The organism is Verruconatronum alginivorum, from assembly GCF_056590205.1.
In genome coordinates, this window is record NZ_JBWPVQ010000001.1 from 5,882,203 (window position 1) to 5,939,873 (window position 57,671).

The 57,671-nt window shown below is 59.9% G+C and carries 25 protein-coding genes and 1 tRNA gene (2 of these 26 only partly in view); 8 read left to right on the forward strand and 18 right to left on the reverse strand.

All coding sequences use genetic code 11. The annotated features are described in order from the left end of the window. The 13 genes from ACWUI2_RS21755 to ACWUI2_RS21815 form a co-directional block, all read right to left on the reverse strand. Positions 1–465, reverse strand: the 5' portion of a protein-coding gene (locus tag ACWUI2_RS21755) for a DUF1559 family PulG-like putative transporter (RefSeq protein WP_486984950.1). The gene continues 264 nt to the left of window position 1, outside the view; 465 of the gene's 729 nt are visible here — the first part of the coding sequence; its start codon is at positions 463–465; its stop codon lies beyond the left edge, outside the window. Positions 466–650: 185 nt separating this feature from the next. Continuing rightward, on the reverse strand, positions 651–1,385 hold the full coding sequence (locus ACWUI2_RS21760; RefSeq protein ID WP_486984951.1) for a prepilin-type N-terminal cleavage/methylation domain-containing protein: 735 nt from the start codon (positions 1,383–1,385) through the stop codon (positions 651–653). A gap of 133 nt (positions 1,386–1,518) precedes the next feature. Then, entirely contained in the window at positions 1,519–3,006 is a 1,488-nt protein-coding gene (locus tag ACWUI2_RS21765; protein WP_486984952.1) for an arylsulfatase, read from the reverse strand. Between the two features lie 26 nt (positions 3,007–3,032). After that, entirely contained in the window at positions 3,033–4,415 is a 1,383-nt protein-coding gene (locus ACWUI2_RS21770; protein ID WP_486984953.1) for a CehA/McbA family metallohydrolase domain-containing protein, read from the reverse strand. Positions 4,416–4,530: 115 nt separating this feature from the next. Next, on the reverse strand, positions 4,531–5,979 hold the full coding sequence (locus ACWUI2_RS21775) for a hypothetical protein (protein WP_486984954.1): 1,449 nt from the start codon (positions 5,977–5,979) through the stop codon (positions 4,531–4,533). Positions 5,980–6,215: 236 nt separating this feature from the next. Then, on the reverse strand, positions 6,216–10,289 hold the full coding sequence (locus ACWUI2_RS21780) for a hypothetical protein (protein ID WP_486984955.1): 4,074 nt from the start codon (positions 10,287–10,289) through the stop codon (positions 6,216–6,218). A gap of 89 nt (positions 10,290–10,378) precedes the next feature. After that, positions 10,379–11,173: a type II secretion system protein gene (locus tag ACWUI2_RS21785; protein WP_486984956.1), complete on the reverse strand. Its 795-nt coding sequence runs from the start codon at positions 11,171–11,173 to the stop codon at positions 10,379–10,381. Positions 11,174–11,268: 95 nt separating this feature from the next. Next, a complete protein-coding gene (locus tag ACWUI2_RS21790; protein WP_486984957.1) occupies positions 11,269–13,287 on the reverse strand; it encodes a fascin domain-containing protein in 2,019 nt (672 codons plus the stop codon). Between the two features lie 1,095 nt (positions 13,288–14,382). Then, the gene (locus ACWUI2_RS21795; RefSeq protein WP_486984958.1) at positions 14,383–16,353 is read right to left on the reverse strand and encodes a sodium:solute symporter family transporter; all 1,971 of its coding nucleotides are present in this window, start codon (positions 16,351–16,353) and stop codon (positions 14,383–14,385) included. A gap of 103 nt (positions 16,354–16,456) precedes the next feature. Beyond that, the gene (locus ACWUI2_RS21800) at positions 16,457–19,534 is read right to left on the reverse strand and encodes a glycoside hydrolase family 2 TIM barrel-domain containing protein (protein WP_486984959.1); all 3,078 of its coding nucleotides are present in this window, start codon (positions 19,532–19,534) and stop codon (positions 16,457–16,459) included. 36 nt (positions 19,535–19,570) lie between these two features. Then, positions 19,571–22,786, reverse strand: a complete 3,216-nt coding sequence (gene lacZ, locus ACWUI2_RS21805) for a beta-galactosidase, LacZ type (RefSeq protein WP_486984960.1) — start codon at positions 22,784–22,786, stop codon at positions 19,571–19,573. A 138-nt stretch (positions 22,787–22,924) separates the two neighbouring features. After that, positions 22,925–24,517, reverse strand: coding sequence for a LamG-like jellyroll fold domain-containing protein (locus ACWUI2_RS21810; protein WP_486984961.1), 1,593 nt, complete (start codon positions 24,515–24,517; stop codon positions 22,925–22,927). A 20-nt stretch (positions 24,518–24,537) separates the two neighbouring features. Beyond that, on the reverse strand, positions 24,538–25,071 hold the full coding sequence (locus ACWUI2_RS21815; RefSeq protein ID WP_486984962.1) for a sigma-70 family RNA polymerase sigma factor: 534 nt from the start codon (positions 25,069–25,071) through the stop codon (positions 24,538–24,540). Between the two features lie 312 nt (positions 25,072–25,383). On the opposite strand from ACWUI2_RS21815, the gene ACWUI2_RS21820 reads away from it, so the two are divergent. The 6 genes from ACWUI2_RS21820 to ACWUI2_RS21845 are packed head-to-tail and all read left to right on the forward strand — an operon-like array spanning position 25,384 to position 33,812. Beyond that, positions 25,384–27,354 carry a sulfatase-like hydrolase/transferase gene (locus tag ACWUI2_RS21820; RefSeq protein ID WP_486984963.1) on the forward strand — a complete coding sequence of 657 codons (1,971 nt, stop codon included), beginning with the start codon at positions 25,384–25,386 and terminating at the stop codon, positions 27,352–27,354. Between the two features lie 58 nt (positions 27,355–27,412). Further along, positions 27,413–29,005, forward strand: coding sequence for a fascin domain-containing protein (locus tag ACWUI2_RS21825; RefSeq protein WP_486984964.1), 1,593 nt, complete (start codon positions 27,413–27,415; stop codon positions 29,003–29,005). A gap of 51 nt (positions 29,006–29,056) precedes the next feature. Further along, the gene (locus ACWUI2_RS21830) at positions 29,057–30,502 is read left to right on the forward strand and encodes an arylsulfatase (protein WP_486984965.1); all 1,446 of its coding nucleotides are present in this window, start codon (positions 29,057–29,059) and stop codon (positions 30,500–30,502) included. Between the two features lie 51 nt (positions 30,503–30,553). Continuing rightward, positions 30,554–31,939 (forward strand): ABC transporter substrate-binding protein, encoded by a 1,386-nt coding sequence (locus ACWUI2_RS21835; protein ID WP_486984966.1) that lies wholly within the window; start codon positions 30,554–30,556, stop codon positions 31,937–31,939. Continuing rightward, positions 31,936–32,931, forward strand: a complete 996-nt coding sequence (locus tag ACWUI2_RS21840; RefSeq protein ID WP_486984967.1) for a carbohydrate ABC transporter permease — start codon at positions 31,936–31,938, stop codon at positions 32,929–32,931. Before ACWUI2_RS21835 ends, ACWUI2_RS21840 begins: the two co-directional genes overlap by 4 nt. Then, entirely contained in the window at positions 32,931–33,812 is an 882-nt protein-coding gene (locus ACWUI2_RS21845) for a carbohydrate ABC transporter permease (protein WP_486984968.1), read from the forward strand. The genes ACWUI2_RS21840 and ACWUI2_RS21845 overlap by 1 nt, the downstream gene beginning before the upstream one ends. 118 nt (positions 33,813–33,930) lie before the next feature. Here ACWUI2_RS21845 and ACWUI2_RS21850 read toward each other — a convergent pair. The 3 genes from ACWUI2_RS21850 to ACWUI2_RS21860 form a co-directional block, all read right to left on the reverse strand. Further along, positions 33,931–34,006 (reverse strand) — tRNA-Lys (locus ACWUI2_RS21850). Positions 34,007–35,232: 1,226 nt separating this feature from the next. Beyond that, positions 35,233–36,753, reverse strand: coding sequence for a hypothetical protein (locus ACWUI2_RS21855; protein WP_486984969.1), 1,521 nt, complete (start codon positions 36,751–36,753; stop codon positions 35,233–35,235). Further along, positions 36,746–52,699, reverse strand: a complete 15,954-nt coding sequence (locus tag ACWUI2_RS21860; protein ID WP_486984970.1) for an MBG domain-containing protein — start codon at positions 52,697–52,699, stop codon at positions 36,746–36,748. The genes ACWUI2_RS21855 and ACWUI2_RS21860 overlap by 8 nt, the downstream gene beginning before the upstream one ends. Between ACWUI2_RS21860 and ACWUI2_RS21865 the strand changes: the two genes are divergently transcribed. Then, positions 52,700–53,029, forward strand: a complete 330-nt coding sequence (locus ACWUI2_RS21865) for a hypothetical protein (RefSeq protein WP_486984971.1) — start codon at positions 52,700–52,702, stop codon at positions 53,027–53,029. It begins immediately after the preceding gene. 81 nt (positions 53,030–53,110) lie between these two features. Here the strand turns inward: ACWUI2_RS21865 and ACWUI2_RS21870 are convergent, their stop codons facing one another. Both ACWUI2_RS21870 and ACWUI2_RS21875 read right to left on the reverse strand, forming a co-directional pair. Beyond that, entirely contained in the window at positions 53,111–54,358 is a 1,248-nt protein-coding gene (locus ACWUI2_RS21870) for a M48 family metallopeptidase (RefSeq protein ID WP_486984972.1), read from the reverse strand. Positions 54,359–54,627: 269 nt separating this feature from the next. Further along, a complete protein-coding gene (locus tag ACWUI2_RS21875; protein ID WP_486984973.1) occupies positions 54,628–55,131 on the reverse strand; it encodes a hypothetical protein in 504 nt (167 codons plus the stop codon). Between the two features lie 403 nt (positions 55,132–55,534). On the opposite strand from ACWUI2_RS21875, the gene ACWUI2_RS21880 reads away from it, so the two are divergent. Continuing rightward, positions 55,535–57,671 carry the 5' portion of a carbohydrate-binding protein gene (locus ACWUI2_RS21880; protein ID WP_486984974.1) on the forward strand. 497 nt of this gene lie beyond the right edge of the window, so the window shows 2,137 of its 2,634 coding nt (coding positions 1–2,137); its start codon is at positions 55,535–55,537; its stop codon lies off the right edge, out of view.

Here is a 57,671-nt window from a genome sequence, read left to right on the forward strand (position 1 = left end):
GCGGGGCGTTGTAGCAGGGAGGATCCGGATGTTCGCTCCGTAATGGTTGGGACCTTTTTCAAATTGGTCAGCTCGTGAAGGGCAGGTGAAAACCGTCGGCACGCTCGGATCGAATTCGTGAAGAAAGATCCGGGACTGGTCGCGGGTCATCCGTTCCTCCATAAATGGGAGAATTGCTCCTTTCCACCGGGTGGTCTCTATCCCGTCGGCATACTGGCTCTGGTTGTGGTTTTCGTGAACAGGCAACATGTCCCGGTTCGCTTCGGCGAACATCATAAAGCCCAAATGCATCTGGCGGAGATTGGAAACGCAGATGGCGGTCCGGGCCTGCTCCCGGACACGGCCGACGACTGGAATAAGGATCGCCGCGAGAATCCCGATGATCGCAATGACCGTGAGGAGCTCGATAAGAGTAAAGCCCGTCGACCTCCGACCGATTGGTTTGGAATTAAAGCGATTTTTCATAGGGCGCCTTCCGCCTTGAGCGATTCAGATGGGTGCGGGGGTTCTTGGCGTTTGATCCGATTTGTTTGTCTTCCCGCTATGATCACAGATAAATAGCTTAGAAACGCGATCGGTGAGGTTGGTGCCTGAAAAGTTTCGAGGAATCGATCCTTTTGCTGCCTCCCTGTTTTCGAATTGCCCGTCAATCAGAAATATGGATTGCCCCCACCGCCGGGACGGGATCCCCAAATATACTCCTCCCGGTCCGGAGCCGTGGCCACCGATGGCAGGTCGGCCCGTGATACGCTAGCCACATGTCCCCCCATGAACACCACATTGGCCCGGTTGCTGTGACGCAAACTCAACCCGTTGTTGGCGTAGAGGGTCCCGTCGCTGGTCGGGTCGATCTTATAATTATTGGCCGAACCTCCCGATCCGCCGCCGTCCACGACCAGGACTACTGAAGACTCAAAATGACTGAGACGGCGTTGGTCCGCCCGGGCTGACGGAGTGACCCGGAGGTTTGACTTGTAGTGATATCCGTTATGCGAGTCGTCGACGGAGGGACAGGCGAAAACCGTCGGCACACCCGAATCAAACCGCCACAAATAAGGGCCTCGATCGGAGCTGTTCATATTGGCAATATCAACGGTGTAAGGAAAAATCGCGCCGTTCCACCGCACGTTTTGATTTCCGTCCCGAAAAACGATGGTGTTGGTGTTGCCACCGACCGGAAGGAGTTCGTTGTTGTCCTCGGCATAAAGCATGAATGCCGTGTGCATTTGCCGGAGGTTGGAAATGCATTGGGAACTTCTGGCGCTGTCGCGCACCCGGCCCACGACGGGAATGAGGATCGCGGCCAGGATACCGATGATGGCGATGACGGTCAGCAACTCGATCAAAGTAAATCCCCGGGAAGTACCAGCCGCCGAATGTTTCATGGTTTCAGAGTGCATGATGGCCCACATTCAATTCTCCCAATACATCAAATGTAGGGAGTAATAGCCCGAGCGGTCCCTGCGGTAAGGAATTGTCCGGAATTTAAGCAAAATTCGCTGACGCCATTCGGATTGGTCACTCCCAATCCAGAGAGGTCCGGGGATTGAAATCAGGATTAACTACCAGATGCCGACTCTCCCGCTCGAAGATCGATTCAAACCGGGCGACCAACTCGGGATGGTCGCTGGCGAGGTTGTTCTCCTCCCCGATATCCCGGTTCAGATCATAGAGTTCGGTCTCCGCTTCCGGATTTTCCCGGTAGGCCTTCCAATGGTCGATTCTGGCTGCCTGCGTCAGGGTCTCCGGCCAAAGGTAGCGTTGATTCGGATAGTCGTTCGTGGCATTCTCGAAGTAAAGAAACGCACGGGTTTCCTGCTCCCGGCCGGCCGCCTCGGCCCCCAGCAGGGTCGGAACGATCGAAAGGCCGTCGAGATCCTCCGGCAAATAATCCGTCGCCCCGCCGAGTTCGGCGAAGGTCGGCATCATATCCGGGAAATAAGTCAACAGGTCCGAAACCTGACCTGGCTCGATCCGGCCGGGCCAATAGGCGATAAAGGGGACCCGAATTCCACCCTCCCACAGCGTCATCTTCTGACCGCGCAGCGGACCGGAGCTGTCCAGGCTTCCTTCCCAGCGACTGGCGGCCCCGTTGTCCGAGGTGAACATAACGATCGTGTTTTCCGCGATCCCGAGTTCCTCCAGCAGTTCCAGCAATTCGCCGACATGGCGGTCGACCATCGAGGTCATCGCGGCGAAGTTGCGCGCTCCGATCGGCCAGTCCTTATCCTTGTAAAGCTGCCAGGCCGGATCGTGGTCGGGGATCTGGAACGGGAAATGCGGCGGAGTCCAGGGGGCGTAACAAAGAAACGGTCCCTTCTGATTTTCCCGGATGAATTCCAGCGTCCGGTCGAAGATCTCGTAATGGGTGTATTGCGGCTCGCGCCCGTTTCGGGGCCGGTGCGAGATGGCTTGCGCTCCCCGCGGATTAAAGCCGACGTTCCCGGGAAGGTCGACGCGTTCGCTGTTACGAATCAAAAAAGAGGGATAATAGGTGTGGGCGTGGACCTGATGGTAATACCCGAAAAACTCGTCGAATCCATGTTTCTCCGGGACCCCGGTCGTCCCGACGTCGCCGACCCCCCATTTGCCGAAGCCTCCGACCTTGTAACCGGCCTGCTGCATGACGTCGCCGAAGGTGACCGCGTCAGCCGGCAACGGCGTCCCGCCCAGATTTCCCCGGACGGGTGTGCGCCCGGTGTGCAGGCCGGTCAAAACACTGCTGCGAGCCGGCGCGCACAACGGAGAACCGGAATAAGCCTCGGTGAACCTGATCCCTTGCTCGGCCATCCGGTCGAGGTTCGGCGTCTGGATCGCCTCGCCGCCATAAACGCCGAGATCGGCCCAGCCGGTGTCATCGACCATGATAAAGACGATGTTCGGCTTCGCTTCCTCCGCCATTCCGGAAGCCGCGATCAAAGGGGCCACCGCCGCCGTCGTAAAACTGAGCCGAAGCGCGGAAAGCGCGTCCCAGCCCCGTTTCCAGGTTGTTTTCTTTTGAATCATACGTTTGTCAGAATTTTCGGAGACCCTTATTCCTCCGCTTTCGTCCGTCCCGTCCAGACCGGACCGGAATAGGTGAAACCACGCCACCGGTAGTCTCCGTCGTCGCGGAGATCCGCCTGATGATCAACCCTAACCAGGAAATACCGGGCGGTCGCATCTTCGATGGTCGGCGTCCACGAGATTTCGTCGGCGTCGCCGGAAAACTCTTTTTCCGCCGCCACTTCGACCGCGTCCTCCCCGTTCGGATGGTCCCGCAGGATCTGGATGCGACGGACCCGGCGCTCGGGGTGATCCGGCTCGGTTTTGATCCGGATGTCGAAATCGAAGGTCTCCGGGCTGTCCAGGGTCGAGCCCATGATGTGGCCGTTTACGGAATAAATGAGCTCCGTTCCTTCATGCCAGGTGACGAAAGTGCGCCGTTCCCGCATGGCCCGGGTGATCGCCTCCCTGGTCAAGGCGGTGGCCACCACCAAGGTCGGCGGGGGGAGTTCCGCATCCTCGATCTGTTGAAGATTGTGGTTGTCGTGAACGCCGACCGGCGAGACTTTCCAGCCTTTGTTCAAGGCGCGGAGGTAGGGGCGCCAACGGAAATTCCGGAAATTGGTGTGCAGTTCGAACAAGGTGATGAGGTCGACGATCTCATCGTCAAGATGATCCCAGTCATTGTATTGTTCCAACTCCGGATGGTTGAATTGGGCGACCACCAATCCCTTTCCGGGGGGCTCCGCACTCTTCAACCAGTCGTAAAACTGGGGAATGGTCCAGTTTGCCTCGGGCCAGGGAGGAGTCCCCGGCCGGTGATCGGCGTTGACGTATTCGGAAACGTTGAAGACGTTGATGTGTCCGCGCCCGCCGTCCTCCTCGGTGTTGCGGCTGTATTCGACCCCCACCATCGCGACGAAATCGGGATCGTCGTCATAGGCGGCCGCCGCTTCCAGGGTGTTCACCCAAAACGGGTTGTCCGGCACCGGCGGCTGGAGGGTCACCTCTTGGGAATGATCGGTGGTGACGTAAAAATCGTATCCATGTTTTTTGGCCAACGCGAAATGGTTGGCGGGAAGCCCCTGGAGATGGGTGTGATCGTCCGGGTCGAGGCTGACGCTCGTATGGTCATCGGGGTCGAATCCCGGCGGACGTTCCCAATGATCGTGGAACGGGCCGTTCATGCCGCGCCGGTGGATCCCGTGCGACCAGGTGAAAATCGTGTGGCCGTGCGAGTTGCCGCGGAACACGCGGAATTCGGAAAGCGGCAGCGTTTGTTCGTCGACCTTTCCGGATTCCGCCTCGGCTGGTCCATTCGCCTCGGCATGGGCCAAGCCGGTCGTTTGGGCCAGGGCAAAAACCGTCGCGGCGAAGAGGATGTTTCTGAAATGGCGCGGAGGCCGCTTCGTAAAGTAGAGTCGGATCATTGATAGTCTCCCAGTCAGGCTTTCAAGCGGTTTTTCACGGAATGCATACATTATAGCGCCAAAGGGCGAATCGGTGAGGCTTTTTTCTGACTGAGCGAATCCTGTCGGCATCCGCCTATTCCCAGCGAACCACACTCAGCGATTCCGGCGGCAATACCGTTCTCCACCCGGTTTCGGCCCGGGTTATTTGGAGCGTTTCGACGGAGCCTCCGGCACCATTCCGGACCGATGTCTCCCCGGTGACCCGCCCTTTTTCCTTTCCCGCAAGGCGGAGGCGAATCTCCGTGCCGGGAGTCTCGCGGTCGCGGTTGATCAGGAACAGGGTGATCTCGCCGTTCCTCTGGCCGGAAGCAAAGGAGTAAATGCCTTTGGCTTCCCCGGTCGTCATCAATCTCCGGTCCCCGATATTGGAAGAGAGAATCTGCAGAAACCGGTAGCGGAGACGCGGCTCCCGGGTTTCCAGATCGAGCAAGGCCCGGGTTCCCCAAGTGCCGCCGATCCGCAACGGCCAGAAATTGGCCCAGTCGACCCCTCCGGCGATGTAGTCGAGCGCCATCTCCGCCACGAGCAGCGCCTGGTCGTATTCGTCGCCTTCATTGTCGCGGTGGGTGTTCCATTCGGTCAGGGCAATGGGAATCCGTCGAGCCGGGGCCAGTTCCTCCAGCAACTCTCGCAGAGGAGCCACCGTCTCGGCCCGTCGGACCGGTTCTCCCGGGGTGAGCCGAGGGTATTGATGGATGATGATGAAATCGATTTCGTCACCCGCCACTTCGAAAACAGTTTGCCACCACGACTCGTCGTCACGTTCGTCGACCGCCCCTAAACGGGTCCGGTAATTCACCCAGATCGGTCCGACCGCCCCGCAACGAATCTCCGGATCGACTTCTTTCATCGCCCGGGAATAGAGCACGAACGCCTCGGCGTATTCGCGGGCGGTCACCGCCGCCCGCTTGTGCTGGTCCGGGATATACAGATACGTTTCGTTGCCGATCTCCCAATGTTTGACGTTGTAATCGTTCTCGATATTGCAATACCGGACCCACTCCGCCGCATAGGCCGCCCATTTTTCCGGATTTCCCTCCACGAAACCTTGCTCGGCGTTGGCGACGAAAATCGGTTCCGCGCCCACTTCCCGGCAAAAAGCGACGAATTCGTCCGTATCCGTGGTTTCAGGACCTTCCCGCCGGGGCCACCACTCCGGGTCATTAAGGGAATGAGTTTTCCAAAGGTAATTGTCGGAAACATCGCCTCCCGGGTAACGCAGCAAGGTGACCGGCATCTCCCGGAGGATCCGGGCCATCTTCCCGTCGGCCAACGCCGCGTCGTCGTCGATCATAAACAAGGTGTTCGCCCCGAAGAAACGCGGATCGATCGGACCGAGTTCTTGCGACACGTCGATCCTGATTTCCGGGATCGGTCGACTCCCGTCGTTACCCAGTAGCGGCGACAAGAGAAAGCAGATCCAAATCGCCCCGAGCCCTTTTTGCGCGAAGCGCTTTGGAGTGCTGGTGCGTCCCCGCACCGCTTTCAAATGGTCAGCGATGGCCGCACGCTCGGCAGTCATTCGACGGCCGAAGCCCTTCCGCTCGCTCGATAGCTCCGCGAGGACGCGGAGCACTCGAAAGAGGCTCCGCCTCGAAAACCAAGCTACATCCCCTGTTGTTCCCCGGGCGCCGCCCGGATCTTGACTCCCGTCCATATCAGCGATTATCCGAGCTATCTGCGGTTCAAAAAACCTGGAGCCGGGGCGGTTGCCCGCCAGCCGACTCCAGGTCTGTTCATTGATCAATCAATCGTCACTCACAGATCGACTTCCACCCGCAAGCGGAGGAAGCGGCGCTCGGTTTCGCCGAGCGGTTGGGTGTCCTGATACGTCACGGTCACCGTGCCGTCGCCGTTGTCTTCTTCGTCGACCAAGCTCGCAGAATCGCTCCAATCGATCAGGTCGCTCGATGCATCCACGAAATAGGTGACCCCGACCGGATTGGCGGGACGGTCGAACGTCAGGGTCAGATAGTCCTCCCCTTCCACCGTCGCGAAATCAGGCTCCGGCAGACTATCCCGTCCGAATGCCTTAGGATCGAGTCCGAGGGCGAACTTCAGGGCGTTGCTCATGCCGTCGCCGGACGGATTGGCATCCGGTCCGCTAATTGACTCATCCGCGAGTTCGTTCTCGTCGAAATGAAGTTCCTGCCAGTCGGTATAGGTGAACCCTTCGGGCGCGGTGCCGACGGTGAGAACCGCCCACTCTTTGCCATTGATCGTTTCCGTGGAGACGAAGGCCTGGAGCCCTTCGGCGAAGGCCACCTTCCCGTCGGCGATCCAGGCGTGGAACTGATCCGAACCGGATTGGATCGGCTCCGCCGGATCGACGTCTTCCCGGGCCTGAGCTTGGCGGACGGAGGTTCCCTCTTCCATGTGGAAAATGAAGTCCTGGGTGAGCCCCCATTCTTCGAATTCCCCGCCGGCTTGGATCCAGGCCCCGTTGGCCAAGGTGACCGTCAGATCCGAAGTAGCTGCGGCGAGGATGATGTTGTTGTCGGAAACAAACGAACCACCGTCGATCACCACTGTTGCGATATCGCCATCGCCGACATGGCCGCGGCCCAACTGCGACGAACGGGTGTGGACGTTTCCATAGACCGTCAATGATCCTCCGCCTGGTTCGCGGATGTTGAAGTTGTGATTAAAACCGTCGGCACCGCTGGTGGTCACGGTCGCGCCGGCTTCGATCACCACGCTGCTGCCGCCGCGAATGTCGACGCTGCCGAGAGTCCAATCGGCTCCGATCGTCATCGTGCCGCCGTTCCAGATCAGTGCTCGGTCGAGCAGTCCGGGAACGGTGGCCGGATCCCAGTTGCCGGAGACATTCCAGTCGCCTTCGGTTTCATTGATCCACTCCAGGATCTGCGGAATTCCCGCTTCGGCCTCGTCGACGATCCGGAGGACCGCCCACTCTTCGCCTTCGATGTTTTCAACTGCGACATAGATGCCCAATCCTGAACCGATCACCTCTATCTTTCCATTCTGCACCCAGGAGGTGAATTGGGTGGCCCCCGACTGAGCGCTGGACTGCAGCAGGCGGGTTCCTTCGCTCATGTAAAAGGTGAAGTCCTGGGTCGGTCCCCATTCGGCGAAGGAATTGACTTGGATAAACGCCTCATTCTCCAGAGTGATATCGATTTCCGAAGTTCCCGCGGCCAGGATAAGATTATTCTCCACCACCACGCTTCCACCGGAAATAAGGACAGTCGCGGTATCGTCCGGCGCACTGCCGCGTCCCCACTGGCCCGACTTCGCAAAAATATGGCCATACACCGTGAGGCTATTCTGACCTTCGCGTAACTTCAGGTTCTCATTGGCTCCGTCCATTCCGGTCAAGGTGAAGGTCGCTCCCGGCCCGACGACGACGCTGCTTCCGTTTCGGATATCGATCGATCCGAGGGTCCAATCGGTGTCGATATTGACGGTGCCGCCGTTGAAAACGTAGGCTTCGTCAAGCATTCCCGGGACCACTTGCGGATCCCAGTTGCCGGCGACATCCCAGGAGCCAGCGCCCGGATTGTCCCAGGTGACCAACTGCGGAACGGCTGCTTCCGCTTCGGGCACGATGGTGAGGATGCTCCAATCGACGCCGTCGATGACCTCCCGGCTGATGCGCACACCAAGACCTTCGCCCAACGGCACGATCCGCTCTTCGTCGATCCAAGCCAGATACTGGTTCCGCGCACTGACCGCCCCCGCTTGTCGAAGCGTTGTCCCTTCTTCCATGTTGAATACGAAGTTGGAGGACGGGCCCCATTCCGAAAATTCGGAACCGGCTTGCATCAGGGCTCCGTTGAGCAAGGTAATCTCGGCACGGGAGGTTTGGGTCGAAAGGCGGATTTCGTCGTCCGCCAGAAAGACGCCGCCGTCGACAATGACCGTGGCCAAATCGCCATCGTTCTCAAAGTCACCGCGACCGAAACGGCCGATGTTCGCGTGGGCCACCCCGTAAACCGTCAATTTCGGCGTCCCTTCATTCAAACTGAAGTTATTTTGAGTGCCGTCGAGTCCGGTGGTCGTTAAACGGGCGCCGGCTTCGATGATCAGGTGACTGTCGTTGCCCACGTTCACGGTGCCGACGATGTAATCGCCGTCGACGGTGACGGTGGCGTCATTGTCGATCACCGCTTCGTCGAGATCGCGGGGTAGCATCGCCGGATCCCAATTATCGACCACGCCCCAGAAACCGGAGCCCGGAGTGATCCAGGTGATTGTTTCCGGAACCGGCGGCAATTCCGCTTCCGATTCCTCCACGATCCGCAACGCGGCCCATTCCTGACCGTTGTAGACTTCCGTACCGATCCACACCCCGTCGCCCGGCGCGATCTCGATTTTGCCGTCATGGTACCAGTTCGCGAACATGGTCAGTCCGCCGGAAATGTCCGCCTGGCGGAGGACGGTGCCCCTTTCCATGGTGAAAATAAACTCATGGGTGGCCCCTTGCGGCTGAAAAAATCCTGTGTTGATATAGGCCCCGTTCTCCAGCGTAAACTCCGCCCGCGAAGTCGCCTGAGCCAGAATGACGCGGTCATCGACCACGATGCTGCCTCCGTCGATATGCACGCGGGCTATATCTCCGGCGGCCACATCGCCGCGCATGAAAAACGCCCGGTCAGCCCGGACGGATCCGTAGACGGTCAGATACGCGCCGCCGTCGCGAAGCCGGAAGTCATTCTGAGTGCCATCCTCTCCGGTTGTGGTAAAAACAACCCCTGGTTGGACGATCACATGGCTATTGTTTTGAATATCGATCGAGCCGAGCGTCCAGTCGTCGTCGACGATTACGGTTCCGCCATTAAGCACCAGTGCCTCGTCGATCGAGCGGGGTACCAATTCCGGATTCCAGTTCGAGGGCAGCGCGAACGACCCTTCGCCGGAATAGGCCCAGGTCATAATCAGCGGACTATCGGTGATCACCACCTCGGCGTGATTGTTTCGGCCAGAAAGGTCCGGCCATTGAGTGATGGTCCCGTTGTCCGTGGCAACGTCGGCCGCGGTCAGGTGAACGACCAGGCCTTCCGTGACCGGCACATTCTCCACGTTGCCGCCGCCGAGAAAATAGACGTCAAACAGATAATCCACGATTTGCGCGTATTCAGTGTCCGGCCCGAGTTCGAACTCGCGATTGTAAATCAGAATCGCCGCAATCTCTCCCCGAAACGGTTGGTCGAGAATATCGGGATCACTACTGGAGTTCCCGGTCCCGATACGGGTAAAGATGTGGTTCACTGGCACTGCGGTAGCATTTCCCATATCGCCGGCCGAAAAGCCGCCCCAGGGATCCATCCGTCGGCCAAGCGCCGTGCCATCTTCCCGCCACATGTTCACCCCAACGTGGAATTGAGCCGTCCCGACACTGCCCGGAGCATTGGTGCCGGAGTTGCCGCCGTTGGAGTTAACATGGGTAATTCGGAACGGTCCATTCTGGTGAATTAGACTGGAATTGACCTGATAATGAGGAACCGGCGAGCCAGAGGTATTCACCACGCCATACGCGGAGGAAACCATTCGCCCGCCTCCCGAGAAATCGTCGGCTTTGAAAACGATAAATGTCGTCTTGCCCGGAGGACGTCCGTCGAAATCCGTCGGATTGGAACCGATTTCGAAATACTGAGCCGATCCTAATCCCGTCTGGAACTTGACCGCCGGCATCCCGGTCGGCGTTGAGTCAGGAACGACCGATAACAGATCCTGAGCCCGCGACTCACTCGGAGCGCCGAGCAAAATGGTGGTCAAGAGGCACGGAAGAACGAAGAAACGGTCGAAAAGCCGTCGGTTGACCGGGGGCCTTCCGGTCGGGTTATCAGGCCAGGGATTTGATCTAGTCATGGTTGTATCTATTTTCGGAATACGGGGCCGCATCCGAAGGGTTTTCGGTTTAAGCGCTTCCCAAACGGGAGGAACGCCGGTTTTTATGGTTAGAAATAGGGATTGGAGCCGCCGCCGGGAGGACGGACCTGGTAGAGTCCGTTGGTTATCTCCTGGGGAAGAAATCCCTGGACGTGGCCGTCCGCGAAAACGAAGTGGGCTTTGCCGTTGTTTCGGAAAGCCGGGTAACCTTGGGCGCCCGTTGCATCAGGCTGAAGAACGTCCGCTGGCCAACTGACCGCACGGTCGGAAGGTGCGTTGGCGATGTTAGTCTGATTGACGAACCACATCGCATTGTTCGATTGCATTCCGACGGCATCGGCACTTCTCGGCCGGGCATCGCCAACCAGAATGGTCCGGCTCGGTTCCAAAATGTGTTCGGGGCGGATCCCATTCCAATTGTTGCTGTTGGGATTACCGCTCGGCATCACCAGCGGATTCGCGGAATAATTCACCACTGTCACGTTGTGCTCCGGCAACGGCCCGCGATATTGCACGGGTGACAGGAGGATCGGATGCTGGATCGCCCCGGCCGAATTCGTTGGGCCATCCCCGGTCAATGTCATCGCCACCTGGGTTCCCCAGTTTTGGTTGGGATTGGTGTCCGGGTTGTAGGATGGAGGATAAACCCCTCGCTCGTCCGCATGCAAGAGAAGCACAGAACCGATTTCCCGGAGATTTGCGACGTTTTGGGCGATCCGGGCACCGGTTCGGACCGATCCGACCACCGGAATCAGAATCGCCGCCAAGATCCCAATGATGGCGATAACCGTCAGTAACTCGATCAAAGTGAAGCCTTTCCGGGACGCTTCACCGGTTTTTCCGTCGATCAGCAGAGTTATCATGGGAGAAAAATGGGTTGATTGCGGGAACTCTCAGGAAACCTTAATAGCCGATCATGGCCATCGGTGAGGGCTTTTCTTAAAAAAATCGCCTTCGCCTACTCCGTCGTTTCTGCAATTCGCAACCGCATAAATCGTCCGCCGAGTCCCCTCATCGGCACCACATCCCGATAGGTCTCAGTCACCCATTCCCCACCATCCTTCTCTTCCGAATTCACCAGAATCCCACGATCCGCCCAATCCACGAGATCGGCGGACGCATCGACGAAATACGCGATCCCTTCCCTTCCCTTGGGGCGCGTGAAAACCGTCGCCAAATACTCCTCCTCCTCATCGACCCAAGTTTCGGTTTCCGGTAGTCCACCCCTTGCGAATTCATCAGGCTCCAGCCCCAGTGCGAATTTCAATAAATTGGGAATGCCATCTCCAGCTGGTGCCGCCCACCGCCCGCTCACACTGTCGTCGCTCAATTCGGTTTCGGAAAAACGGCGAAGGCGCCATCCCTCGAAAGTCGATTCCGGCAGTAGCTCCTGTTGAAACGAGACGATAAACATCCGGTAATCGAGGTGGCCGGTGAGCGGCAACTCGAAAGTCGTTTCCGTGACATTGAACGCTTCGGCCGGAATGCTTTCCGGTAGCAACGGACGGTCGAACGCGAGTTCGATCCGGGAGGAGGCCGTATAAAAAACCCGCACGCTGTTCCGATCCCCCGTTTCAAAGGCGATCACCGTTCGCTCCGGTCCGGTGGCAAGACCGACGTCGATTAAGGGAAACTCCGACGCTGCCACCAAGTCCCGACGAAAGGGGCCGTTGCGGCCATCCTGGTCGTGATTGAGCAGATGGGTAGAGCCCCAGAACACGATTCCGTGGACTTCGCCAATGTAAATTGCTTCGTGTAACTTGAAGACCAAATTGGAAAAATTGTCTCCGTTTCCTCCCACCGTCTCCGCGTCCCAATCGTAAATCGCTCCCATCGGCCAAAGGGGTGAATTCTCTTTATTGTGGGTGGCTTTCACGTCGGTCACCGCCGCCACCTCCGACGTGAAAAATGTTTCGGAATTGACGGTGTAAGCCGCCTCCGGCCCGACGATCAGCGGAGGATTCGTCAGATGATTCACCACCGCCACGTATGACTCAGGAGTCCAATGTCGTCCGAGTTCGCACCGCGGCGCCAGATAGGTGACCGGCTGGCCGGTTTCCACTTCGATCATCGCCATAAACACCTCCAGAGCGGCCGCATACCCCGCCGCATCGATCCCGCCTTCGGTGAAAAACGGTCCGAAATTGGTGTTGCGCGACGTATTCATGTCGCTGTTGTCCTGCAATTTGTGCGACGCGAACAACGCGGGATTGCCGTTGCTTGCCGCATTCCGGACAGCGGCTATGGTCACATCGTAAGCCGATCCCCCACCCTTGAGGTAGAGCGAGGAACCTCGCCGGAGAATTCGATGATACCCACCCTCTTTGATTAACCGCCACTGGGTCCAGGTTCCGGTGCTTTCGCGATCGACGAGATGGACATCCCCCTCCGAGTTCGAGCGAAGGTACCGTCGGTGTCCCCGACTTTCAATATGATACCAATTGTTTCCGGCTTCAACCAACCTCCATTGGGTCCAGCTCCCGACCTGACTTGTCGAATCAATCTCCAAGGTATTGTCCGCTCCTGGAGATTTCGATCCGGGGGGAAAGGCCCGCAAATGTTGATCAAATGCGACGTTCCGAAGATGAAACCAATCCTCCTCTCCGGTCGGAATCACTTCCCAGAGCGTATCCATTTCCTGCGGCACCAATGGAGCGAGACGGACATGATAATCCGTTTTCAAAGAACCGTCGGCGTTATGGGACGTGGCGAAAAACGGAATTCGCAAGACATTAAACCGTCCGTGTTCAAAGATTTGCCGGCTGGCATCTTCGGTCAGAAATACGGCTTTGCCCGGCTGCTTGATATCGTGCCCCCAATGAGTGATGTACTGTTTCCGAATCTGGGAGTTCACCATCACTCGGTGGGGCGAATCATAATACTCCTCGGCGGCTCCGACCGTCGGTTTACCTTCCTCCGCCCAAAAAAACGAAACAGCGAAAAAACACGAAAGGCAGGCAATGACGGATAGTTTCACGGTGAGGCGTTATTTCAGACAACGAAAACGAAAACGAAATCGAAATCACTTCCGATAAAATATAATAGCCCCCCGTCGCCATTCGGTGAGGATCGAAGAACCGATGGATTTCGCCGTGGATCTATTATCAATGAAACTTCTTCAGGTTTTCGCGCGAAGCGCTTTGGAGTGCGGTGCGTCCCCGCACCGCTTTCGAACGGCCGACAATGACCGCACGCTCGATAGTCATCCACCGCCTAAGCTCTCCCGCGTGCTCGAAAGCTCCGCGGAGACGCGGAGCACCCCATAGAGGCTCCGCCTCGAAAACCAAACCTCCCATAGATCTTCACTGTCAGGTTTTCGCGCGAAGCGCTTTGGAGTGCGGTGCGTCCCCGCACCGCTTTCGAACGGCCGACGATGGCCGCACGCTCGACAGCCATCCAACGCCCTAAGCTCTCCCGCGTGCTCGAAAGCTCCGCGGGGACGCGGAGCACTCCATAGAGGCTCCGCCTCGAAAACCAAACCTCCCATAGATCTTCACTGTCAGGTTTTCGCGCGAAGCGCTTTGGAGTGCGGTGCGTCCCCGCACCGCTTTCGAACGGCCGACGATGGCCGCACGCTCGACAGGCCATCCAACGGCCTAAGCTCTCCCGCGTGCTCGAAAGCTCCGCGGGGACGCGGAGCACCCCATAGAGGCTCCACCTCGAAAACCAAACCACCCATAGATCTTCACTCAGGTTTTCGCGCAAAGCGCTTTGGAGTGCGGTGCGTCCCCGCACCGCTTTCGAATGGCCGACGATGACCGCACGCTCGATAGTCATCCACCGCCTAAGCTCTCCCGCGTGCTCGAAAGCTCCGCGGGGACGCGGAGCACCCCATAGAGGCTCCGCCTCGAAAACCAAACCTCCCATAGATCTTCACTGTCAGGTTTTCGCGCGAAGCGCTTTGGAGTGCGGTGCGTCCCCGCACCGCTTTCGAATGGCCGACGATGGCCGCACGCTCGACAGCCATCCAGCGGCCGAAGCTCTCCCGCGTGCTCGAAAGCTCCGCGGGGACGCGGAGCACTCCAAAGAGGCTCCGCCTCGTAAACCAGCTGACCTGACCAGAGCGATGCCTTTACCAGAAAATGATGTAAAGCATGATCGTCAGAGCGATCACCCCATAGCCACAGTAGAGGGCACCCTTCGAAGGCGTAATATCCATCGCCGCGTTAACCGGCAATACAACCGGCGTCTGCAGTGGTTTCCAAAGGGTCATCACCGTGCAGAACAAGGCGACGAGAATGAAACAGAGGCCCATCCGGTCGAGGAACGACATGTTTTCCGAGAACCAGAAACCGTTGGCGGTCATCCAGTCGCCGAGGAAGAACTTGAACGTCCCATACAGGATTACGTTGAGAACGATCCCCATCCAGCCGAGGAAGCGGGGGGCTTTCGGGACCAGGAGGCCGAAGAAGAAGACAACCAGGATCCCCGGGCTGATGAATCCCTGGAATTCCTGGATGAACGTGAAGATACCGCCAAAGCGGGGGCTTGCCAGAAACGGCGCGATCACCGCGGCGATCACTACGAAAATCACCACGAACGTTTTTCCTGCCATTACCAGCGTTTGCTGGGAGGCTTCCCGGAAAATCCGGTTGAAAATATCCATCGTGGCAATCGTCGAGGCCGAATTCAACATCGCCGCGAGCGAACTGACCACAGCCCCAAAAATCGCGGCAAGAACGAACCAGGAAATATATGGCTTGTCTTTCACCAACATCCGCAAAAGGACCGCGAACGTGGAATCGTAATTGTATCCGGTCAGTCGCGACAAGCGGAGCGTCCGGTCCGTCCGTTGAGCTTCCATCGCCAAGGCGCCAGCCACCGAGGCCATTTCTTCCGGACCGACTTCATCGAGGTCCGGCACGTCGGCTCCGGCGAGACGTGCGTTGTGACGGACCGCCTGGCGGGCCAATTCCGGCTGCAACTCGGCGAAACTGACGGTTATGCTGAAGACCCGTGGTTCGCCCGCCTCCAATGCCTGGATATGAGCGGCGTTGCGGGCCTGCGCGGCTTCGTGCAGTTGGTCCGAGAACAGGTTGAAGGCGAGAATCCCCGGGATGACCACCACAAATGGAATCAACAGTTTCAGGAAGGCCGCGAGCACGATCCCCTTCTGTCCCTCCGCGACCGATTTCGCCGCGAGGGAACGTTGCATGATGTATTGATTCAGTCCCCAGTAAAAGAAGTTCGGAATCCAGAGGCCGAGCAGCAGCACCGTCCAGGGAATTTCCGGATCGGTCATCGGCCGGACCATGTTGAGTTTGCCCCCTTCGGTGTTTCTCCCGGTCACCGGTTCCCCGTCGTTCAATAATATAAATCGTTCCCACGCCCCTGCTTCTTCGATCTGTTCCACCGTCGCCGGAGAGGTCGCCACTTTGGTTTGAATCAACTCTTCCGCCGGGGTTTGACCAAGCAGGTTAAAGGCGAGCACCATCACAATCGCTCCGCTGAGGATCAGCGAGACGCCCCAAATCAGGTCGGTCCAGGCGCAGGCCCTCAATCCTCCGATAAACACGTAGAGCGCGGCGACCCCGGCGATCAGCCAGCAGGCCGCGGCCAGATTGCCCAGCACCGGCACTTCAGGATAATACCCGGAGATCACCGTCGCCCCCGAGTAAATCACCGCCGCGGTCGGCACCCCGACCAAAATCACCAGAGTCGCAACGGCCATCACGAACCGGGAAAACGGACCGTAGCGATATTCCAGGAACTCCGGGATGGTGTAGATTCCGGCCTTGAGGAATTTCGGCAGAAATACAAACGCCACCACCACCAGGGTGATCGCCGCCATCCATTCGTAGGAGGCGATCGCCATCCCAAGCCAATCGGAGGCCTTGCCCGACATCCCCACGAATTGCTCGGTTGAGATGTTCGCCGCGATCAGCGAGAAACCGACCAGCCAAAAGGTGAGCCCACGTCCGGCCAGGAAATAGCCGGAGGCGCTTTTGGAGGTATCGACGGCCCCATGTTTACTTTTCCAGATGCCGAGGCCGACGACGGTGACGACGGCAATTACGAACAGAATGATTTCGAGTGCGTGCATGGTATTAGGTCAGGTTGGAGAAAGATCGAGAGAACCGGTTCAGACCGATGGTGTTAAATAGCCTGAAAAGGGAACCCGGTGAGGCATGAGCATAGAGGAGGATTTAATAAACGACCTGAAGCTCGTCAAGATTCGGTCCGCTCTCCCCCCGGGTCCGCAATTCGATGATGTTGGCCCCGGATGTCAACCGCTGGACGGTTTCCACCGTCTCCCAATACCGGTGAAAATGCCCGGTGTTCGGGAATCGGATCTCCTTCACCTTCTCCCCGTTCACGACCAGGTCCATCGTTCGGTGACCGCGCCGGTCCTGCAGGGAATAACGGAACTGCAACCGAAAATCGCCGGGACTGCCGTCGTTCTCCTGGAACCAGCGGATCCAGCCTTCCCCGTTGCGGAACGTCACGTATCCGGTGCCCCGGAAATCACGGCCGAGATTGTCGAACTCCGCGTTTCCGCCGAACTCGGCGAACTCCGCCTGCATCCCGGCATCCTCGACCAGCGACCAATCGTCGTCCCCATCCCCCCAATACAGGCCAACGTCCTCCGCGAAGGTTTCCTCCATCATGAAGATATCTTCTCCGCCCCGGCGTACCAGGGCCCTGACGGTAGTTCCCAGCTCGACTTCGAACGGCCCGCGGTAGCGGGCGCTTTCCCGGGTCGGCGTCGATCCGTCAGTCGTGTAAAACACCCGAATACTCCCCCGCTTCGGTTCGCCCCGGAAGTTGACCGGACGCACATCGATCGACACCAGGTTCGAGGTCAGGTGTTGGCGCTCGCCGAGGATGGCGCCGACCACGGCGTTCACCGGACCGTCCTCCCGGGTCGTTTGCAGAAAGGCCCGGGTCAATCCCATAAACGCCCGGCGCGAATCGATCCCGACATGCGGATCCGTGTCGACGGCGTTCCCGTTTTCCAGGGACCGCAACCGGACCGGGCCTTCGAAATGGTAAAAGATCCGGTTTTCGCCAAACGGATAAAATTGCCCGTCGGCGTCGACCGTGGAGGCGGTGAGAATGGCGATGTCGCGTCCGTTCGGTTCGAAACCGTCGCTATCGAGTTCCAGCTGCAATCCGGCCGGAGCCCCGGCGGTGACATGACGGGTCCGGGCCACCTCACGTCCTTCGCGGTAGGCAACCGCCTCCACCGTTCCAGGAGTCCAGGGAACCATCCATTCGCACTGCATCTCATCCCATTTCCGTCCGGGGCTTTGACGCCCGAGCGACTCCCCGTTGAGAAAGAGTTCGACCTCGTCGCCATTGCTGTAGACCCAAACCGGAATCTTCGTTCCAGCCTTCATCTGCGGATGGGTCCAATGCGGCAAGATGTGAACCATCGGCTCATGGGTCCATTGGCTTTGGTAAAAGTAAAAAAGGTCCTTCGGGAAACCCGCGACATCGATCGGACCACCCATGAACAGCCGGAACGGCCATCCGCCATGGACGTAGCCGGCCTCCCCGTAGTAGTCGAATCCGGTCCAGCGGAAATGCCCGCTGAACCACGGAAGGTCTCGCATCAACTCCCAGTTCTGCCGGGCGGTGATCCGGACCGTCGCGTTGTCGTAGGATGAGTTGAAATGCTGTTTGTGGTTCCTCCGGCCTTCGGGCGGTGCCCACTCGTAATGGAAAATTTCCTCTTCGGTCAGATCCGGGATCTCGAATGGATCGGCCCGGCTGTTGGGAAAGCCGTCGCGGTACCAGGTTTTTGTTCGATAATAACCGCGGGTCTGCCAGGTATGGGGCGCTTCGGTCGCCACAAACGGCTTGTCGGGCCGCTCTTCAGTGAAGAAACTTTTCCGCTCCGAATGGCCATTCACCCCGTAGACGTCCATGTATTCGGATCCGCTGTGCCCTGAAGTAACCAACCGGGTCGGATCGAGAGCATGACACGCTGCGACCAGATCAGGCGCGACTTCTCCCCGGGTTTCGTTTCCGACACTATAAATGATGATGCTCGGATGGTTCCGGTTGCGGGTCACCCACTCGGTGAGATCCCGCTCCCACCACTCGTCGAACGCCTGGGCGCCGTAATCGTGCGGCGCTTTCTGCCTCCATCCGTCAAAGATTTCATCCATGACCAGGATCCCCATTTCATCGCATAATTCATAGAAAAAAGGCGGGGCCGGATTATGGGCAGTGCGAATCGCGTTTACGCCCATGGCCCGCAGCACGCCGAGTTTCCAGCGCATCCACTCCCGCGACCAGGCGCCACCGAGCGGTCCGCCATGGAGGTGTTCGCAAACCCCGAGCAATTTGGTGTTGCGTCCGTTCAGCCAAAACCCGGTCTCCGTCTCCCAGGCGATCGACCGGATGCCAAACCGCGTTTCGACCTCGTCAACCACCGACCCGCCGGTGCGAACCCGGCTCACCACGCGGTAGAGCTCGGGTGTATCCAAATCCCACAGACGCGGATCCGGGGCTTCGATCGTCTGCACCATGGTTTCCCGTCCATCTCCGCTCAAGCGGAGGCGGGCGCGCTCCCGACTGACTTCCCGGCCGTCCGGATCAAGCACGATCGTCACCAATTGCACCGGACTCTCTTCGGCGCCGACGTTTTCAACCACGGTTTCAATTTTGACCGTCGCCCTCCCCTCCTCGATCTCGGGAGTCGTCACAAAAACACCATGACGGGCGACCCGCTGCGGGGCGGTCGCCACCAGCCGGACCGGAGCATAAATCCCGCACGGGTGATACCAGCGGGCGCTCGGTTCCAGGGAGTTGTCGACACGCACCGCGAGCGTGTTTCTTCCCTCCCGCAAATGAGGAGTCAGATCATAGGCGAATGAGATGTAGCCGTAGGGACGTTTCCCGAGGTACTCGCCGTTGACCCAGACTTCACTGTCCATGTAAACCCCGTCGAACTCGATCCGGATGTTTCGCCCGGACCATCCTTCCGGGAGCTCCAAGGCATGACGGTACCAACCGATGCCGGCTCCGTAATAACCGCCCCGGTCTTCCTGGGCTCCATCCTCGGAAACGCCCCCTTCGAACGCCCAATCATGGGGAACATGAACCGGACTCCATTCGTGGTCGTCGAAAGCGGGATTTTCGGCTCCCTCGGCTTCACCATGATAGAAAACCCAACCGGTCTCCAGATCGATGATCTGGCGTTCGGCGTGGAGCTGGAGAGTCAGCGCGGGCAAGATCATACCGCAGAGCAGGAGGTTCCGCAGGGACAGTTTCATCAGGGAGGACCTTTCTCTTCTCGGCCGCCGGGCCGGTTAACGTTGGAGGATTTGGGCAACCGGCTCCGCAGCGTCGGCGAACGGCCGGATCCGGATTGAATAATGATAGGGCTCCGCCCGCAATTGATATTGCTCATGCGGACGGGCCCGGCGGTTCCAACTATTATCGCCGCCGACTCCCATCTGACCATGATCAAGGTTCACGGTGAAAAAGCCCGGATCGACCGGCAGATCGACGGTATGCCCCGCCTCCGTCAGCTGTTCCTGAGTGTAAGGCCAGGCGCTGAAATCCATCAGTCCCCCTTCCTCGGCGATCGCCAGGAAACCCCCACCGTTCGGATCCGAAAAACTGACCCAACGGACATCGGTCCGGTTTCCGTTTTCCTGGGGCCGGATATAATCCTCGGCCAGGTCTCGGGTATCCATCGAGTAAATACCGACATTTGCGGCTGATTTCCGGTCGGCGTAGGTCTCATGCGGTCCCCGACCAAACCACTCCACACGGCTGAATCGGTTCGGCACTTGCATCCTCATCCCGACCCGCATTGGAGGAGGCTGGTCCGGATCGGGTTCGAGTGCGGCGGAAATCACCAGGTCGCCGTTTCCAAAGAAGGCGTAGGTTTTGCGGTATGCGGCATTGCCGACTGGTAAAGTCGAATCGACTTCGATCCGGATTTCGGAGCGATTGGCCCGCTCGACTGAAACCTGGTTCACCGTCCGTTCGGCGGCGGCGTTCGTCCACGGTCTCAGCCAACGGTCCAGACCGCCTCCCCGGGCCTCGTCATTGTCGGTTGGCGCCCGCCAGAAGTTCGGTTCCAACGGGGCATCGAGGATTTCCATCCCGCCTTTTTTCAGGCTGACCAAGGCCCCCGTCGACCTGGAAACGGTGGCCGAAAATTCGGCTCCGGTGATGACGAATCGGTCGGATTCTTCGGACAACTCCAGCGAGCCCGATCCAGCGATTTCGCGTGGTCCCGCCGGAGCGGAGAACGGCAATTCGAATTGCTCCCAGGCGATCAAATACCCTTTCGGTGCCCAGAGCGTGCTGTCGGCCAAACGAAACTCGATCGTCAAATGGTACTCCGTCCCGGCCCGACGTTCGATCGAGCCGAACGGCACGGTGACCGTTTCGGTCGCATGGGAGGGGATCGTCGGGAGGTCGAGATCCCCGTGCCGGATGACTTCGCCGTTTTCAAGAAGCTTCCACGATGCGACAACATGGTCGAGTTCGCGAAAGAAAAATTCGTTGAATACCTCGATTTCCCCTTGTTCGAGGTCGCCTGCGGAGACCAGGATGTCCGCGTAAACTTTCCGGACTTCGTGCATCGACGGACTCAGTTCGCGATCCGGCAGGACGATGCCGTTGATATTGAAATTGTAGTCGTGGGCCGGTTCTCCGAAATCACCTCCGTATGCCCAATACATCCGGCCGTCCTCGGTCCACTTGGGCAGGCCCTGGTCAACCCAATCCCAGATGAATCCGCCTTGCAGGACATCGTATTTGCGGAAGGTATCCCAATAATCCTTAAAGTTCCCGAGGCTGTTGCCCATCGAGTGGGAATATTCACAGAGAATCATCGGACGGTCGGCATCCCCTTCCGCGTATTCGATCATTTCGGAGATCACCGCGTACATCGGAGCGGTGATATCGGTGACCGGATGACGCCACCGGCGGTAGCCGGGCAGATAATGGACCGGACGGGTCGGATCGGCCGCGCGGACGTAATCGGCGGCGGCAACGAAGTTGGGTCCGATCCCGGCTTCGTTCCCGAGCGACCAGATGATCACCGACGGATGGTTCTTATCGCGATGGACCAGGGCCGCGACCCGGTCGACATGGGCAGCCTCCCATTCCGGTCGTCGGGCGAGGGTTTGATTTTGTCCAAAACCGACTCCGTGCGATTCGAGATTGGCTTCATTGAGCACGTAAAAACCGTATTGATCGGTGAGCTTATAAAGAATCGGATCATGCGGATAATGGGCGACGCGAATGGCATTTACATTGTGCCGTTTCATGATCTCCAAATCCTGGATCATCCGGCTGACCGGCACGGCCCGACCGGTGAACGGATCGTGGGCGTGGAGATTGGCCCCCTTGATTAGAATCGGTTGACCGTTCACTAAAAGCTGATTGTTTTTGATTTCAATCTGCCGGAAGCCGAAGTTGTGGCTGATGATTTCCTTCTCCCTCCCATTCGGGCAACTCAAAGTGATGAGCAACTTGTAAAGGTTCGGCGTTTCGGCGGTCCACTTGCGGGGATCCTCCACCTTGCCAGTCAATTCGACACGGGTTTCTTCCCCGGACGCGAGACGATCGATGGTCGCTTCCAGCGGTGGATCAATCGCGACCGAGCGCCCCTCGAGGTCAAATAACTCAACGCGGAGGCCGTGAGCCCCCCTCGCTGCGTCGCCGAGATTCAAGAGATCGATGTCGACGGTCAATTCGGCATCTTTGTATTCATCGTCCAATGACGCCCGGGCGAAAAAGTCCCGGACGTGCAGCGGGGAGCGGGCTTCCAGATAAACGTCGCGGAAAATACCGCTGAGACGCCACATGTCCTGATCCTCCAAATACGTCGCGTCCGACCAGCGGTAGACTTCCACGGCCAGGACGTTTTCGCCCGGGCGGAGATACTCAGTGATGTGGAACTTCGCCGGATTCATGCTGTTCTGACTGTAGCCGACTTTTTCGCCGTTGATCCAGACATAGAACGCGCTGTTCACCCCGCCGAAGGTGAGGAAGATCTCGCGGCCGTCCCATTGGACCGGAACCTGGAAGTTTCGGCGGTAAGATCCGACCGGATTGTCTTCGTGATTGACGTAGGGAGGGTTGACGGGGAACGGCCAATCGTAGGCCCGGAATTGATGGGGGCGGTCGGCGAGGTTGTTGAAGTAGGCCGGAAAATCATACCCCTGCAATTCCCAGTTCCCCGGAACGGTGATGAACCCCCAGTCGCGGACGTCGAAATCCGGTTGGAAGAAATCTGCCGGACGGGCCGCCGGCTTGGGAGACCAGTGAAACTTCCATTCGCCATTAAGGCTGTGATAATACTCGGAATCCCGGTTGTCCCCACGCAAAGCGAGCATCCGGTTGGCGAACGGCATCAAGGTCGCGTGGGGCCGCTCTTTGTTGATCTCAAAGAGTTCCGGATTCTCCCAGTCCGGTCGTTCGTCCGCGAAAAGGGTTCCCGCGCAAGCAAGGGTTCCCGCAAGAAGCGCGGTCCGGAAAATGAGGTTGTTTTGTAGATTCATGAGTCTGCTGCTGTGATTTGGTCAGGTTGTGAGACGTAGGTTTGTGAAAGGAAACCGGCTTGTTTCAAGCTTGGCGCCGCCCTGACCGGCCAAACCGACCGGGCGAAATCGCCGACATTTGAAAAGGCCGTCGTTCGGTTAATCCCGATCGTCACCCTCCGTATTCAAGGGGTGAAAGGATTCCTGGCCTACATCGGGAAGTTTGCCGGCCATGCTGTCGACAACTTGCGACGGCAGGAGGGCGCATTCGTAAACGCGGACATCGGCGAGATCTCCTTCGAAATAGTGAGGCGATTCATTGGGGGGATTGCCCAGGTACCGGCCGATGATCATGTGCTCGGCCTGGCCGGAAGCGGTGTTGGTGGCGATCGTCTGCTGCAAACGTCCCGAAAGAGCTTCGAGTCTCCCGTCGATGTAAATACGAACCTGGGTCGAAACATCGGATTCTTCGCCCCCGACATAAACCACGCCGACGTGGTGCCACAGACCGTCGCGCAAGTCGGTCGAACCGATCACAAATCCTTCGCCGAATTCCACCCGGAGGGCCCCGACCGTGCCATCCGGGCGGCGGGTGTTCCAGGAAACCTGCCAGACCTGGGTCGCCTTGCGAACTCCCCAGGCGACGATACCGTTCGGTTGGTCGAAGTCGGCGGGAAGATCCGGTTGAAGGCGCATCCAGAACGAAACCGTCCGCGGATGATTCCCGCCGACGCCGCGGAAATCGGTCCGACCATAGAGTTTGTCGCCATCAAAGCGAAGGGCCGGCCCGGTCATCCCGGATACCAACTCGGGCTCCGCGATGCTTTGTCCGCGGTAAAGATTCATTTCATGACCGGAGGTTGAGAGGGTGCGGTTCTTTTCCCAGTTGTCGAAGGTGAACCGGACCGGGGGCAAGGCCGAAACCGGCGTCGCGATCGGGAGCGATCCCGGCGATACATAGGGAATATTGCTGATACCATCCGGCCCCATGGCCACCGCCCGCTGGGCGCGGACCAATTGGGTGGAGTGGCGGTCGTCGACCCGGGTGGGCGACGCTTCCACCATCCCTTCGATCACATGGATTTCGGTTTTGCTCTCGTCGTTGATTTTCACTGAAAACCATGTACCCAGATCGCGGATATAAGAATTGGGTGTGAGCATGTGGAATCCGTTGGCCTGTTTCGGGACGCAGACCGTGACGGCGCCGGACAGGAGACTGGCCCGGTATTCGGATTCCACCCGGAGGCGGCCGGGGCCGGAAAGCAGGACCACGGCCCCGGAATCGAATGTGATATCGACGTTGCCATCGTCCAACTCGATGAGGCCGGGAGCGAGCCGCGCTCCGCAACTGACTTTCTGGCCGTTGCACAATAACACCGGCGCGTCGAGACGGGTGATACAGACCGGAGCGGGAATTCGCTGGGACCGAGGATTCGGAGCTTCACTGATCCCAGGAATGTCCCAGCTCTTGTGCCAAAAACTCTCTCCCACGACCGCGGCCCGTCCGGAAGCGACGATTTGGCCAACCCGAGAAATCTGCTCCTCGTCCACTTCGACTGGAGCCTGCGAGTCGGAAGTCATGGCATCCATCGCCAGAGCCTGAATATAGGCACGCCGTTTTTCCGGATCGGAACGGATCGCGTCGAACAACACCGAGCGCTCGCTCGAGGTGAGGGTTCGGTTGCGCAAGGACTCGAGGGCTTCCTCAAAGGGAACCCGGTCTTTGCCGTTGGATGGATCATTATCGTTCATGTTCGACTGGTTTAAAATGGTTATTCCCCATGGTTGCGGTCCCGCAAACGGGCTTCGACCTGCTTCTTCAGCGTCCGTCGGATGCGCATCAACACCTGTTTGATCGCGTCCCGGGACCGGCCGGTCCGGGCCGCCACTTCCGCGATCGATTCGTCCCTCATATAATAAGCCTCCAGGATCAATCTGTCAGCTTCGGGAAGCTCCTGGATGCAAAGCCGAAGAATGTGATGGCGTTCGCCGAGTTTCTCCAGTTCCGCCGGAGCGTCGCTGGCAACTAGGTCCAGGATGTCGGGTTCCAATTCGACCAACCCGGCGCGCTTCCGCTTTTTCAAATAAGCCTTCGTTTGCCAATAGGCGATCCGGAAGGCCCACGCCTTGAAATTGGTGCCTAATTGGAACTCCTTGAATTTCCGCCACATGACAATGACGGCCTCCTGCATGACATCGTCCGCGGCGAACCGATCGGGAAACATCGTGAGAATGTAGGCGTAAATCGCCGTTTGGTGACGGCTCAGAAGAAATTCGAATTCGTCTTCATCGAGGTTCAACTTCACGGCGCAAGTGGAGGAGTTTTGGCCAAGGCCACAGGATTCCCATCGTTCAAAGTCTGGACGCTCTACGACTGCGGACTGTTCGGCCTGGATTGCCACTGGATTCAGGGTTTGTTCGAGAGGAATTTCTGACGATAAATAGCGGAAACATTCCTTCGGTGAGGCATCTCTTCCAAGTTTCCTCATTCTTCTTTTTCCAGTCAATCAAAGTGAGGGCGCCCCACGATGCTCTCGATTAAAAAACCCTCACCCAATTCGAATTTCGGCTATAAGATTGGAACGAACGTTTTCAGCCGTTCTTCTCTTCCTACTGTTATGCCGAATTTGAAAGCCTCTCTCCTCACCTCCCGCTGGTTGCTCGCCGGGTTCATTTTCACCGCTCCATGCGCTGCCACCGCCGAGCAACCTGCCGAAGAAACCAAACGGCCCAACATCCTTTGGCTCAGTTTCGAGGATACCAGCCCGTATTTTCTTCCGTCCTACGGAAATCCTTGGATCCAAACCCCGACGATCAAACGCCTCGCCAACGAGGGCATCCTTTTCACTCAGGCCCGGGCTCCCGCCCCCCATTGCAGCCCCGCCCGGTCCACCTTAATCTCCGGGGTGCTCGCTCCGACCTGGGGCACCGACCACCACCGCCAAAACCGGGCCGTGCCCCACGACCGGTTCTATTTTCCCGCGCTCCTGCGGGAAGCGGGATATTTCACGTCGAATAATCAAAAGACCGACTACAACGTGCGCGACTGGGGCGACCACCGGGACCGCGTCTGGGACCAACAAGGCGGCAGGGCGACCTACAATCACCGCAACCGGCAAAGCGGCCAGCCATTTTTCTCCGTTTTCAACCAGATGTCGACTCACATGGGACGAATCCGTTCCTTTCACACGGAGGAGCGACGGGCGTTCGAAGATTACCCTCCAGAGGCGATCGACCTCCCGGCTCACCTCCCCGATCTCGCCGACATCCGGTCCGACTATTCCTTTCAAATCGAGGCGATCGAGGACCTTGACCACTGGGTGAAACTGTTCCTCGACGATCTTGAGGAACGGAACCTGATCGATGACACCATCATTTTCTTCTTTTCCGACCACGGGGGACCAATGCCCCGCGAAAAGGGTTACCCTTACGACGCCGGCTATCTCGTTCCTCTGATTGTCCGGGTCCCGGAAAAATGGGCGCATTTGGTCGATTTCCCACTCGGCGAAAAATCCGATCGGCTGGTCGGATTCGAAGATTTCGGTCCGGCCGTCCTCCGCCTGGCCGGCATCGAACCGCCTGAACATATGCAGGGCCGGGATTTCCTGACCCCCAAGAGCGAACCGAAACCGTATCAGTTTCTGTTCCGAACGAATCACGGCGGCAATTACGATCCGACCCATTCGGTCACCGACGGCGTTTACAAATACATGCGTTTCTTCCGGCCCCACAAGCCGCTCAGCCTCCGCCAATCCTACCAATGGGGCGTCCCCGGCTACCTGGCTTGGGACCGCGCCTATCGCGAAGACCCGGACTCGCTGAGACCGGAACACGCCGCCTGGTTCAAACCGACTCCCTCGGAATACCTGGTCAAACTCGAAACCGACCCGTGGCAAGTCGGCTGGAATCTCGCCGAAGATCCGGAATACCGCGACGTTCTCGAAAAGATGCGGCAGGTTCTGGCCGGCCATTTGCGGGAAACCAAAGCACTGAGTTTCTTTCCTTTCCACATGCGCGAACCGGCCGGACCCGACACCCCTCTCTACGAATGGGTACGGGAGACGGACTATCCGCTCGAAACCCTTTACCGAGCCGCCGAAACCGCCAGTCTCGGACAGGCGGAAGACAAAGAGGCCTTGCTTGAATTTCTCCGTAGCGATGTTCAGGAAATCCGTTTCTGGGGCGCTTCCGGGCTCACCACTCTTGCCCAGCGCGGCAAGCTGGAGGAGATTCCGGAACTCCTGGTGAAGGCTGCGGAAAACGACCATCCCCATATCGCCGTCACCGCCGCCGAAGCTCTCTGCTACCTGGGCGACACCGAACGCGGCCTGGAGATCCTCTTCAAATATTTCCACGACGATCAGCGCATGATCGCCGAGGCGGCCACTTCCTCCCTGGAAACACTCGGCCCAATCGCCCGTCCCCTTGCTCCCCGACTCAAGGAGACCATGGGCAACCCCCGGGCCCGGTCGGTCCTTATCAATATCGGAGAGCTCAGCGTCGACGACCTTCACCGAAACGTCCGCCAGGAAGGCCTGGAAGTGAACCGGGACCGCCGTGACTGGCGCACCCCCGGCCCTAACCCTTGAACGTAACCCGCAACCCAATCAATCACACACCCGACTATCCGAAATCCTCCCATTCAGCATGAGATTCAACCTCCTCCTCTCCTCCGCCCTCTTGTTTGGTTCCCTTCCGTTTCACGGTTGCCTGACCGCCCAACCGACCGCCACCGACAACGTCGGCTCGAACAACGAAATCGAAACAATCGAAATCCGATCGACCGTCCAGAAACAGCGGGTCACCGAATGGGGACATGACATCAAACAACTCGGCAAGGCGGAGAGCTTCACCGCCGAGGACGCCCGGGATCTCTTCGTGGATGGTAAGTTCACTTTGTTGCGCATTCCGTTTTATTCCAACGCCCACTATCCCGACGGTTCGTTGAAAAGCGACTATCATGTCTCAATGGAAGACTCCTCCTCGCCCGACGAGTCGATGATGTGGGAAATGGTTCCGGCCGGGGGAGAATGGTTCCACCTCCGCAATATCAAACACGACAAACATATCCGCGCCCTCCCCCCTGGCACCGGCCCACTGGAACAGCCGAATACCCTGGAAATCGATTCGACCTCCCACACCGGGCATTGGACCCAATGGCGGCTGGTCGAAGCAGGCGGAGGGTTCCATTTCCTCGAGAGCCGGGCCCACCGCCGATACTTGCGCGCCACTCAGAACGGCGACCTCGCCTTGGTCGACCGGGAGAACACCGGCCCCTGGCTCCAATGGCAGGTGATCGACGCCGGCGACGACCGGATCTTCCTCGCCCGCCGCGGCCTCAACCGTTACCTCCGCGGCGGCGGCTCCGAATACGATATCGTTATGCGCGCCATCCATTACGCGGTGGAGAACGGCCGCCCCGATCTTTTCGCTTCCCATAAGATTTACGACTCCGGCGACCACCGCACCAACCGCAATGTCAACTTCGGCCCCTTCTACACCGCCGACGGGATCGACACCGCCGGTTTCGCCGCCTCCATCGACGCCTTCGTCGAATTCGTGGAAGCGGAAACCGGTCACGAAATCAGATACATCGCCCCCCGCTGCGAACTCGGCCACCATTGGGTTCCCGAACAATACGTCGATATCGTCAACCGCCTGCAGAACCGACGCCTCATCGTCGGTCCGGAAGCCGCATGGTGCGTCAACTCCGAACGATTCTGGACCCCGGAGGTGGCCGCCGTCACCGACATCAAAGCGACCCACAACAAGGAGAGCTCCCCGATGTGGCCGGTCGGAGCCCATTACGACTGGGATGGCGAAACCATCGGCGGACACCGCGAGCACTTCATCGAATTATTCTTCAAGCTCCACGAGGCCTTCTACAAAGGCCAAGTGACCGGCATCGTTTTCTGGGGAGACGCCCATCTGCGAAGCACGGACGACGAACGGAGCAACGGGCCGTTCCGCCGGGAGTTGATTGAGGCCTCCGACTTCCACCTGGTCGATGTCGACCTCTCCTTCACTCCTTCCCGGAGCGTGATCGCCTTCGAGACCGAGGAGGAAGACACCATTCGGGTCTTTTACGCCGCCACCGAACCGGTCCGTCTAGGTTTCGACCGTCCTCTCCGGGAAGAAAGTTTGCCGGAAAGCGCCACCGGGTTCGCGGGTCGAAGCTTCGAGTTGCCAGCCACCGGGCCGCTCGATTATGGTTCTTTTACCGTCTCCTTCACCGAATAAGAAACCGGAAAGCCGCGGTGGGTCCGGCTTGTCATCCGCAAAATCCATTCCATGCGACCGAACATTGTTCTCATCAATGTCGACCAATGGCGGGGCGACTGCCTCTCCATCGACGGACATCCCGTGGTCCACACCCCGACCTTGGACAATCTCGCCTTGCGGGGCGTCCGCTTCTCCAACGCCTACGCGTCGTGTCCGGTCTGTATTCCGGCACGGGCCTCCCTCTTGACCGGGCTCACTCCCCGCTCCCACGGACGCGTCGGTTATCAGGATGGAGTCCCCTGGGATTACCCGACCACGCTCCCGGGTGAATTCACTCGTCAAGGTTACCAAACCCAGGCGATTGGCAAGATGCACGTCTTCCCGGAGCGTTCCCGGGTCGGATTCGACCACGTCATCCTCCATGACGGCTATCTCCGGCATGCCCGCGACCGCCATCGGGATTTCGGTTTTATCGACGATTACCTTCCATGGCTTCGGCGCGAGACCGGCGACCCGTCCGCGGATTACGCCGACCATGGCATTGATTGTAACAGCCACTTGGCTCGACCCTGGGACAAAGAGGAACGCCTCCATCCGACCAATTGGGTCGTCACCCAGGGAATCGACTTCCTGCGGCGGCGCGATCCTCGCCAACCGTTCTTCCTCTGCCTCTCTTTCCACCGTCCTCACCCTCCTTATGACCCACCCGCCTGGGCCTTCGAACAATACCTCGACGAAGAAATGCCGGCTCCGCCCGAAGGGGATTGGATCGACCGTTTTCCGTCTCCCCCCGATCCCTACGACGCCACGTGCCACAACGGAAATATCGATCGCCGAACCCTCCAACGGGCCCGGGCCGGTTACTACGGTCACATGACCCATATCGACCACCAGATCGCCCGTTTCCTCGAAGCACTCTCCGAATTCAAACTCGACGACCAAACATGGATCTGTTTCGTCTCCGACCATGGCGAGATGTTGGGCGACCACCACCTGTGGAGGAAGTCGACCCCCTACGAAGGATCGGCCCGGATTCCCCTGATCTTGAAGGCCCCCGGGGGAGAGCACTTGCCCCGTGGAGTCGTCAGTGACGGTTTGGCGGAACTCCGCGACATCATGCCGACCCTGCTGGACTGCGCCGGGCTCGACGCTCCCGATTCCATCGAAGGCCGTAGCCTCCTGCCCCAGGCACGAGGCCAGCTCGATTCCGTCCGTGACCTCCTCCACGGCGAATGCGTGCAATTCGGCCAATCGATCCAATGGATGACCGACAGCCGCGAGAAATTCATCTGGTTCAGCGGCGACGGAACCGAGCAATTGTTCGATCTTGAAGCCGATCCGCAGGAGACGCGGAACCTGGCCCGCCAACCCACGGCGGAGATCGGCAACCGAATCGCCACCTGGCGGGAACGACTCGCCGCCCAGCTCGACGGGCGCGAAGAAGGATTCGTCGACGCCGATGGCGCATTGGTTCCCGGCCGGCCAGTCAACGCCGTTCTTTCCCACCTCCGCTAAGATCGAAGTTTTTTGCCGCCAATTGCCTGATTTTCAAGTTCAGTAGCGACAATGCCAGGACGCTTCAACGCACCCGACGGACCGAACCGCTCCCGCGAAATCCTCGCATGGACCGGTGCTGTCGTCGGTCTGGCCGCGATGGTGGCGGTAGTCACCTGGCTGCCGTCAGTCGGTCGGAAAACCGAGGCAGAGGGCCGTTCAATCATCGAGATCTGGGCCTGGAGCACTGCCGCCGAGGCCCTCGATCTCCTTCGGCCCGATTTCGAACGTGAGAATCCCGATATCGACATCCGGGTGATTTCCAGCGGCGCCAACCTCCAGTCCCGTTTCCTGCTCGGAATGGCCGCCGGTGTCGGAACCCCCGATATAAGTCAGTTGCAGGCCCGGGAAACGGCGAAATTCACCGCCACCGGACGGCTGACTGACCTTACCGACCTCGCGGCCCCCTACAAGGAGGATTTCGCCCCCGCCTTTTGGGAAAACGTCGAGTGGGAGGGCCGGATTTTCGCCATTCCCTGGGACATGGGCCCGTGCGCCGTTTTTTACAAACGATGGATTTTCGACCGCTACGGCATCGACCCGGACACGATTGAAACCTGGGACGATTTTATCGAAACCGGCATACGTCTGCGCGAAGCTTCCGGGGGAGCGACAGCGATGATGCCTCTCCCCGCCGAACGCCTGACCGAACTTTTCCCGATCCTGATGCAGCAGAACGGGGGCAACGTCTTCAACGAAGCCGGCGAGATCGTCCTCGATTCCCCTGAAAACGCCGAAGCTTTGGCGATCATCCGCCGAATGGTCGACGCCCGGATCACCACCCCCGTCGCCGGCCCCGAACTACTCGCCTCCTTCGCCACCGACAGCGTTGCCACCTATCCGCACGCGGTCTGGTTCATGGGCCAGATCAAACAAAATGCCCCACGCTCCCGGGCCGGAGAATGGGGGGTGTTCCGCCTGCCCGCCTTCCGCCCGGGCGGCCCCCGGGTCAGCAATCTCGGCGGGTCGACTCTGGTCATTCCCGCCGAAACGGAACGAACGCTTGAAGCCTGGCGTTTCGTCCATCACGCCCTTTGCACCGTCGAAGGCCAAGTCACTCAATACCGCGAACGCGGCCTGTTCCCCGCATTTCTCCCCGCCTTGGACCATCCCTACTTCGACGAACCCGACCCGTATTTCGGCGGACAGGAAGTGAACCGGCTTTTCGCGATGGATCTGGACCAAATTCCCCCGCTGGTCCGCACCAGCGATTGGACTGAAGCGGAGCGGATGTTCAACCAAACGTTGGCGACCTGGCTGCGGGACCGACAGGACAACCGGGCCTACCTGCGCATGGTGGCCGCAGCCCTTAGCCGAAGGCTCGGCAGACCGATCGCCACCCCCGTCGCGGATGGCGACCACACCGCGCTATCCAAATTCGATCCACGCCCCGAATGAACGAAACCCCGCCCGGACCCACGATCCATCCCGGCCTCACGTCCGGCTCCGGCGAATCGAATTCGCCCTCTCCCGATCCGATCACCGGCGGCCACGATCCTTTTCGGTCCCGGATCTGGCGCCACCGTCACTTTTACCTTTTCATCTCCCCCTTCTTCCTCCTGTTCGCTGTTTTCGGTCTCTATCCCCTCTTGTTTTCCCTCTACCTGTCGTTTGTCAGCTGGGACGCCCTGACTCCGCCGGTCTGGGTCGGACTGGAAAACTTTCGGACTCTGTTCAATGACCGGCTATTTCTCCGGGCGTTGTGGAACACTTTGGTGTTAGGGCTGATGTACGTGCCGCCGATGTTCCTCCTGGCGTTCGTTTTCGCGCTTCTACTCGACCAGGCCTGGGTCCGGATGCGGGCGATTTTCCGGGTGGCCGTCTTTATCCCGGTGATCACGCCCGCGGTGGTGGTTGCCATCGTCTTCGGGCTGATGTTCGGGACGGAGTTCGGGCTATTCAATCAGCTCCTGTCAATTCTTTCGGGGATGCTCAACCTTCCTCCAATCCGAATCCCGTGGCTGGAAAGCGAGCATTGGTCGAAACCATCGCTGGCGATCCTTCTCGTCTGGCGTTGGACCGGCTACAACATGGTCATCATGCTGGCGGGGATGCAAGGAATCGACCGAACGCTCTACGAAGCGGCCCGTATCGACGGGGCGAGCCGGTTCCAACAACTGCTCCACATCACCATCCCGCACATGCGGCCGACCTTTGTCTTCGTAACCATCATGTCGCTGATCGGCACCGTCTATCTCTTTGACGAAGTCTTCGTCATGACCCGGGGCGGTCCTGGGGTTTCCTCGACGACCTTCGGCCTGTTCCTCTTCCAGGAATCGTTCATGGCTTTCCGATTCGGTTACGCCTCGGCCGCCGCCTACACGGTCGCCTTCGTCGTCTTCCTGATCACCCTGCTCATTTTCCGAACCAACCGGCGAGGAGACGAATAATGAGGAATCGCTCACTCAACTTGCCCGGCAATTCGGCCGTTCACGCCAAGGCCCCTTCCTACCGACGCGAACGTTTTTTCCTCTACCTTTTTCTCGGGATCTCGGCCGCGGCCTTCCTGCTTCCGATGTATTGGCTTTTTACCTCGGCCTTCCGGACCCAGGCCGAGATTTTTTCCGCCGCCCCTGGCGTGTTCCCGTGGCCGATGCGTTTCGAAAACCTCACCGACGTTTTCACCCAAACGTCCCTACTCCGGGCGTTTTTCAACACCTGCCTCATCGCCGCCCTCACCGTAGCCCTGACTCTCTTTCTCTGTTCGCTCGCCGGGATGGCGTTCGCTCGTTACCGGGACGCTCCCGGTCATAATTGGCTCTTCGCCTTCGTCCTCGGGACGATGTTGATCCCCAACGCGGTGACGATGATCCCCGTCTTCGTGGTCTTGACGCATCTCGGAATGATCAACACCTACTGGGGAATGATTCTCCCCGGCGCGGCCAGTGCCTTCGGCATTTTCTGGATGCGCCAATATATCGCCAGCAACGTGCCTGGTGATCTCTACGATGCCGCCGCGATCGACGGAGCGAGTGAATTCACCATCTATTGGCGTGTGGTCCTGCCGATCGCCCGTCCCGCCCTCGGCGCGCTCGGGGTCCTGACGTTGATCGCCAGTTGGAACAACCTGATGGCCGCCTACATCGTCCTCCGTACCGAAAACATGGCGACAATGCCACTCTTGATCTATCTCCTCCAAGGGGATCAACAAACCCCCTACGGACTCATCATGGCCGCCGGCCTGGTGGCGACCATACCCCTCGTGATCGCCTTCCTCTTCTTCCAACGCGCCTTCATCAGCGGCATCACCGCCGGCGCGGTGAAATCGTGATCCGCCGGCGCGGTGAAATCGTGATCCCCCGACGCGGAATACTCGCCCAAACCCGCCGAATCATCACTCGCAAAAAAAACGACCTACGCCAAAAAGTCGCAAGTCGTTGTCGGTAAATTGGTGCCCCCCCCGGGACTCGAACCCGGAACCAATTGATTAAGAGTCAACTGCTCTGCCAATTGAGCTAGAGAGGCGATTTGAAAAAAATCGTTTTAAATAAATGGCGGTTAACATCGGGGATGCAAGGGCAAATCGGATTTTTTTTCCAATCTGAAAATCCAGACAAAGAAAAGGCGGGTCGCCTACCCCTAAACGACCCGCCAGCTGCTTTCTTAGTTACCCCAAAACCCCCGCTATGCGGGGGAAAATTTAATTTATAAGAAGAGGTTACAAATCTCCCTCAAGCAATGCAAGCCCTTTTTTTCATGATTTAAAATAATTATTCACAACTCTGATGAAACTTCACTGTTCATGCGGGTTGCAGGGCGATCAGGTTTTCGCGCGAAGCGCTTTGGAGTGCGGTGCGTCCCCGCACCGCTTTCGAACGGTCGGCGACAACCGCACGCCCGGCAGCCATTCGACGGCCGGAGCCCTTCCGCTTACTCGAAAGCTCCACGGGGACGCGGAGCACTCCAAAGAGGCTCCGCCTCGAAAACCAGGTCTTTCTGGTTGTTCTCTCTTCGCGCGAAGCGCTTTGGAGTGCGGTGCGTCCCCGCACCGCTTTCGAACGGTCGGCGACAACCGCACGCCCGGCAACCATTCGACGGGGGAGCCCTTCCGCTTACTCAAAAGCTCCGCGGGGACGCGGAGCACTCCAAAGAGGCTCCGCCTCGAAAACCAGGTCTTTCTGGTTGTTCTCTCTTCGCGCGAAGCGCTTTGGAGTGCGGTGCGTCCCCACACCGCTTTCGAACGGTCGGCGCCAACCGCACGCCCGGCAGCCATTCGACGGCCGGAGCCCTTCCGCTTACTCGAAAGCTCCGCGGGGACGCGGAGCACTCCAAAGAGGCTCCGCCTCGAAAACCAGTTCTTCCTGGTTGTTCTCTCTTCGCGCGAAGCGCTTTGGAGCAAGTGCGGTGCGTCCCCGCACGGCTTTCGAACGGTCGGCGACAACCGCACGCCCGGCAGCCATTCGACGGGGGAGCCCTTCCGCTTACTCAAAAGCTCCGCGGGGACGCGGAGCACTCCAAAGAGGCTCCGCCTCGAAAACCAGGTCTTTCTGGTTGTTCTCTCTTCGCGCGAAGCGCTTTGGAGTGCGGTGCGTCCCCGCACCGCTTTCGAACGGTCGGCGACAACCGCACGCCCGGCAGCCATTCGACGGCCGGACCTCTTCCGCTTACTCGAAAGCTCCGCGGGGACGCGGAGCACTCCAAAGAGGCTCCGCCTCGAAAACCAGGTTTCATTCCATGATATTCGCACACGCTCAGCGCGGGATGCTGGCCTTGCCGGCACGCCGTCGGAAGGCCAGCGCGGCGATCAGTCCGAGGATTCCGGCAAAGAATCCGTAGAAGCGGAATTCCGGGATGTAGTTGAGATAAATCCCACCTTCCGCCGCGCTGAGTGTCAGATGCCAGCCGTTGGCTTGCTGATTGAATTGCCAGAATCCGGTTTCGTCCAACAACACCGTGCCAGGCGAGAATCCGGTCACCGTCCCGACCGAGGCGATCAGCCACGATTGGCTCTGGGTCGACTGGAATCCGTCCAAGGGGCCGGGGGTGTTGTCGGATTGAAGCGAAATCAGTTGGATGACGAACGGATCGGACTCCGTCGCGGTGACCGCCAGTTGGTTTTCCACGACAATCAAGTCCCAACCGGGATCTTCCCCGGCCATTCCGTGGGCGAGATTGATTTCCCATTGATAGCTGCCGCCGGACCCCCATTCGAGGTCGCTGACGGTCAAGGCCCCCGGGCTTTCGCCGGGAGCCAGGGTTCCTCCTTGGGCGACCAGGAGGTTTCCGCCGATCCGGCCGGTGCCGGATACCGTTCCCTCCCCGATGACCGCCACCGAACCGGATCCGGTCGCACTTCCTTCGCGGTTGACGACCCTCAGGCGGCCGCTCGCGACTTCCACGTTCCCTAAGAATTCGTCGCTTCCTTCGCTCAAAACGAGGGTGCCGCTTCCTTGGAAGACCAAGTTGCCCCCGCCCCGGAGGTTGCCGGTCAACTCGACGTCGTGACTTCCGGAGAAAGTGGCGGTTCCGCCGAGTTCGACCGGACCGCTGAGAACGAGTCGTTCGGTGACATCGACCCGATCACCTTCCGTCAAACGAAGCGCTCCACCCTCCCCGGTCGAAACCCGCATCGTCACTCCCCACGATTCGAGAACGCCCGAGCCTCCCCAGGAGGTGTCTTCGACCGTGAGCCACCACAAGCCACTGGCCGCCGTTCCGGCGAAGGAGTCAAGAAACGCGGTCCGGTCGGTCGCGCCGGTCACTTCGTGAGGCAGCGCCACCCGCCCGCTAGGTTGCCAGGTGCCGGTCACGGGGGTCGCGGCGCCGGGCAACGGACTTTGCCAGACGTCCCGATACCAATGGATGTCATGGGCGGCATGGTCGTCGAACACGACCCGAAAGCCGTTGTCGTCGTAGCCGAAGGCGCCGAGTCCGGTCGTGGTCGCCCGTCCCACCCGATTGGCCAGCACCGCATATCCGCCGTGTTCGTGGGCCAACGAGACGAAATAGTCGCCGTTGAAGGCCGGATCGGTCGCGGAGACCCCGGCGATCGTCAGGTGAACCCGCAGATGCTCGATGGTGACGTCGCCCGCGTCGATCGAGCGGGCGTTCACCAATGCATGGCCGTCGGGAATCGCCTGCGAGAGCCCGGTGAAATGACGCTCGATCAAAAAGGTCGCCCCATGGGCGATCCCATCGCCGAATGCGGCGAAAAGAGCCACCGCCCCGCTGATTCCGAGAAGCCGTTCGATCCGTATCCGTTTTTTACTCATGTTGAGATCCTCCCGATACCCGGCGGCTCCGGTAGAAACGCATCGCCACGCCGGTTTCCGTATCCAAATATTCATAGACTCCGTTCGGTCCGGCCGTCGTCGAGGCAACCGTCTCCCAATCGACCAGATTGCCGGAAGTTTCGATCTGATACTGCGCTCCGGGGATCCCCGCAAAGGTCACCCGCATCCCCCCGGCGTCGTGATCCTGTCGGATCGATACCAGACTTCGTCCGGGCGGCGGCGCTTTCTTCGCCGAAACGATCGTCACCTGACCGAAACCGGTCAGGCCGCGGCCATCCACGATTTCGTAGTAGAACGTGTCGGGCTCGCCGATGTCGTCCGGCGGGAAATAGAAGATCCAGTTCCCTTGCCGCACGACTTCGCCCCCGCGGTCGCTCATCGGCGAGAGCCATTGGAAACTCAGACTGCCGTCTCCAGCCGCCGAATCGTTGGCCAACAACGAAGCCACCGTGAACTTCACCGGTTCGCCCGCCTTACCTTCCACCGTGTCGGGCCGGGCCACCGGAGCGACTTGCAAGACCACCGGAGCGCTGATCGTCTCGCCGTGTTGATCGGCGACGGACAAGGTGTAAGTCCCTTCGTCGCCCCCGTCAACCGAGAGAAGATCCAGCGTCTCCGCGATCGCCCCCGGGATCGGTTGGCCGTCACGAAACCATTGATACGTGTAAGGCGGCACGCCGCTCGCACTGGAAGTGAAGGTAAACGGTTCGCCATAGGTCACCACCACGTCGCCCGGGCCGATGCTCGCCAACAGACCACCGACGGGGAACGCGTATTCGTAGGAGAAGCCGAGATAATTGTCGGTCGCGTCGATCGTCACCAGAACCCGGATCATCCCGGCTCCGGTGATCGTCGCGTTTTCCCCCGCCGCGCGAACCAGCACGTGGTGTTGGCCCGCCGCGATGGCGTCGACATTGGCTCCCGCCACCCGCAACTCCTGAGGCGAATTGAGCAGCGCGGAATCATATCCCCAGGAGACAAGCCGTCCGTCGGTCAAAATGGCGTGTCCATGATCGTAGTGGAAGGCGAAATCGACCACCGATCCCTGGATGGCGGACGGCACCTCCGGGGCGGCTCCCCAGGCGACCAATACTCCGTCGTCGCGGAGTGCCATCGCTCCGCCGAACACGAGGCCAAGCTTGGTCACGTTCGATTGCGCCGCGCTCGGAACCGGCGTCGGCGCCCCGGATCCCCAGACATGCACCCGTCCTTCGTCGTCGACTGCCCCCGAGGCACTTCCACCGGCCGCGACCGCGACGAGATTGCGGGCGTTGATATCGGCCGGCACGGTGGTGACGCTTCCCCATGCCCGGGCGTTGCCGTCATCGAGGAGGGCGACGTAGTGATAATCCCCGGCGGCGATGTCGACCACCTTGCCCTGGATGTCGGCCGGGACGCTGGTTTGGTTCTGATTCGCCCATCCCCATGCCGCGACAAATCCCGCCGAGTTCACCGCCGCCCGCGAATACTGGGCGGCCGCCACCCGCACCGCTCCCCCAAAATGCATCGGCGGATTGTTCTCTCCCATCCAGTCATTCCCCCAGGCGAAAACCCAACCTCCGGTCATCGCCGCCACATTGCCGTGATGGGAGACATCGAAGTGCTCGACGCCGTGGTCCAGCACCCCCGGCAAGGAAAGAGCCGCTCCCGCCGCCTGCCAGTTGCCCCAACTGAAGAATTGGCTGCTCCGGACCGGCCCTTCCACCAAGGTCACCCGCGCCAACGCGCCGTCGTTGCCGCCCGCCAGGTCACTCAACCGGAAATTTTCCCCGATCGATACGTTTTCCGGCGAAACCAACGCCACTTCCCTCACGGCCCGTTCGATGACAAACTCCAAATCGAGCCCGCCGTCGTAATAGTCGGAGACCGGTCGCACCGCGACCTGGTAGGTGCCCGCGTTCACCGGCGGAATCGGACTTGGTCCATGGACGACCCCACCGTTCGAAATCCCGAAGTATGTCACCGAATATTCGATACCTTCCGGCAACACCAATACCGTCACCGGATCCGCGGCGGTTCCGTTGTAAACGCGGATGATCCGCCCGTCGACCGCTTCGGGGGCGTCGAACACCACAATCAAATCTCCGACTTGCAGCTCGGCTTCCCCGGATCCGATGTGATTCGCGTCGGCGACGGTCGCCTCCACCCGGTAATGCCCGGCGGCGGTCGGGGGTTCGGAGGATAGATATTCGGCGTCGGGAAAAATCCCCCGATAGAGAACCGCCACGTCCAATCCGGCCGGTTCGGTGGTCACCGTCACCGGCTCCACCGCGGATCCGGTGGCGGCACGGGTGATTATGCCCTCGATCAACTCCGGGAATCCGACGATCGCCGGGGCGGGGAGAATCTGGAATGAAACCGTCCGCGTTCCGAAATGGTTCGGGTCGACGATTTCGATCTCCGCCTGATACGTTCCCGCATCCCGCGGTTCCGCCGGATTTCCTTCACGGGTATAGACGATTTCATAGGCCAACCCCGACGGCACTGTCGCCACCGGCAGCGTATGGATATTCTGGTTAAAAACCGGCTCGAACGGCGCGACGCTGATTTCGGCCTCTCGCGGGGCGATGACCAGCGTCCCGGTGGTCGTCCCGATAAATCCGGGCTCGGCCACCGTCGCGACCACCTCGTAACTCCCCGCATCGACCGGAATCGCCGGCGACCCGTTGTAATGAATCGTCACCGCCAGTCCTTCCGGAACCGTGGCAACCGTCACCGGTCGTTCCCCTCCGTCATAGACTTGCAGAAGGTTCTCCAAAATGACCTCCGCGGTTTGCCCGACCACTTCGATTTCCCGCACCACCGGCGCCGCCGCCTGGAAGTTGCCCGTCTCCGGCGCGACCGCTTCCACGACTACGGTTCCGGGTTCGGTTCCGGTCAGCGTAGTTTCGTCGAGCGTCGCGGCCCCGGAAAGAAGCCGAAACTCCACCGATTGACCGGAATAAGTCGTCGCTTCGAGCGATACTGGCCGGAGCAGATCGATCGTCGCCGGAGGGTTGAATTGAATGGTTTGGATCGCCTTGCCAATGACCAGCGTCGCCGTGGCGCCGCCCGCGTAGTTGGAATCCGCGGACATCACCTCCACGTCGTAAGATCCCGCGTCGACCGCCTCCGCGACGACCACGCCATCCCGACGCAGAACGACCGTAACCGGCACTCCCTCCGGGTCCACCGTGAGCGTTGGAGTCACCGCCCCGCCCGTGTAGGAATGGGAAAGTCCGGTGATCTGGACCGACAACGGCGCAGGCTGGATCACGAAATTCCCGCTCAGGCTTCCCTGGAACCCGGGATCCGTCGACGACACCGAAAACGCGTAGGTCCCGGCCGCGACGGCCTCGGCAACGGTGCTCCCGCTACGGCTGATCTGCCACTGAAGAGGGACGTTCGCCGGTTCGGTGGTCAAGCCGGGGAGTTTCGGTGTTCCGTCGTAGATCAACGGACTGTCGTCCATCGTGTAAATAACCTCGGTCGGATCGACGTAAACCGTGGCAGTGCGGCTGCCCCAGTAATTCGGATTATCGACCGCGACGACCATCCGGTAGGTCCCGACGTCCCGGAGGTATGGCACCGGATCCCGCTCCGGATAAAGAGGCGTGAACGTGTAGCGCAACGGCACGTCGGGTGGATCGGTCGTGACCACCGGCAATTGGTTTTCCCCGGTGTAATTCAATCTCAATGGTCCGAGCGTCAGGGTCACCCAGATGTGGTCAATCCACACCAGCATCTCCCGGAGGCCATAATAGTTTGGTTCATCGACGATCAGTCTCACTTCGTACTCGCCGGCGTCGGTCGGAGGACCGTCGAGCCCGACGAATTCGACCGTGTAGGGCAATCCGGCCGGATTGGTCGTGACCGCCAATTCGATCGGTTCGCCGGTGTAGTCGAAAAATGGCGACGCGGTGAAGGTCACCGGAGCCCGGGTGATCTCCATTGTGGCCGTCGCGTACCCGAAATAATTGGCGTTTTCCGCCGTTGCTTCGACGGTGTAAATGCCGGCATTAACCGGAGGGTCGGGAGATCCGTCGTAAGTGATTGCGATGGAATTCGGGTGGATTCTCCCGGCGTCGGTGGTCGATCCATTCGCGACCTTCGGCCCGCCGTCGTAGACCAGGTTCCATGGCAACATGATTCCGATCTGGACCTCCCGTTTCGCGAATTCGACCGTTTGCTCCACCGGCGCCGCCGCCAGAAACCGGTGATCACCGGGTTGGATGGCGCGCACCGTCACTTGACCGGCTCCGGTCGAGCGTAGACGCGATCCCACCTCGACCACCGCCGGCCCCGCCACCACCTGATATTCGACCGCCAGGCCGGAACTGGCCGTCGCGGCCAATTCGACCGGGTCATCCCCGAAGATGCCGTCGGCGATCTCCGGGAAATCAAGAGTTTGGGACGCCCGCTCGATCGACATGACGGCTTGACCCATTCCATAGTGATTCAGGCTGTCGACCGTCGCCGTGAGGGTGATTTGCCCCGGAAGAACCGTTTCCCCGCCGTAGACGAGCGTGACCGGCAGACCAGCCGGAACGGTTTCGACAACCGCTTCCTTCGGCACTCCGTCGTAAACGTGGGTGAGACCGCTCCAAACGAATTCGACGCCCGCCCGAAGGATGACCAACGTCCCACTCGCCTCTCCTTCGTAATCCGGATGATCGACCGCGGCCACCACTTCGTAGCTCCCGGCGTTGACCGGCAACTCAGACGAACCGTCGTAGGTCACCACCACCGGCAGGCCTGGCGGATTCGTAACCACCTGCACCCCTTTCGCCTCTCCGTCGTAGACCGGAGGAATATCCGGCAGGACCAATGTGATCGTCGGCGCTTCCACGGTCAGGACCACCACGGTCTCGGCCGGATGGTGATGCGCGTCTCCAGCTTGGAAAGCCCGCAACCGGACCTCCCCCATCCCGTGGATGGTCAGACCGCCTGATCCCAGGGTGGCGGGTCCCGAAAGAACTTGATAACTCACCGGTAGCCCCACCGAGGAGAACTCCGGCAACTCAAGAGTTCCGACATCGGCTTTGACGGTTTCCGGAAGGCCGGGGTCGACACTCTGCACGATCCGGTCGATCACGAAAACCGCCTCCGTGGATCCCGTGAAATTCTGATCCCAAATGACCGCGGAAAACGGATACGAACCCGGCTCGACCGGATCGCCTCCGGAATGGGCGAAAGCGATCGTCACCATGGCCACGTCGGCTTCGGTCACCGGCACCGGGCGATGGGGCGATCCATCGTAAGTCACTTGCAGCGTTTCAAAGCCGACTTCGATTTCCTTCTGCGCGATGACCATGAAGAAATCCATCTCCCCGGTGAACGACGGATGCGCCGATTCAATTTTCACCTCATAGGCCCCCGCGTTGATCGGCGGAATCTGGGAGAAATCCCAATCGTTGTTGTAGGTGACCGTGAAGGGCACGCCCGCCGGATGAACGATCACCTCCGGCGCAGCCGCCGGTTCTCCGGTGAAGGTGCGGTAAACCACATTTCCTTCGGTTTCAGCCAGAGCGAAGGTGACTTGATTCGTTCCCACCACCAAATCGATGGTGGCCACGCCGAAATGATTTGGTCCGCTCGCCTCGACCGTCACTTCGTAGATCCCGCCTTCCGACGGAGGCTCCGACGATTCGTAGCCCTCGTCCGGGAAAACCCTCCGGTAGACGATACTTGTTCCAAGTCCTTCGGGGGTCACCGCAAACTCCACCGGAGCGACCGGTTCTCCGGTCTCGGGACGGACCACCACGCCATCTTCCTCCTCCGGAAAAACGATGGAAGGCTCGGCCCGGCCGATGGTAAACGGAAAGGAGGCTAATCCGATGTGGTTCGTATCCAGAATTTCCACGTCCGCCATATAAGATCCGGCGTCGACCGGCGCAGTCTCCGTCCCATTTTTCCAATAGGTGATATCAAAGGCCAACCCTTCCGGGACGGTCACCACCGGCAGTGCCTGCAGGGTGCCGTCGTAAATCGGAGCGAATGGTCCGACGGTGATTTCGGCGGTCGCCGGCGAAACCACCAGGACTCCTTCCGCCCGGCCGCTGAAACCGGGTTCCACGACAACCGCTTCCACCATGTAGCTTCCGGCATTCACCGGCGGCGTCTCGCTGCCGTCATACCAGACCACAACCTGCAATCCCGCCGGATCCGTCGTCGGCTCGACGGTTTTCGGTTGGCCATCGAATCCTTGCTCAAGTCCGGCAAGTGTCACTGTCGCCGGCTCCCCCTCGATCACGATCTGGCGGAGAATCGACGCGGCGCTTTCGAAGTTGAGGGATTCTTCGTAGTAGGCTTCGACGACAACCGTCCCGATCTCGGTTCCGGTGAATTGGTTCCCCTCCAACCTCCCGCTTCCTTCGACAATTCGCAATCCGACCGGTTGGCCGGCGCTCGAAACCGCATCCAGCGAAACCGTTTCCCAAACCGGCAACGATTCCGGCGCCAGAAACGAAAGCGTATGGGACGCCTTGGCGATGACCAATTCGCCTGAAAATGTTCCGGCGTAGTTGGAATCTGACGACTCCACCACCACCGCGTAAACCCCGGCGTCGACCGCTTCCTCCACGACATTTCCGTCCCGGCGCAAAATCGTCTCCACCGGGATTCCGGCGGGCGAGACAGTTACCTGCGGCATCCAGGCGTTTCCATTATAAACGCCTTCCAGCCCGGTCACTTCGATTTCCAACGGAGCCGGCACGATGGTCACCGTTCCCGATGTGCCGCCCAGGAATCCGGGATCGGTCGGGGAAACCGAATAAACGTATTCTCCCGCGTCGACGATGTCGGCCACCGGCACCCCGTTCCGCTCAATCGTCCATTGCAGCGGGACGTTCGCCGGCTCGGTGGTCAGGAAGGAGCGCTGGGAACCGCCATGGAAAACGAGCGGTCCTTCGTCGATATGATAGACCACCTCGGCCGGATCGACATACACGAACAACGTCCGCTCGCCGAGATGGTTCGGATCGTCGATGACAATGGTCACCAGATAACTCCCGACGTGACGCAAATGCGTGGTTGGTGGTCCCCACGGACTATGGGGATTGACCGTCAAATTGTAGTTCAAACCGGGCGGATCGGTGATCACTTCCGGCAATTGGTCGCCTCCGGTATAGGGAAGGCGGTTCGCCGCCACCGAGATCGACGCGTAAACGGGCCTGATTTCGATCGCCTGCTCCCGTGAACCGTAGTGGTTCTCCGAATCGACCGTGATCCGCGCCGTGAAGTCACCGGCGTCCACCGGGACTCCGTCGAATCCCGGGAAATCGACGGTAAACGGGAGCGAACCCGGCGTCACCGTGATCCGTAGATCAACCGGGAGCCCGGTGTATTCGTAATATGGATCGATGCTGATTCCGGGTTCAGCCCGCTCGATCACCATGATGGTGGAATAGTGGGCGGTATGGTTGGCGGTTTCCGCCGTGGCGACAACTTCATAGGTGCCCGCGTCCACCGGTGGAGTGGACGATCCGTTATAGGTGATTTGGATCTGCGAAGCGGCGATCCGGTACGGTTCGGTCGAGAATGCGACCGCCTCCTTCAGCGTCCCGCTGTAGACCAGGTTCGGAGGCAACGTGACCCCGATTTCGACTTCCCGCTTGGCCACGGCGAACGAACGGGTCACCGGCGTCGCCGGATGGTAGAAGAAATTACCCGCCTGCCGCGCCTCGACCGTCACTTCTCCCGCCCCGGTGATCGTCAACACCCCGGAATGACTGACCCAGGCGGGGCCGGACAAAACCGCGTATTGCACGGCCAGGGCGGAACTGGCGATCGCCTCAAGTTGAATCGGTTCGTCATCGACGACCGCATCGGAGAGCTCCGGAAAATCGATCGTCTGCGGCGCCCGGTCGATGATCATGACCGCCGATTCTTCGCCGAAATGGTTTGGCCCGCTCGCCGTGGCGAACACCGTCACGTTTCCGGGCTCGATCGTCGACGCCATATAATCGAGCACCAAATTCAAGTCTGCCGGGGAGGTCAGGACCAAAACTTTCTTCGGTTCGCCGTCGTAGACATGTTCCAGATTGAACCATGAGAACACCGGCGCCGCCCGGCGAATCGTCATCGTTCCGGTAGCCGAACCGCTGTAATTCGGATGGTTCACCGTTGCCACGACCGAGTAGGTTCCCGCGTTCACCGGGTTCGCCGGAGAACCGGCATAGGTCACCGAAACGGGCAATCCCGGAGGATCGGTCACCACTTCTAACGATTTCCCGAAGCCGTCGTAGACCAGCGCCTCGGACGGTTGGACGATTTGAACCGTCGCTTCGGCCGGCGCGACCGTGATGGTCGTCTCGTATTCGGCGAAGTAATACCTGCTCGTCGCCTCGCTGAAACTCCGCAACACGATCACCCCCGCGCCGTCCAGGGAGAGTCCTCCCTCGGTCACCGTGCCAGGGCCGGATATCACTTCATGGGACACCGGAAGTCCGGCCGACGATTCCGTCGGTAACACGATAGGTCCGGCACCGAACAATGCCGTGGCGGGCAAGTCGGGCGACACCGATTGCGGGGCACGGTCGATGACCAGCGTCGCGTCCCCGCTTCCGGTGTGATTCGAATCCACCACTTCGGCCGTGACCAAATAGGTCCCCGGCTCGACCGGCGGTTCCTCTTGCCCGTCGTACCAGAGGTTCACCGCCAGGCCGGCGGGACCGGTCGTGATCGTCGGCACTTTGGGCGACCCGTCGAAAACCGTCTCCAGGTTTCCGAACGACAGCGAAACAGGTGCTTTCCCGATCATCAAAGGCAAGACCAGCGATCCTTCGAAACGGGGATCTTCCACTTCGGCTGTGATGGTGTAGGTTCCGGCCAAGGTCGGCGGCGTATCCGACGGACCATACAATGTGCCATCGTTCGCCTCCCCGGAATACCTCACCGCGACCGCCACCCCTTCTGGTTCCGTCGTCGCGACCGGTGCCACCACGGGGATACCGTTGAAGGTGCGCTGAATCACACCTGAATCAAACCCATCCAGCATCACCCAGGCCTGCCGCTGAGAAACATTGAAGGTGATTTCGACCTCGCCCGCCTCCACGTTGGCGGTTTGCGGAATCGTCGCGACCAGGTTCGCCGTTCCGGCGGAACGGACCTCCAGTTGGGTGGTCGGCTTCAACGCCGCCGCCGCCCCCCAGTGGGCGCGGACCCGGTCGACTCCCTCGCGGGCGGCCGCCGGAACATCGGCCGCCGGTCCGCCGCCGGTACCATGGACGCGTCCATCTTCACCGAGAAACAAAACGAAATCCGCGCCCGCTTCCGCCGCCCGGAAAGGCGCTCCGGTTCCGGAAACGCCACCCATCGCTCCCCAGGAGACGGCGGTGCCGTCCGACAGAATAGCCACACTGGTGTCCCAGCCGGCACCGATCCCTTTCGCCGCCTGACCGAGGCTCGGCACGCCGGTTTGCCCGTTGCCGTTGTCTCCCCAGGCGTAGACCTGTCCGTCGACGGTCAGGGCCAACACATGGTTTCGTCCGGAAGCGATCGCGATCACCTCGGCTTCTTCCAACCCGGCCGGGATCGCGGCAAGCCCGAACGTGTCGCCGGTCCCAACGACCATGGCGAGACGGCCATCGTTCGACAGAACCAAACAGTGCCGGTCGCCGGAAGCGATCGCCTTCACGTTGAAGGCGAACTCCGCCGGAAGTTCGTATGCCACGTAGGACTGGGAGGAATTGATCAAGAAGTGACGCACCTCGCTTCCATCCTCCAAGGCCACCCAAGCCCCAGGGCCAAAGTCCAGATTACCGTGTCCGATCGCTCCGATGTTCTCCCATTCGAACACGCGTCCGTTATAAACTTCCCACCCCACGGCTTTCCCTCCGGGAACCAGGGCAATGCCGCCCCAACCGTTCACGATCAAATCCAGGGCCCGCGCGGGCGCTCCATTCGTGGCCGCCCCGCCCCAGGTGACGACATCGCTCAGCCAAACCGCGTTCAAGTTCCCTGGTTCGATCTTCCACGCGATTTCTCCGCCGTTTGATGAAAAATAATCATCAAGGTCAATCAAGTCCCCGGCCTGGATTCCGGTCGTCGGTTGCACCTCGATCAGGTTGGCGGGAGCCCGGGCGATTTCGAGTTCCACTGTCGCGGAACCGGTGATCGCCTCGCCGACAACCGTCGCCGTCACAGTGTAGGTTCCCGCGTTCACCGGAGGGTTCCCCGACGGACCGAAAGAAAGGCCGTCGTTACCGGTGCCCGAATACACGACGTTCACTTCGACCCCGGATGGCGTGGTAGCCGCCGTCACCGCCGGTTGTGCCGCGCCGCTGAAGACACGGTGGACGACTCCATCCACCGCTTCCGGAAAGTAAACCTCCACCTCTTCCGGAAGAACCTGGTAATCGACCGTCGCCGTCCCCGCGTGGGTTTCGGCGTCGACGGTGGCTGTCAAACGGTAATTTCCGACTTGATCCGGCGGCACCGAAGTGGGCCCGTAGGAAGCCGTTCCCGGGGCCGACTCGAAGGTCAGCGTCGGGGAAAATCCGGACGGGTCGACCGTCACCTCAAAAGATGCTCCATGTTCTCCGACGATCCGGCGAATCACCCCGTCCACGGCTTCGGGAAAACCGATCTGCACCGTCGCCCGCCCCACCGTCAATTCGGCTGATGCGGTCCCGAAGTAGGTCGGCGTGTCGACCACCAGTTCCACCGGGTAAACTCCGGGCATTACCGGCGCGCTGCCCCCGGGATAGGTCACGCTCACCGGGAGCCCGGGCGGAACGGTGACAAAGGAGACCTCGCGCGGAGTCCCGTCATAGACCTGCGCCAGATCTCCCGGGATGATTTCGGCTTCGCCCCGGGTCACGGAAACATCGACGCTTCCCGAGGTCGCGAAGAAGCGCCGCAGGTCATCCGGCACAAACTCCCAACCGACCTCCAGGACGCCCGGCGTCAATGGGGACCCGTCGGCGACCCCAAAGGTGAACTCGCCGGTCACCGATGCCTGCGGAGCGAAGTCGGCATGGGTCAATGTCGCCGGGTATTGATAATTCGGTGACGCGATTGTCACTCCCGGGTCCATTCGCGGATGCCGGACGAAGGTGAGACTGACCGGTTCTCCCGCGGTGGTGTCGAACGGCGCGGTTTCCGGTTCGGTGAACCAGGCCTCGCCGGCCACCACTCGAACGGTGCCGGCCGTGCGCGACGGAATCTCCACCACCGCCACGCCGTCGCCCCCGGTCGAAGCCTGAAAGGTTTTCCCTTCGGCGGCCGCCCAAACCGTGGCCCCGGCAACCGGCACTCCACCGTCGTCGGTCACCACGACTTCGATCTCTGGATAAACGGCGGTCGCCGCGAAATTCGATTCGTTTGTCGTCGAGGTGTCGACCGACCAGTTGTTTCCGGAGAACCACCAGAGGTCGCTGTCGAGAATGATTTCGTAAAAACCGGGGGCCAGGCCGGCGAAGAGGTATTCGCCGTTTTCATCCGTCAGCATATGGCGTTCGAACCGCTGTTCCGCCGGCCGCATCGGTTCGATCTCCAAGCTCCAGTCGTGAACGGTGTGCGTCCCCGACCAAAGGCCGTAGAGCCGGAGGGTCCATGTTCCCCCGGCCGGTTTGCCATGCAATCGGGAGAACGGATCGACCGGCGCAAACTCGGTGTTGCCGGTGTAAAAAGTGTCGAGCAACATCGGCGGAAACCGGTCGTTGAACATCCGGTTTCCGAGCGTTTCGTTGTTATGACGTTCGATCCGAACCAAGGTGCCGTCCGGGTGGATCAGGTGAACCTCCTCATTGGCGTAGCTGGTGAAGAGGCGTAAGGTCAGATCCTGGATCAGCGCGTTACTATCCACTTCCAGCTCGAATTCCGTCCAGGCGCTCTGGACGTAGGTTCCGGTGTTGCCATGAAAAACGCCGTTCACCGGGCGGAGGATGACCCCCACCCCGGAGACCGGTATTCCGGCGGCGTCGACCACAGTACCGCCGATCTTCGTGTTGGCTCCGGCCACGAAGAGGACGCCGGAAACATCACCGGTCAACGGCGCCCACTCGCCGGTCTCGGTCTCCAACGTGAAGCCGGAGCGAATCGCCTCCAACCGGACGTTGCCGGAAGGGATCTGTTCCAGGGCGAACGATCCGTCGAGGGGCGTCACCGTGCGGCGCAAGATGGTGTTTGTATCCCCATCGATGGCACGGATTTCGACTCCCGCCAACGCGTTCCCGCGGACCCGGACATCGCCGGAAATCCGGTTCATCCGGGTCAGCTCGATCTCGGCCTCGGAATCGCTTCCGACCGGGATCGAAACGAGTTCCCGTGAATAGCGCCACAATTTCGGTTGAGCCCTTGCCAACTCCTGGTGCTCCGCCGCCGTGGTTCCCCCGCCGAGTCTCGTCGCGGGGAGGATGAAGTAATTGCCGCCAGGCAAGTCGTAGAATCGGGCTATGCCCGTCGAATCCGTCACCGCCACTTCGCGACGGTCGACGTTGTGGCGGCGGATGTTCAACTCGAGTCGCCACGCGCTCCAGACCGGTTGCCAAACCACATAGTTGGGGAATCGGACGACCAACCGGTATTCCCCGGGCGCCCGCCGGCCCGCCCAAGCGTGGCTGGTGTCGGTCCGGGTGTAGACGTGATCGAAGCCGACCAGCGTCTCCTGGGCCGAATCGAAGACCAACTCGTCTCCGTCAGGTCCGATCAACACGTAGGTGAACGGAGCGTTGTCATAGACCGAGTTGTGGGCGGTGTCCCGATGGTAGAAGCGCAGGGACCGGATCGTGTCGAATTCCTGACCGGTGAAGGTGAGCGTTCCGACCTCGACCTCCTTTTCTCCGCGATAGTCGATCATCACGGCCGATCCGGGAGTTGCTTGAGCGAGGGTGAGATTCGATCCGCCGGTCGATCGGGTGATCAGGACCGGTTGCCCGGGTCTTTGTATTCCAACCTCGGATACGTCGACCGCCAGCGTGGAGCCGATCGCACCGAATGGCGGGATGTCGCCGTCGACAGGATACGATATAGCGATCCCCCCCACCGGCCAGTCGTAGGCCGACGAGACGCCGAGGATTCGGTAATCTCCGGGATAAAGCCCCGGGTAGAGCTCGTTCCAGCCGGTCAGGTGCAAAACACCGTCCGCGTCGGTCGTCAGCAGACGGTCGTATCCGAAGGGTCCCGTCACCCGCACCTGGACGTTGGCCAACGGTTGGCCGGTGGCCGAAACGACGGGAACCGCGAAGGGCGCGGCCGTCGGATAGGCCCGGACCGTCAGGAATTCGGTGAAGGATGGGTCGACTTCCCGTTCGATCGGGGTGCCGAGGTGATTGAGCCAATCCCCTTCGACCCGCAGCATTTGCATTCCGGGGGACAAGCCGTCGAGGAAGAAGCCGCCGTTTTCATCGGTCACGGAACTGACTCCTCCAAGAGTCACGACCGCCCCGGCGATCGGGTTGTCCGATTCCGTCCGCAGGACTCCCCGCAAACTGAGGTTCCCGACGAAGTCGAGCCGGGCGCCTTCCACCACGGCCTGAGTTTGGAGCCGAATGTCTCCGGTCGAACCACGGTAGCGGTCATGGAACGGACCGACCGAAAAGCGGCCGGGCGGCAGGTCGGCGAACTCGAACGATCCGTCCGATCCGGTCAACACGTAATCCGAGCCGCCGTCGGCCTGTTTCAAAATCAACCGGGCCGATTTGATCCGACCGTAGGACATCGTCCCGCGGTTGGTGCCGGTTAAAAAGAGGCGGAGGTTCCACTCGCCGGCGGTGGTGACGTTGTTTTGATTGGCAAAGAAATGAAATCCGCCCCCGAACCAGAGCGACTGCTTGGCGGTGCCGTTGCGAAACGGAATCCGGGCGGTCCCGAGTCCCGGTCGTTCGAAACGTTCGTTGCCATACCAGGTCCATTTCTGCAGCGGCAACTCCGCCATCACCACCAAGGTCCGGCCGGTCATGTCCGACGGAATGTCTTCCAGTTCCAACTCGAGTTCGAAATCATCCAAAAAACGGATATGGTCGGGCACCCAAAAGCGAAGCGAGGCCCCTTCCGTGGTGTTCAGCGTCCATGGCGGATCGAAAACCGGAACGATTCTCGCGCCGTCGGACAGTCCGGCCGCATGCGCCGGGATCTCCAGGCCGTGACGGAAAAGTTGCAGATGTTGATTGCCCGCGGGAGTTCCGTCGGGGAAGTAGGCAGTGCCGCGGATCTGACGGTTGTAGGTCATCAAGCGGACCTCGCTGTGGGCGGAGTTTCCGGGAGCTGGTCCCATTGCCGCCACGGTGTTGGCGTCGGCCGCAAGACCGCGCAACGGATGCAGTCCTTCCAGGGTTTCCGATCCGGCCAAGGTCCAGTTGTTGTCGCCCCGTTGCCAAAGATGGATCCGCGTTTCGTTTGAAGCGCGGGCGCTGACGACGATCAACCCGTCGCCATGGGCGACGTGTTCGCCGGTATGGGTTTCTCCGGGCCGGGCGCCGATTTCGGTGATGTTCCAGGAACCGGGCGTCAACTGCTCGACCAAGGCGAACTGGTTCAATCCCGGCAAACCGACCACGACGCTCTCGCCTCGGGCGGAGAGTTTCGCCGCTCCGGCATTCTCCCAGGAAGCCAACAGGTCGATCGTCGTAGGGGCGGACGAAGTCGGCGCGGTGTAGCGGTGCAGATGGACGAAGGAGTCGTCCTCTTCGAGCAGGAAAACCTCCTCGCCGAGGATCGCGATGTCGATCACCCGGCCTTTGAAATCGACGTCGGTGGTGACGTCGGCCAACTTGACCCAACTGTTTCCCGACCGCCGAAAATGGTGGAGTTTGCATGGTCCGTATCCATCTTCGATCGCGAGAAATTGCATCGGATCAAAACCTCCGCCGGAAACCGCCACCGCGTAGTTGGTCCCGACTCCGACCATCCGGCCGACTTCAGTATAACGCGTTCCGCCGAGGCCGGTGACGGAGCTGATCGTTCCCAACTCGGAGTCGATCTTGCGGAACGCGACCGGAGCGAAGAAAGGGCCGTCGTTCGCCGGACGCTGGAAGAAATAAACCCCGCCGGTGACGTTCGGGCCGTTGATCTGAGTGTATCCAGCGAGGTAATTCACCCATGCCATGGTTTGGATGCCAGGGGCGCCGATCATGATCGAGGAGTTGGACAAGGCGATGCTTTCCCCGAAACGGCCGCCTTCCAGGTTGGCTTGGCTCGTTTCTCCGCGCAGCATCCGGGCCGCATGGCTCCAATCGTTGAGAACATCCTCGTATTGCCAGGCTCCGTCGCGAAACCGGAAAACGAATACGGCTCCGACCTCCTCGATGAGCCCGCCTTCCAGCCAGTTCAACAAGGCGAGTCCCAAGGTCACCATCTGGAACGTCAGATCGCTGTATCCGGATCCTCCTGCGACTCCCCCCGAGAGTTCGTCGGCGAAGTTAAAAGCGGCGTCGGACATATCGTCTCGGCTCCGCTGAACCAGATTGTACCCGGGAACTCCGACGAGGCAGAGGTCGCGGTCGATCCGGATCACCGTGCCCCGCTCTTCCAAGATCATCCGGTCGCTGGTCACTTCGCCGAACATCCCTAAGGGGCGCATCGGTCGGAAAACCGGATCGATTTCGACCGGATAAACCGCGTCGCGGTCGTCGACCTCGATGCCGAACATCCCGGACTCCCCGCTGGCAACGAACCGCGCCGGCAACTGTCGTCCGGTCGCGTCGTAAACCAAGAGTGTGTCGTAGATCACGGTCTTCCCCCCTTCACCCGAGAAACGGACCGCTTCCGGTTCCACCCCCGCGACCCGCAGGCCGCCGAGAACCCGGATGCTCACCGCGAGATCGCCTCCGGTTGTGCCCGGTTTTTCATGCACGATGAAAGTCTGCTTCAGTCCATCCGGCAGGTTCTCCAAACGCTCGCTCACGCCGGTCCGCCAAACGTTTCCTTCGATTCCCTCGGCTGTCAGCCCGGTGACGGCGCCCGGATCGCGCTTCGCCCCTCCCGTCCGGCCGAATTCCGCCACTTGAAGAACCGAAGAAACGCCGCCGCTGTGAAACGCGGTTCCATGCTGGGAGAAAAGCACCGTGACATTGTCGGCGGCATGGTGGGAACGCCAGACGGGGCCAAGTTCCGGATCCTCCGCGAGCGGGAAAAACAAGCCCGGATTCGGCGGTGGTGCAACAGTGCTATTACCGGCGGCGGCAGGAATATCTTCGGCTTGAGCGGTTCCGCCTCCCCTGGAAAAAAGAAAGCAAAAGATGGCAACGGCGAAAAAGGCGGACCGAGACGCGCGAAAGTTCATGAAAATGGGACCAAAACAAAGGAAACTTATAACAACTATTTAACAAGTTAACAGAGTTTCCACTAGGCCGCCAATAGGGTTAATCCCTTAAAATATGGGCGGCTCGGTCTCGATCCTACCTCTGCCGGGGGGCTATTCCTTTTGCAGCGCCGCCTGACGTTCCAGCATCGTCGGATGGGAATAATAGAAGCCGCTATAAAGGGGGTGCGGGGTCAGATTGCTCAGATTCTTCTCCGAGAGCTTCCTCAGCGCCCCGATCATCGGGGCGGATTTCCCCATTGCGTCGCGGGCGAAGGCGTCGGCCTCGTATTCGTGTTTCCGCGACAAAAGGTTGAATACCGGACTCAGCCAGAACGTGACCAGACCGCTCACCAAGGTGAAGAGCAAAAAGGCGGGGGCGATCGTCGTCGGTTCCGGTCCGAAGCCGAAGCTCTCGTAAAACCAGGGGCTTTCCGCCAGCCAGGCGATCAATCCGAAGGCAATGAAAACCATCACCGCCGACATCGCCAACATCCGGGGAATGTGCCCCTTCTTGTAATGGCCGATTTCATGGGCCAGAACCGCCTCCAATTCAGGCTGGGGCAATTGCTCCACCAGCGTATCGAACAAAACGATCCGGCGGAACCGGCCGAAGCCGGTGAAAAAGGCATTGGAGTGGCCCGAACGTCGACTGCCATCCATGATCTGGATGGTTTTCGCCTGAAATCCGGTCCGGTCCGCCAAACTCATCAACCGCTCCCGCAACTCGCCTTCCGGCAACGGGGTGAACTTGTTGAAAAGAGGCATGATCACCATCGGATACAAAACCATCATCACCAGTTGGAACGCGAAGAAGAAGACGAATCCCCAGATCCACCACCAGCCGCCGATCCAACCGACCAGGGCCAACAAGACATAAATGAGAGGAAAACCGATGATCAGTCCGACCACCAGGCCTTTGATTTTATCCGTGATCCAAAGTTTGAGCGTACTCTTGTTGAAGCCAAAACGTTCTTCCAGGCGGAATTGCGCCCACCATTCGAGCGGGATTCCCGGTATCGAAATCAACAGAAGCGCCGCGATGATATAGAGGGAATCAACCCAAACGGCGCGGCCCAAAGCGCTTTGAAACAGTTCGTAAAGCCACGGCAAAAAACCGGAAAAGATCACCGCCACCAACACGGCCGCTCCGTATACATGGTCGACCAGGCTGAACTTGTTTTTGGCCAAGGTGTAATCGACGGCCTTTTGATAGGTCGGCTCGTCCATCACATTTTCGAGGCCGGGAGGAATAGCCCCGGCATGGCGCATCACTTGACGCCGGTTCAACAGATCGAGGACCATCTCCGCCGCGGTTTTCACCAACAGCAGAATTAGAAATAGCAAGAGAATCAAATTCATGAAAGCCAGGATCCGGGCTGTGCCCGGGAATCAACGTGGAATGAAACTGGTTTTCGAGGCGAAGCCTCTTTGGAGTGCTCCGCGTCCTCGCGGAGCTTTCGAGCACGCGGAAGGACTCCGGCCGTCGAATGGTTGCCGGACGTGCGGTTGTCGCGGACCGTTCGAAAGCGGTGCGGGGACGCACCGCACTCCAAAGCGCTCCGCGCGAAAACCGGATCACCCTGCAACCCGCTTGAACAGTGAAGTTTCATCATAGAAGGATAGCGAAATCAATGTCCGTGGCCGGCGTGGCTGTCGGCTCCAAACGACCAGCGGCGACCGCTCCAAAGGGTATGATCGCCGCGCTCAACTCGGATGTCGAAGCGAAACTCCCCCATCGGATGGAAACGCCAGGTGGTCGGGCCGAAGGACTCCGTTTTCGCATCCCACGATAATGTTTCCCATTCGTCGTTGTAGGCGACCCGCACCTGGTGCTCCTCAGGATTCCACTCCGCTCGTTCCCGAACCGGGCGCAAAAAGACGTGCAAATGAAAATCAAAGCCTTCGAATCGAGCAAGTTCCATCGAAAAGCGCTCTCCGTCGAGATTGAGGAAATAAACGTTTCCGTCGTGCGGACCGACCGGAGTATTCCGCCGCTGGTAGTCAAGGATGCGTGGATAAAGCACGACGGAAGCCAAGAGACCGAGAAAGAGGAGCACCCCGCCGGCGATAAAATAGCCCTTCTTCGACCGGTTTTGCTCGCTGATTACGTTTGGTTCGTCTGAAAAGCTCATGGATGGATTCGAGGTCCCGTTCTTCCGGGTGAGACATCGGAGAAAACGACATGTTGCCATTCGTTCGCGTGATGTAAAGCCATCAAACGCCAAAGCAGTTTAACCAAACAGAAGCCTATTCGATTCGACAGCGGGAAACCGCCTACAACAATCGCCCAGATGAGATATCGTTGTCGAGGCCCGTCCCGCTAAAAAAACTGCCTGGTGCAACGATCTGATGCCCAAACGGAAGCGCCAAATCCCGGCGGGAAGGGCGAAAAAATCGACTGCTCTCACGCGACTTTTCTAAAAAGCCCGTGTCTTCCCACCGCTAGGGGAAAACCGTACGGATTTCGTAAGGGTCCCTTCGAGAAGTTAACACGTCTTTTCCGTTTTGAAACCGAATCGAATCATTTTTCGCGCGATGGTCGCACCTGGCCTGGGGACCATCCTTCTCTTCATTGCCGCCGCCGGGCTCCACGCGAATCCGTTTTACGTCTCCCCGTCCGGGAACGACGCCAACAATGGCAGCCAGCACGCCCCGTTTCGGACGGTCGAGCGGGCTCAGTCCGCCGTGCGCGCGATCAACGCCAACCAGAGCTCCGACATCGTCGTCTTCCTCCGGGGCGGCCGCCACGAACTGAGCGACACGTTGCGGTTCGACCAAAACGACTCGGGGCGAAACGGGCATCGGGTCATCTACCGGTCCTATCCCGGCGAGGTCGCAGTCCTCAGCGGTGGACGTTCGGTCACCTCCTGGACCCACTACCGCGACGGCATTTACCGGGCTCCGGCACCGGTCCCGGCCTTCCGCCAACTTTTCATCAACGACCGTCGCGGCACCCGTGCCCGGACTCCCGCGCAAGGTTATCACCGGCTCACCCAATGGGGCAACGGGGTCATCACCATCCCCGCCGATTTGATCCATTCCTGGTCCAACCTGACCCACGTCGAAATGGTGGTGGAAAAACATTGGAACGAGAGCCGCTTCCGAATCGCCTCCTTCACCAAAAGCGGCAACACCGCCACGATCGTTCCGCAGAATCCCGAAGGGACCATCGAATGGCAGGTACAATGGCCGAACCGGGAGCCGAACCAGGTCTTTTACTTCGAAAACTCCCTCGATTTCCTCGACCAACCTGGCGAATGGTATCTCGACCGCCACGCCCAACAGGTCTATTACCTGCCCCGTCCGGGCGAAAACATCCATCAATCCCAGATCATCGCCCCCGCCCTCGAACGGCTTCTCGAAATCAAACACGCCGCCAACCTCCACTTCGTCGGGCTCATCTTCGAACACGCCAATTGGACCGCTCCCGACGACCATGGTTTCATCGGCATTCAAGGCAACTATTACCGGGCTCCGACCGGCATCGGCTGGATTCCGGCGGCGATCCACTTGCAATCGACCGAGGACATCCGGCTGGAACGAAACGTGATCCGCAACGTCGGCGCGAGCGGCATCGAGCTCGCCTTCGGAACCCATCGCACCCGGATCATCGGCAACGTCATCGCCGACGTCGCCGGGGGCGGTATTTCCGTCTACAGCTCCTTGTCGCAACGCAATCCGCCCCACCACAACAAATCGTTCAACGACACCATCCGGAACAATTACCTCACCCGCGTCGCCCAGGATTATCGGGGCGCCGTCGCGATCCTCGGGACCTACACCGACAACCTGATCGTCGAACACAACGAAGTGGTCGACGCCCCCTACTCCGCCCTGAGCATCGGCTGGGGATGGACTTCCGACGACACCGCCTTGCGCAACAACGTCGTCCGTTACAATCGTATCCAAAACGTCATGCACACCCTCGACGATGGCGCCGGGATTTACACGCTTTCCAAACAACCCGGAACCTTGATCGAGGAAAATTACATCCATGACATGACCCGCAGCCCGACGGCCGGGACTTACGAGATCACCGCCCTCTATCTCGACGAACGGAGCGAGGGCATCACCCTGCGCAACAACGTGGTCCGCAACCTCTCCGGGGTGAATTTGTTCAAGCAAAACCAAGTGCAGCCCGGGGCCAACAACGTCTACAACAACGGTTCCCATATCTCCAACGCCGACGCGATCATCGCCAAGGCCGGTCTCCAACCCGCCTTTCACGACATCCGCCAACTCGCCGAACCACCCCCGCCTCCCCCGGCGGAATCGACTCCGTTCTCGGGCGTTCCAACCCAGATTCCCGGACGGATTCTCGCGGTCGAATACGACCACGGCGGTCCCGGCGTCGCCTACCAGGACTCGACTCCCCTTAACAACGGCGGACGATTCCGTCCGAACGAGCATGTCGACATCGAGGATTCGGTCGGCAGCGGAGTTCCCTACAACATCGGTTGGACCGCCGCCGACGAATGGATCCACTACACCGTCGATGTCGCCGAGTCCGGCACCTACGACATCGACTTGCGGATCGCCAGCTTCGCCCACGGCGCCCGCTTCCATCTCTGCCTCGACGGAACTCCGATTACGGAAAGCCTCGAAGCCCCCCACACCGGCGGATGGCAGAACTGGATCACCGTGTCAGTCAAGAACGTCCGTCTCGAAGCCG

Coding starts and splice junctions, on each gene's coding strand:
- ACWUI2_RS21825 (WP_486984964.1), top strand. CDS start 27,413: ATGAGATTCAACCTCCTCCTCTCCTCCGCCCTCTTGTTTGGTTCCCTT.
- ACWUI2_RS21870 (WP_486984972.1), bottom strand. CDS start 54,358: ATGAATTTGATTCTCTTGCTATTTCTAATTCTGCTGTTGGTGAAAACC.
- ACWUI2_RS21840 (WP_486984967.1), top strand. CDS start 31,936: ATGAACGAAACCCCGCCCGGACCCACGATCCATCCCGGCCTCACGTCC.
- ACWUI2_RS21845 (WP_486984968.1), top strand. CDS start 32,931: ATGAGGAATCGCTCACTCAACTTGCCCGGCAATTCGGCCGTTCACGCC.
- ACWUI2_RS21810 (WP_486984961.1), bottom strand. CDS start 24,517: ATGAACGATAATGATCCATCCAACGGCAAAGACCGGGTTCCCTTTGAG.
- ACWUI2_RS21835 (WP_486984966.1), top strand. CDS start 30,554: ATGCCAGGACGCTTCAACGCACCCGACGGACCGAACCGCTCCCGCGAA.
- ACWUI2_RS21800 (WP_486984959.1), bottom strand. CDS start 19,534: ATGAAACTGTCCCTGCGGAACCTCCTGCTCTGCGGTATGATCTTGCCC.
- ACWUI2_RS21775 (WP_486984954.1), bottom strand. CDS start 5,979: ATGACTGCCGAGCGTGCGGCCATCGCTGACCATTTGAAAGCGGTGCGG.
- ACWUI2_RS21760 (WP_486984951.1), bottom strand. CDS start 1,385: ATGAAACATTCGGCGGCTGGTACTTCCCGGGGATTTACTTTGATCGAG.
- ACWUI2_RS21820 (WP_486984963.1), top strand. CDS start 25,384: ATGCCGAATTTGAAAGCCTCTCTCCTCACCTCCCGCTGGTTGCTCGCC.
- lacZ (WP_486984960.1), bottom strand. CDS start 22,786: ATGAATCTACAAAACAACCTCATTTTCCGGACCGCGCTTCTTGCGGGA.
- ACWUI2_RS21795 (WP_486984958.1), bottom strand. CDS start 16,353: ATGCACGCACTCGAAATCATTCTGTTCGTAATTGCCGTCGTCACCGTC.
- ACWUI2_RS21875 (WP_486984973.1), bottom strand. CDS start 55,131: ATGAGCTTTTCAGACGAACCAAACGTAATCAGCGAGCAAAACCGGTCG.
- ACWUI2_RS21770 (WP_486984953.1), bottom strand. CDS start 4,415: ATGATCCGACTCTACTTTACGAAGCGGCCTCCGCGCCATTTCAGAAAC.
- ACWUI2_RS21855 (WP_486984969.1), bottom strand. CDS start 36,753: ATGAGTAAAAAACGGATACGGATCGAACGGCTTCTCGGAATCAGCGGG.
- ACWUI2_RS21780 (WP_486984955.1), bottom strand. CDS start 10,289: ATGACTAGATCAAATCCCTGGCCTGATAACCCGACCGGAAGGCCCCCG.
- ACWUI2_RS21765 (WP_486984952.1), bottom strand. CDS start 3,006: ATGATTCAAAAGAAAACAACCTGGAAACGGGGCTGGGACGCGCTTTCC.
- ACWUI2_RS21785 (WP_486984956.1), bottom strand. CDS start 11,173: ATGATAACTCTGCTGATCGACGGAAAAACCGGTGAAGCGTCCCGGAAA.
- ACWUI2_RS21830 (WP_486984965.1), top strand. CDS start 29,057: ATGCGACCGAACATTGTTCTCATCAATGTCGACCAATGGCGGGGCGAC.